Annotated in this window: 53 protein-coding genes and 5 pseudogenes (2 of these 58 cut by a window edge); 52 read left to right on the forward strand and 6 right to left on the reverse strand. The window is 38.1% G+C overall.

Features of this window, described 5'->3' with window-relative positions:
* Both ACJROX_RS14255 and ACJROX_RS14260 read left to right on the forward strand, forming a co-directional pair.
* On the forward strand, nucleotides 1-110 hold the end of the coding sequence (locus ACJROX_RS14255; protein ID WP_408011351.1) for a peroxidase. Its footprint begins 130 nt before the window's first position; the window shows 110 of its 240 coding nt (coding positions 131-240); its start codon lies beyond the left edge, outside the window; its stop codon occupies nucleotides 108-110.
* Nucleotides 111-398, forward strand: a complete 288-nt coding sequence (locus ACJROX_RS14260) for a carboxymuconolactone decarboxylase family protein (RefSeq protein ID WP_408011352.1) — start codon at nucleotides 111-113, stop codon at nucleotides 396-398.
* A gap of 28 nt (nucleotides 399-426) precedes the next feature.
* Here ACJROX_RS14260 and ACJROX_RS14265 read toward each other — a convergent pair whose 3' ends face one another.
* The gene (locus ACJROX_RS14265; protein WP_408011353.1) at nucleotides 427-1,017 is read right to left on the reverse strand and encodes a CDP-alcohol phosphatidyltransferase family protein; all 591 of its coding nucleotides are present in this window, start codon (nucleotides 1,015-1,017) and stop codon (nucleotides 427-429) included.
* 192 nt (nucleotides 1,018-1,209) lie between these two features.
* On the opposite strand from ACJROX_RS14265, the gene ACJROX_RS14270 reads away from it, so the two are divergent.
* Genes ACJROX_RS14270 through ACJROX_RS14295 form a run of 6 tightly spaced genes read left to right on the forward strand, consistent with a single transcriptional unit; the run spans nucleotide 1,210 to nucleotide 7,200 of the window.
* On the forward strand, nucleotides 1,210-2,439 hold the full coding sequence (locus tag ACJROX_RS14270; protein ID WP_408011354.1) for an ABC transporter substrate-binding protein: 1,230 nt from the start codon (nucleotides 1,210-1,212) through the stop codon (nucleotides 2,437-2,439).
* Complete coding sequence (locus ACJROX_RS14275) at nucleotides 2,420-3,286, forward strand: ABC transporter permease (protein ID WP_408011355.1); 867 nt, start codon at nucleotides 2,420-2,422, stop codon at nucleotides 3,284-3,286. Before ACJROX_RS14270 ends, ACJROX_RS14275 begins: the two co-directional genes overlap by 20 nt.
* Before the next feature lie 2 nt (nucleotides 3,287-3,288).
* On the forward strand, nucleotides 3,289-4,083 hold the full coding sequence (locus ACJROX_RS14280; protein ID WP_408011356.1) for an ABC transporter permease: 795 nt from the start codon (nucleotides 3,289-3,291) through the stop codon (nucleotides 4,081-4,083).
* 19 nt (nucleotides 4,084-4,102) lie between these two features.
* On the forward strand, nucleotides 4,103-5,116 hold the full coding sequence (locus ACJROX_RS14285; protein WP_408011357.1) for an ABC transporter ATP-binding protein: 1,014 nt from the start codon (nucleotides 4,103-4,105) through the stop codon (nucleotides 5,114-5,116).
* Complete coding sequence (locus ACJROX_RS14290) at nucleotides 5,100-5,783, forward strand: TVP38/TMEM64 family protein (RefSeq protein ID WP_408011358.1); 684 nt, start codon at nucleotides 5,100-5,102, stop codon at nucleotides 5,781-5,783. Before ACJROX_RS14285 ends, ACJROX_RS14290 begins: the two co-directional genes overlap by 17 nt.
* Nucleotides 5,770-7,200 carry a dihydrolipoyl dehydrogenase family protein gene (locus tag ACJROX_RS14295; protein WP_408011360.1) on the forward strand — a complete coding sequence of 477 codons (1,431 nt, stop codon included), beginning with the start codon at nucleotides 5,770-5,772 and terminating at the stop codon, nucleotides 7,198-7,200. Before ACJROX_RS14290 ends, ACJROX_RS14295 begins: the two co-directional genes overlap by 14 nt.
* 103 nt (nucleotides 7,201-7,303) lie before the next feature.
* On the opposite strand, the gene ACJROX_RS14300 is transcribed toward ACJROX_RS14295, so the two are convergent.
* A complete protein-coding gene (locus tag ACJROX_RS14300; protein ID WP_408011361.1) occupies nucleotides 7,304-7,489 on the reverse strand; it encodes a helix-turn-helix domain-containing protein in 186 nt (61 codons plus the stop codon).
* 65 nt (nucleotides 7,490-7,554) lie between these two features.
* Entirely contained in the window at nucleotides 7,555-7,992 is a 438-nt protein-coding gene (locus tag ACJROX_RS14305) for a Crp/Fnr family transcriptional regulator (protein ID WP_408011362.1), read from the reverse strand.
* Between the two features lie 115 nt (nucleotides 7,993-8,107).
* Between ACJROX_RS14305 and ACJROX_RS14310 the strand changes: the two genes are divergently transcribed.
* Nucleotides 8,108-8,344: a glutaredoxin family protein gene (locus ACJROX_RS14310; RefSeq protein WP_408011363.1), complete on the forward strand. Its 237-nt coding sequence runs from the start codon at nucleotides 8,108-8,110 to the stop codon at nucleotides 8,342-8,344.
* A 106-nt stretch (nucleotides 8,345-8,450) separates the two neighbouring features.
* Nucleotides 8,451-8,891: an OsmC family protein gene (locus ACJROX_RS14315; RefSeq protein ID WP_408011364.1), complete on the forward strand. Its 441-nt coding sequence runs from the start codon at nucleotides 8,451-8,453 to the stop codon at nucleotides 8,889-8,891.
* A gap of 22 nt (nucleotides 8,892-8,913) precedes the next feature.
* Here ACJROX_RS14315 and ACJROX_RS14320 read toward each other — a convergent pair whose 3' ends face one another.
* Nucleotides 8,914-9,588 carry a TVP38/TMEM64 family protein gene (locus tag ACJROX_RS14320; protein WP_408011365.1) on the reverse strand — a complete coding sequence of 225 codons (675 nt, stop codon included), beginning with the start codon at nucleotides 9,586-9,588 and terminating at the stop codon, nucleotides 8,914-8,916.
* A 136-nt stretch (nucleotides 9,589-9,724) separates the two neighbouring features.
* Between ACJROX_RS14320 and ACJROX_RS14325 the strand changes: the two genes are divergently transcribed.
* The 31 genes and pseudogenes from ACJROX_RS14325 to ACJROX_RS14475 all read left to right on the forward strand — a co-directional run bounded on the left by ACJROX_RS14325 (nucleotide 9,725) and on the right by ACJROX_RS14475 (nucleotide 43,721).
* Nucleotides 9,725-10,156: a hypothetical protein gene (locus tag ACJROX_RS14325; protein ID WP_408011366.1), complete on the forward strand. Its 432-nt coding sequence runs from the start codon at nucleotides 9,725-9,727 to the stop codon at nucleotides 10,154-10,156.
* 145 nt (nucleotides 10,157-10,301) lie between these two features.
* A pseudogene (locus tag ACJROX_RS14330) lies at nucleotides 10,302-10,508 on the forward strand (peroxiredoxin); the annotation flags it as partial.
* A 240-nt stretch (nucleotides 10,509-10,748) separates the two neighbouring features.
* Complete coding sequence (locus ACJROX_RS14335) at nucleotides 10,749-11,840, forward strand: FAD-dependent oxidoreductase (protein ID WP_408011367.1); 1,092 nt, start codon at nucleotides 10,749-10,751, stop codon at nucleotides 11,838-11,840.
* A gap of 938 nt (nucleotides 11,841-12,778) precedes the next feature.
* Nucleotides 12,779-13,214: pseudogene (locus tag ACJROX_RS14340) on the forward strand (JAB domain-containing protein).
* 438 nt (nucleotides 13,215-13,652) lie between these two features.
* Entirely contained in the window at nucleotides 13,653-14,819 is a 1,167-nt protein-coding gene (locus ACJROX_RS14345; RefSeq protein WP_408011368.1) for a GntR family transcriptional regulator, read from the forward strand.
* Nucleotides 14,820-15,081: 262 nt separating this feature from the next.
* A pseudogene (locus ACJROX_RS14350) lies at nucleotides 15,082-16,389 on the forward strand (transposase).
* A 455-nt stretch (nucleotides 16,390-16,844) separates the two neighbouring features.
* Entirely contained in the window at nucleotides 16,845-18,152 is a 1,308-nt protein-coding gene (locus tag ACJROX_RS14355; RefSeq protein WP_408011369.1) for an ABC transporter substrate-binding protein, read from the forward strand.
* Nucleotides 18,153-18,218: 66 nt separating this feature from the next.
* Entirely contained in the window at nucleotides 18,219-19,157 is a 939-nt protein-coding gene (locus tag ACJROX_RS14360) for a carbohydrate ABC transporter permease (RefSeq protein WP_408011370.1), read from the forward strand.
* A 17-nt stretch (nucleotides 19,158-19,174) separates the two neighbouring features.
* Nucleotides 19,175-20,008: a carbohydrate ABC transporter permease gene (locus ACJROX_RS14365; RefSeq protein ID WP_408011371.1), complete on the forward strand. Its 834-nt coding sequence runs from the start codon at nucleotides 19,175-19,177 to the stop codon at nucleotides 20,006-20,008.
* 57 nt (nucleotides 20,009-20,065) lie between these two features.
* Nucleotides 20,066-20,944, forward strand: coding sequence for a sugar phosphate isomerase/epimerase family protein (locus ACJROX_RS14370; RefSeq protein WP_408011372.1), 879 nt, complete (start codon nucleotides 20,066-20,068; stop codon nucleotides 20,942-20,944).
* A gap of 324 nt (nucleotides 20,945-21,268) precedes the next feature.
* Entirely contained in the window at nucleotides 21,269-22,234 is a 966-nt protein-coding gene (locus tag ACJROX_RS14375; protein WP_408011373.1) for a Gfo/Idh/MocA family protein, read from the forward strand.
* A gap of 194 nt (nucleotides 22,235-22,428) precedes the next feature.
* Nucleotides 22,429-23,511 (forward strand): Gfo/Idh/MocA family protein, encoded by a 1,083-nt coding sequence (locus tag ACJROX_RS14380; RefSeq protein WP_408011374.1) that lies wholly within the window; start codon nucleotides 22,429-22,431, stop codon nucleotides 23,509-23,511.
* Between the two features lie 609 nt (nucleotides 23,512-24,120).
* Complete coding sequence (locus ACJROX_RS14385) at nucleotides 24,121-25,104, forward strand: Gfo/Idh/MocA family protein (RefSeq protein WP_408011375.1); 984 nt, start codon at nucleotides 24,121-24,123, stop codon at nucleotides 25,102-25,104.
* Nucleotides 25,101-25,877, forward strand: coding sequence for a hydroxypyruvate isomerase family protein (locus tag ACJROX_RS14390; protein ID WP_408011376.1), 777 nt, complete (start codon nucleotides 25,101-25,103; stop codon nucleotides 25,875-25,877). Before ACJROX_RS14385 ends, ACJROX_RS14390 begins: the two co-directional genes overlap by 4 nt.
* A 579-nt stretch (nucleotides 25,878-26,456) precedes the next feature.
* Nucleotides 26,457-26,903, forward strand: coding sequence for a transposase (locus ACJROX_RS14395; RefSeq protein WP_408011377.1), 447 nt, complete (start codon nucleotides 26,457-26,459; stop codon nucleotides 26,901-26,903).
* Between the two features lie 620 nt (nucleotides 26,904-27,523).
* On the forward strand, nucleotides 27,524-29,467 hold the full coding sequence (locus ACJROX_RS14400) for a TRAP transporter permease (protein WP_408011378.1): 1,944 nt from the start codon (nucleotides 27,524-27,526) through the stop codon (nucleotides 29,465-29,467).
* Nucleotides 29,464-30,444, forward strand: coding sequence for a TAXI family TRAP transporter solute-binding subunit (locus tag ACJROX_RS14405; protein ID WP_408011379.1), 981 nt, complete (start codon nucleotides 29,464-29,466; stop codon nucleotides 30,442-30,444). Before ACJROX_RS14400 ends, ACJROX_RS14405 begins: the two co-directional genes overlap by 4 nt.
* A 656-nt stretch (nucleotides 30,445-31,100) precedes the next feature.
* On the forward strand, nucleotides 31,101-32,720 hold the full coding sequence (locus tag ACJROX_RS14410; protein WP_408011380.1) for a BCCT family transporter: 1,620 nt from the start codon (nucleotides 31,101-31,103) through the stop codon (nucleotides 32,718-32,720).
* A gap of 201 nt (nucleotides 32,721-32,921) precedes the next feature.
* A complete protein-coding gene (locus ACJROX_RS14415; protein WP_408011666.1) occupies nucleotides 32,922-33,578 on the forward strand; it encodes a GntR family transcriptional regulator in 657 nt (218 codons plus the stop codon).
* A 13-nt stretch (nucleotides 33,579-33,591) separates the two neighbouring features.
* Nucleotides 33,592-34,746 (forward strand): LLM class flavin-dependent oxidoreductase, encoded by a 1,155-nt coding sequence (locus ACJROX_RS14420; RefSeq protein ID WP_408011381.1) that lies wholly within the window; start codon nucleotides 33,592-33,594, stop codon nucleotides 34,744-34,746.
* A gap of 6 nt (nucleotides 34,747-34,752) precedes the next feature.
* Nucleotides 34,753-35,331 (forward strand): amino acid synthesis family protein, encoded by a 579-nt coding sequence (locus ACJROX_RS14425; RefSeq protein WP_408011382.1) that lies wholly within the window; start codon nucleotides 34,753-34,755, stop codon nucleotides 35,329-35,331.
* Nucleotide 35,332: 1 nt separating this feature from the next.
* The gene (locus ACJROX_RS14430; RefSeq protein WP_408011383.1) at nucleotides 35,333-36,139 is read left to right on the forward strand and encodes an alpha/beta fold hydrolase; all 807 of its coding nucleotides are present in this window, start codon (nucleotides 35,333-35,335) and stop codon (nucleotides 36,137-36,139) included.
* A 15-nt stretch (nucleotides 36,140-36,154) separates the two neighbouring features.
* On the forward strand, nucleotides 36,155-37,636 hold the full coding sequence (locus ACJROX_RS14435; RefSeq protein WP_408011384.1) for an aldehyde dehydrogenase: 1,482 nt from the start codon (nucleotides 36,155-36,157) through the stop codon (nucleotides 37,634-37,636).
* Nucleotides 37,637-37,674: 38 nt separating this feature from the next.
* Nucleotides 37,675-38,211 (forward strand): NADPH-dependent FMN reductase, encoded by a 537-nt coding sequence (locus ACJROX_RS14440; RefSeq protein WP_408011385.1) that lies wholly within the window; start codon nucleotides 37,675-37,677, stop codon nucleotides 38,209-38,211.
* A gap of 40 nt (nucleotides 38,212-38,251) precedes the next feature.
* Complete coding sequence (locus ACJROX_RS14445; RefSeq protein ID WP_408011386.1) at nucleotides 38,252-39,232, forward strand: 3,4-dihydroxy-2-butanone-4-phosphate synthase; 981 nt, start codon at nucleotides 38,252-38,254, stop codon at nucleotides 39,230-39,232.
* A gap of 24 nt (nucleotides 39,233-39,256) precedes the next feature.
* Complete coding sequence (locus tag ACJROX_RS14450; RefSeq protein ID WP_408011387.1) at nucleotides 39,257-39,550, forward strand: hypothetical protein; 294 nt, start codon at nucleotides 39,257-39,259, stop codon at nucleotides 39,548-39,550.
* 9 nt (nucleotides 39,551-39,559) lie between these two features.
* Entirely contained in the window at nucleotides 39,560-40,984 is a 1,425-nt protein-coding gene (locus ACJROX_RS14455) for an aldehyde dehydrogenase family protein (protein ID WP_408011667.1), read from the forward strand.
* Nucleotides 40,985-41,113: 129 nt separating this feature from the next.
* A complete protein-coding gene (locus ACJROX_RS14460; protein ID WP_408011388.1) occupies nucleotides 41,114-41,791 on the forward strand; it encodes a GntR family transcriptional regulator in 678 nt (225 codons plus the stop codon).
* A 61-nt stretch (nucleotides 41,792-41,852) separates the two neighbouring features.
* On the forward strand, nucleotides 41,853-42,833 hold the full coding sequence (locus ACJROX_RS14465; RefSeq protein ID WP_408011389.1) for a zinc-binding alcohol dehydrogenase family protein: 981 nt from the start codon (nucleotides 41,853-41,855) through the stop codon (nucleotides 42,831-42,833).
* Nucleotides 42,834-43,383: 550 nt separating this feature from the next.
* Nucleotides 43,384-43,584 carry a hypothetical protein gene (locus ACJROX_RS14470; protein WP_408011850.1) on the forward strand — a complete coding sequence of 67 codons (201 nt, stop codon included), beginning with the start codon at nucleotides 43,384-43,386 and terminating at the stop codon, nucleotides 43,582-43,584.
* A complete protein-coding gene (locus ACJROX_RS14475) occupies nucleotides 43,533-43,721 on the forward strand; it encodes a JAB domain-containing protein (protein ID WP_408011390.1) in 189 nt (62 codons plus the stop codon). Before ACJROX_RS14470 ends, ACJROX_RS14475 begins: the two co-directional genes overlap by 52 nt.
* A 63-nt stretch (nucleotides 43,722-43,784) precedes the next feature.
* Here ACJROX_RS14475 and ACJROX_RS14480 read toward each other — a convergent pair whose 3' ends face one another.
* Entirely contained in the window at nucleotides 43,785-43,874 is a 90-nt protein-coding gene (locus ACJROX_RS14480) for a hypothetical protein (protein WP_408011391.1), read from the reverse strand.
* Nucleotides 43,849-44,064 (reverse strand): DUF624 domain-containing protein, encoded by a 216-nt coding sequence (locus tag ACJROX_RS14485; protein WP_408011392.1) that lies wholly within the window; start codon nucleotides 44,062-44,064, stop codon nucleotides 43,849-43,851. Before ACJROX_RS14485 ends, ACJROX_RS14480 begins: the two co-directional genes overlap by 26 nt.
* A 266-nt stretch (nucleotides 44,065-44,330) precedes the next feature.
* Between ACJROX_RS14485 and ACJROX_RS14490 the strand changes: the two are divergent.
* From ACJROX_RS14490 to ACJROX_RS14540, 11 genes and pseudogenes are all read left to right on the forward strand, one after another.
* Nucleotides 44,331-45,098 (forward strand): annotated as a pseudogene (locus ACJROX_RS14490) (glycoside hydrolase family 27 protein); the annotation flags it as partial.
* A gap of 116 nt (nucleotides 45,099-45,214) precedes the next feature.
* Nucleotides 45,215-46,327, forward strand: coding sequence for a GntR family transcriptional regulator (locus ACJROX_RS14495; protein ID WP_408011668.1), 1,113 nt, complete (start codon nucleotides 45,215-45,217; stop codon nucleotides 46,325-46,327).
* Nucleotides 46,328-46,630: 303 nt separating this feature from the next.
* Nucleotides 46,631-48,142, forward strand: a complete 1,512-nt coding sequence (locus ACJROX_RS14500) for an alpha-N-arabinofuranosidase (protein WP_408011393.1) — start codon at nucleotides 46,631-46,633, stop codon at nucleotides 48,140-48,142.
* Nucleotides 48,143-48,173: 31 nt separating this feature from the next.
* Complete coding sequence (locus ACJROX_RS14505; RefSeq protein ID WP_408011394.1) at nucleotides 48,174-49,118, forward strand: carbohydrate ABC transporter permease; 945 nt, start codon at nucleotides 48,174-48,176, stop codon at nucleotides 49,116-49,118.
* Nucleotides 49,119-49,958 (forward strand): carbohydrate ABC transporter permease, encoded by an 840-nt coding sequence (locus ACJROX_RS14510; RefSeq protein WP_408011395.1) that lies wholly within the window; start codon nucleotides 49,119-49,121, stop codon nucleotides 49,956-49,958.
* Between the two features lie 38 nt (nucleotides 49,959-49,996).
* Nucleotides 49,997-50,617 (forward strand): YesL family protein, encoded by a 621-nt coding sequence (locus ACJROX_RS14515; RefSeq protein WP_408011396.1) that lies wholly within the window; start codon nucleotides 49,997-49,999, stop codon nucleotides 50,615-50,617.
* Between the two features lie 132 nt (nucleotides 50,618-50,749).
* Entirely contained in the window at nucleotides 50,750-52,084 is a 1,335-nt protein-coding gene (locus ACJROX_RS14520; protein WP_408011397.1) for an ABC transporter substrate-binding protein, read from the forward strand.
* A 107-nt stretch (nucleotides 52,085-52,191) separates the two neighbouring features.
* Nucleotides 52,192-54,597 carry a family 43 glycosylhydrolase gene (locus ACJROX_RS14525; protein ID WP_408011398.1) on the forward strand — a complete coding sequence of 802 codons (2,406 nt, stop codon included), beginning with the start codon at nucleotides 52,192-52,194 and terminating at the stop codon, nucleotides 54,595-54,597.
* Between the two features lie 87 nt (nucleotides 54,598-54,684).
* Complete coding sequence (locus ACJROX_RS14530; RefSeq protein WP_408011399.1) at nucleotides 54,685-56,178, forward strand: alpha-N-arabinofuranosidase; 1,494 nt, start codon at nucleotides 54,685-54,687, stop codon at nucleotides 56,176-56,178.
* Between the two features lie 38 nt (nucleotides 56,179-56,216).
* On the forward strand, nucleotides 56,217-57,476 hold the full coding sequence (locus tag ACJROX_RS14535; RefSeq protein WP_408011400.1) for a sn-glycerol-1-phosphate dehydrogenase: 1,260 nt from the start codon (nucleotides 56,217-56,219) through the stop codon (nucleotides 57,474-57,476).
* A 3-nt stretch (nucleotides 57,477-57,479) separates the two neighbouring features.
* Nucleotides 57,480-57,671, forward strand: a pseudogene (locus ACJROX_RS14540) (glycoside hydrolase family 127 protein); it runs 1,710 nt beyond the window's last position.

The following is a 57,671-nucleotide window of genomic DNA, read 5'->3' on the forward strand; positions in this document are numbered from 1 at the left end:
CTCATTTGGAATATTATAAAGTGATCATGTTTGGCAAATCCCCTTTACCACGAAGGCTCCGCGAAATGATTGCAACGGTCGTCTCGTCAACAAATGAATGCTTTTACTGAATGGAACATCATGGAGCGGCGCTCCATTTGTTGGTGAAAGATGAAAAGCTCGTAGAAGAAATCAAGCAAGACTATAGACGTAGCACTCTAACCGATAAAGAAAGGGCAATTCTGGGTTATGCTGTTAAATTGACGAAAAAGCCAAGTAGTGTCAATGATGAAGACGTAAAACTGTTAAGAGAAAAAGGTTGTAACGATCAGGAAATCCTGGATGTTTGCCAAATCACATCTTACTTTAATTTTGTCAATCGTATGGCTGAAGGCTTGGGTGTCCAGCTGGAACAATGAATATATGAAAAAGAACTGACGAGTTAAGTCAGTTCTTTTTGTCGAGTAGATGTTTTGCTTCCAATAGCCGTTGAAATGTAGTGAACAGTTCAACGATTAAAAATAATAATGTCAACAATGTCAGATAGGATGAAAATAGGATCATGACTGAAAACAGGATAAATCCTTCCGTACGTTCTGCAAGACCTGCTTGATAATAAAAGGATTTTACACCATTCTTTTCTGAAAGGGCACCAACCGTAAGAAAAACGGTCATTGCAAAGATGATGGAAACACTTAATAAAAGTAAAGCCCACATCGAATTCGGATAACGAAACGCGAGCCCTACAATCACACTTATTTCGACTAAACGATCAAATGTGATGTCCAGTAATGTCCCCCAGGGTGAAGTTTTCGTTTTTCGTGCCATCGTACCATCCACTGCATCCAGGAAGCCTGAAATCCACAGGGTGAGTACTGCTATGACAGGGTGACCAAAATAAGCAAAGACGCCGGTAAATATCCCCACAAAAAATCCGAGGTAGGTTACTTGATTTGCAGTGAGTCCTGTTTTCAAAAAGAAATCTGCAGTCTTTTCAATTATCGGTTGAACATATTTCCTAGCATGAGTATCAAGCATTTTTCGACCACCTCAAATAAAATACGGGTTATTGTACTAATTTTAACCATAGAAAGAAAAACATACAGTAACATAACTTACATTTTGAAGCCGTATGGATTGTAAGATTCCTTACATAAATCTTTTCAGACATCTACTATACTTTGATTAGATATAAAAATAAACAACTAAGAGAATGGAGGTTTAATAAAGATGATACATAAAGTGATGGCACTAATAACGGTTTTGACATTCTTTCTTACCGCATGTAATACAAGTGAAGAAGGGCATTCCTCGGATGCACTTGAAAAAGATTGGGATCAGGTTGTAAAAGATGCTGAGGGTTCAACTGTCAACCTATTCATGTGGGGTGGTGACAACGGGGTAAATCGTTATATTGATGAGTGGGTTGCCCCTAAGTTGAAGGAAAAACATCATATTACATTAAAAAGACACCCGATGGATACGAATGATTTTATCCATAAACTACAAACCGAGAAAAAAGCAGGCAAAGAAAAAGGGACGATTGATGTCATCTGGATCAATGGAGAGAACTTTAAAAATGCTAAAGAAAATAAATTACTCCTCGGATCATTTGTATCCAAACTTCCCAACTTCACTAAATATATCGACAGTGATAAGAACTTCACGAAATCTGATATGGGTACAGAGATCGAAGGGATGGAAGCCCCATGGGGAAAAGTTCAATTTGTCATATGGTATGACTCTGAAAAGGTACAAAGTCCACCTGAAAACCTGGATGAGTTGAGTACGTTTATCAAGAAAAATCCTGGTACCTTTACTTACCCAAATCCAAAGGATTTTTCTGGGAATGCTTTCTTGCGTCATGTGTTGTATGAAAAAACAGGTAAGAATCCAAAACTGAACGAAAATGCTGATCCCTCTTGGCTTGAAGGTGAAGATGAGGCGTTTTGGAGTTATTTGAAGGATATAACACCGCAATTATGGAGGAGTGGAAAAACTTACCCCGAATCTTTATCCCAATTAGATCAATTGTATAGTAAAGGTGAAGTATGGTTTACATTTGGTTTCAATGAGGCAAGGGGTGAGGGGTTGATCAAGGAAGGTGTTTTTCCACCGTTTACTAAATCGTATGTATTAGATATCGGCTCAATCGGTAATACGCATTATTTAAGTATCCCATTTAACAGTTCTAATCCTGAGGGTGCTATGTTAGCCATCAATTTTATGGAATCACCTGAAGCCCAGTTGGCAAAAATAGACCCTTCAATGTGGGGAGAAGGTATGGTACTTGAATCTAACCGATTACCAAAAGATATCCAATCAGAACTAAAATCTCTTGATCGGGGAGACGCTGTCCTGTCGACAAAAAAATTGGAGGAGGCTTATTTACCTGAACTTAACTCTTCCTATATTGATTGGATTAAGGAGCAATGGTTGCATGAAGTTGTTCAGAAATAAACAGGTACTTCCATACTTGCAGCTTGCCCCAGCATTTTTATTGATTGCTGGGCTGTTAGCTAACGGCATGATTAATGGGATAACGGAAAGCCTGCATATGGAGTTTTCATGGTCGACCGAAGCCTATCGAGCTCTTTTTACGGAAAGCTTGTTTTGGACTTCACTCTGGTACACCTTTTTGATCACTCTCATTTCAACCATACTCGGTTTATTGATCGGTCTTGGTATTACACACTTTCTTTTCTCGTATCTTATGAAAGACCGATGGAAAGCAGTCATATGGGTTCCTATGTTATTTCCACATTTCGCTGCAGGGTATCTGATTGTACTGTTATTTTCAGATAGCGGATGGATATCAGGATTTTCATATCATTTAGGCGTGATTTCACAACTTGGTGATTTCCCGAATCTAGTAAATGATAAGAAAGGAGTAGGAATCATATTGACGTATGTATGGAAGGAAATCCCGTTTGTAGTGTTGATGCTGTTGCCAATTTATGTGCAACTGGACAACCGCTTAAAAGATGTCGTACGGACGTTAGGCGGAAGCAAATCCAATGTATTTCTAACGGCGCAGTGGCCATTTCTGTGGCCGTCTATCATTGAAATCGCATTTATTTTATTCGCATTCATCTTTGCAGCCTTTGAAGTCCCTTATTTGCTTGGAGTCACGTTCCCGCAGATGACCCCAGTTCTCGCCTACGAATGGTTCTTTGATGGGACCTGGACCCAGAGGCCGCTCGCCTTTGCATCGATGACGGTTATGACAGTCACCATTGTCACATTGACTATAGCCGTCTATTCATCCAGTCAAAAATACCGGCACCGTTTAATGAAGGGGAGTTAATCATGTTTCAAAAATTAATGATTAGAACGTTGTTGGTATTTTCGGTCATTTTGACAATAGGGCCAGTATTACTTGTTATGTTACAAAGTATTTCCTTTCGATGGATGTGGCCCGATTTGATACCTCACCAATTTGGAATTCAAGCGTGGTATGTAGTATTCGACGATCCGAACCTTATTCAAGCATTGAGTAACTCGTTGATCATTACAGCTGCTGTCGTGATGTTAACCATGTGCATCAGTATGCCTGCTGCTAGAGCACTTGCATTTGCACTGTTCAAAGGGAAGACATTAATTGAAACGATTCTAATGCTGCCTTTATTGATTCCGTTGCTGTTTATTGTCATGGGCTTACACTTGACAATGATTCGATTCAATCTAGCTGACACACTTCCAGGTGTCGTGCTTGTTCATCTCCTGCCTACTGTCCCTTATGCAATCAGAATTCTAAGAACCGGGTATGAGCGAATCGGCACAATATGGTATGAACAAGCGACTGTCTTGGGTGCAAGTCGACTAAAACAATTTTGGACGATTACGGTACCCATGTTAATGCCAAGCATACGAAGTGTAATTGTGCTCACTGTCGTCATTACTCTCAGTCAATATGCATTGACAGCGATTATCGGAGGAGGGATCATCACCACATTACCGATGATCTATTACCCCTATTTCAACAGTGCAAACCAATCAATTATGGCTGCGTTCACCCTATTGTTTGCTATATTACCGATCATTTTTTGGTTCGGCATTGAATTGATTTGTAAAAGTGTGACAACGTTGATCAGACAACCTTGATGGAAAGGATATCGTAGGTATGGAGAAATTTATTGACCTAAAGAACATCTCAAAACAATTTAACAACCAAGTGACCATCCTTGACGATATCTCTCTTTCGATTAATAAAGGAGAAGTATTAAGTGTGGTTGGACCTTCAGGTTGCGGAAAAACAACTTTATTGAGATGTATTGCAGGCCTTGAAGAACATAAAGGAACGTTTAAAATGAACGGGCATATTCTCAAAACAAATGTATATGAAAAACGCGGGATTGTCTTGATGTTTCAGGATTCCCTTCTTTTTCCCCACATGAATGTTTTGCAGAATGTGACTTATGGGTTAAAGATGAAAAAGGTTGCAAAAAAAGAAAGAATCCAATCCGCCCAAGAAATGCTTGATAAAGTGGATATGTTTCATTATCAGAAGAAATTTCCATATGAACTCTCTGGGGGCCAGCAACAACGTGTGGCGTTAGCCCGTGCTCTTGTAACGAAGCCTGATTTGCTCCTCTTAGATGAGCCATTCAGTAATTTGGATCAGTCACTTCGTTATGATTTACGGCAATACGTTAGAAATGTATTGGTGGAAGAAGGGGTTACAGGCTTGTTCATCACCCATGATAAAGAAGAGGCATCATATATGGGAGATCGACTGGCTGTAATGGGAAAAGGCAAGATACAGCAGGTCGGAAAGCCTAAGTTCCTATCATTACAACCAGCAAATCCGTTTGTAGCTCAATTCTTTTCAGAAGGGTTGGTTTTTAAGGAGGGCTTCGTACCATCTAATAAATTGGCTGTAATACCTGCTGTCTCCAAAACTTCAAACAATCTAAATATTCTTGAAGGTAAAGTCATGAATGAGAGTCTGGAGTACGGGCAAACGATCTACCATATCTATATACCTGAAGCAGATCAGACGATTACTCTTCCTTACGAAAAACATCAATTCACAGATGGAGACCTCATTTTATTACAATATGATGGGGACAGCATTCATCACTTTGGAGAGAATATTAAGAAGAGTGGAGATAAAGACAATGAAAACCTTGCTTAAGAATAAATGGTTAAAGTGGAGTTCGATCGTTGCGATTGTCGCATTTGTAATCTGGTTCAGCACGACTCAATTGAACTTGGATGCTAATGAAATCCGAGATTGGATCATCGAATTTGGAATATTTGCTCCAATCATTTACATGCTTTTATATACGGTTCGATCTCTGATCTTCTTTCCGGCATCTGTTCTCTCCATTACAGGTGGGCTAGCTTTCGGACCATTGTTCGGTACGATTTTTACAGTGCTGGGAGCGACTGCAGGAGCATTATTATCCTTCATCGTAGCTAGAAAAATTGGAAAAAATATTGCAAAAAAAGAATGGAAAGGAAAAGGGAAAACCATTCAATTACAATTGGAGAAAAGCGGATTCTTCTATGTCCTTTTATTCCGATTCATACCTTTGTTTAACTTCGACCTTATCAGCTACACTGCTGGGGTTTCAAAAGTTCGTTTTCGAGATTTCTTTCTGGGAACTTTGATAGGCATCATTCCTGGGACTTTCGCTTACAACTTTCTAGGCAGCAGTTTGGTAAAAGGGGACCCGAAAATCATCCTTTTTGCAGTAATTGTCTTCACGGCATTAACAGTGGTTCCAATGTGGGTCCGTAATAAATGGATGAAGAGACAAGAAGGCGAGGAAGGGGTTCTTGATGATGAAACCATATGATTTGATTGTTATAGGTGGTGGCGCTGGTGGACTTACCGTAGCAGCAGGTGCCGCTAGCCTTGGTGCCCAGGTCGCTCTTATTGAAAAAAATGAGCTACTCGGTGGAGATTGTCTCCATTATGGATGTGTTCCATCAAAGGCGCTCATTAAAAGTGCGAAAGAAGTCTACGGCGCTCAAAAAGCTGCAGAAAGATTAGGGTTTTCGGTTTATGGTCAACCGGATATAGGGCTAGCAATGGAAAGAGTAAGAGCAGCAATTTCTGACCTTCAGCATCATGACAGCCATGAGCGCTTTGAATCACTAGGTGTCGATATCTTTTCAGAATGTACAGGGCGATTCATAGATGCACAACAATTCGAATTGGATAACGGAAAAATCCTGAATGGGAAACGATTCGTCATTGCTACCGGATCCAGACCGTTCATACCGCCGATTGAAGGCATTGAAGAAGTAGAATACCTCACAAACGAATCGATATTCAACTTAAAAGAATTACCGAAACGTTTGGTTGTTATAGGTGGAGGTGCTATTGGACTAGAAATGGCACAATCGATGGCACGTTTTGGTTCAGAAGTCACCGTTGTGGAAACATCAAACACGATATTTGGTTGTGAAGATGAAGAACTGATTCCGGTCATAAAGAAAGAACTTGAAAAAGAGTTCAAGTTCTTATTCAAATCTCTGGCGAAAAGCGTTCGTATGGAGAATGGCACGAAAGTTCTGACCGTTGAACAAGACGGGGAGTCAGTCGAAATTGAAACAGACGCTATTCTGATTACAACGGGTCGAAAACCAAATAACGATAACCTTGGACTAGAGGAAATTGGAGTTCAGCTTGAGAAGGGGAACGTCGTTGTGAACGAACACCTTCAAACGACTGTCTCGAATATTTTTGCTGTAGGAGATACGAATGGGAAATATCTATTTACTCATGCTGCAGGAATGGAAGGGAAAATTGTCGTACGTAATGCTTTGATCGGCATCAAAGGAAAAATCAACTATGACAATCTCCCATGGGTGACATATACGGATCCGGAAGTGTACCACCTTGGTTTGACAGAGAAAGAAGCTAGAGACACACATGGAGAATCCATCAAGGTATTCAAAGTTCGTATGAAAGATGTTGATCGTTTTGCAACTGACCGGGACGAGGTCGGTATTGTGAAAGTCATCACTTCGCAAAAAGGTGAAATCCTTGGAGCACATGCGGTTGGCAGAAATGCAGGAGATTGGATGCAAGAAATTGTATTTGCGAAGACGGAAGGACATAAAATCGGTAACCTTTCAAATGTCATCCATCCTTACCCGACACACGGTGCTATCCTGGAGAATGCAGCAAATCAGTTTTGGAGGGAAAAGCTGTTTAAAGGTGTCTTTCCTAAACTTACTGAAAAATATATTCGCTTTTTTAGATGAAAAAAGGGGATAGGACTACAGGAATCCTATCTCATAATGAAATGAAATATCTTATGAATAAATGGCGGCATTTAAAGGTTGTTGCAAGAGAGATAATTAAACCTCAATTGTTCTTATCCAGCTCTTTTAAAGCTAGTTCAGCATTGATCTTAAGTGTACTCAAAGTCTTCTTTAGAATCCCTTCCTTTTTTAATTGACTTATGATAGAGCTGACTGTTTCCCTGCTTGAACCGATCATTGTCGCAATATCATGATGCGTAATTTTTACATCAATCGTCTGCCATTCCATATTTCGTTTTCCAAATTTCTCACTTAATTTCAGTAGTAACGATAATACCCGATAACGTACATCCCTCAGAGCAATTTGTCGCTGACCTCATAAATGTCTCGTAATCTTGCTGATAAAATTTCAATCAGTTTAATCGCTAATTTAGGATTCTGCTCAATCAAATTCTCGAATTCAGACTTGCCGATAATACATAAATAAACATCAGACATCGCTTCTGCATAATCCTGATCCTCAGTCAAAGAAAACGTAGAAGTTTCTCCAAAAATATTGCCATCTCCCAGGATATCAACTGTGAATTGTTTTCCATTTTCACTCATCCGGTACAAACGGACTTGCCCTTTTTTCAATAAGTATAAAGCCTGGATCGACGTATCAGGGGTAAATATGGTCGTGCCTTTTTTCAGAGGCTTCATATTACTTATTCGATCTATTTCTTTGAGTTCGTCCATCTGCATTTCCTCAAGTAGATTTATCTGAGAAAGAAATTTCAATTTATTTTCCAAGCAAATCCCTCCTGCCACTATTATATTCTGTATGGAGATTATTTAAAGTAATTTATATTACATACGTAAGATGAACCTTGATGTATTGTATAAACTAAGAGGAGGGGTTGAAAGAATGATGACAGCTATTTTATATACAATCAATGGTTGTTCTAAATGTCAAAACATTAAAAATTTCTTGCAGGAATTTGATTTAAAATTTAACGAAATTAATATATGTGAACAACCTGAATTTAGTAAAGAAGTTCAAAAACATGTAGGTGAATTCTACGTCCCGATATTTATATATAGGAATACTATTATTAAAGGTGATAGAATTAGTGAAATCAAAGAATTGGTTGGAGTAAAATAGGGGGTTTTTAAGGACTGGCTCAATGTAAGCCATCTTACAGAAAAAAATTAACCTTCGATGCTAGTATGATTAATGTAAGTTAATAATAACAAAGGAGGTCAAATTTATGGCAGATAAATCAGTCATTCGTATAAAAGGTAATACCGATGGGATGCAATCGGTTTTGGATGCGGGAAAACATCAAATCACAATTGATGAACCACCAGCAATGGGGGGAAAGGATACTGGAGCAGATCCTCTTTCAGCGCTGTTAGCATCTCTTGCAGGTTGTGAAAATGTCATTGCCAATTTGGTAGCAAAAGAAATGGATTTTGACCTAAAAGGAATTGAATTTGACATTAGTGGCATTCTCGATACAAGAGGCCTGATGGGAGACCCTAATGTGAAGCCTTATTTCGAAAAAATAAGAGTCAATGCAAAAGTATCTACAGACGAATCAGATGAACGTATTCAAGAATTAAAAGAAAAAACAGATGCACGTTGTCCGATATTCACAACATTTGTTGCTGCTGGTATTGAAACAGAGGCCAATTGGACAAGAGCATAAGCGAGTTGTTACAAAGGACTGGTTATAAATCATCCTTTGTTTTCTTTTGTTTCAAAAGCCCGCATCTAATTGCCCACCCAACAAGAAATAAGACAATGAGAAATCCTAGGCTATACAACATCACATTTTGGTATTTATCAATATCCACAAGCCCGTGACCCAATAAAGTGTACGCAATGGTTCCAGGTATCATCCCTATACCGGTTGCAAGGAGGAAACGCTTGATTTGCATTCCTGCCAACCCAGCAGCGAAGCTGATCAAATCAAAAGAGACGACTGGTAAAAGTCTCATAATAAGAACGAACCAAAATCCATAGGAACCTTCCATTTTTTTAAAAGTATATAACCAGTTATCATCCAGTTTTTTCTTAATTTGTTCATATCCAAATACTCTGGATAAGTAAAACGCTGTTATTGCACCAAACATCGCCCCGATCCAGGATATAGCAAACCCTAAATAAATTCCAAATATCGAACCATTAGCGCCAGTGATTAAAAAAGAAGGAATTGGCGCTACAATAGCTTGAAGGATCATCAGTATTATACTGATAAGTGGAGCAAATAGACCCCAAGAACGAACATAACTTACGACTCGATTGATGGAATCCCCGGTCAATAAATCAATCAAGTTACTTCCCTTAAAATAAAATATGACCACAATTAACAAAATGAGCCCTAACCCCAGCTTTTTCAACATCACAATAGCCTCCAAGTAATTAAATGCTTTCTATCATTATCTAGTAATTAGATTGAATATTATGTAATTTATCTTACAGTAATGGCTCCTATTCTTTTATACACTTAATGTATCCCGAGAGAGGAGTGTGTTACAAATGGCAGAAGTTAAAAGTGTTCAAGAACCGAAGACTGGAAAAATTGGTTTCTCCATCAAGGCATCAGTTCTTGGTAGTATTGTCGCTGGTATTATATTTGGCATTGCGATGCAGATGATGGGGAAATTAGGCATGGTGGCAATGTTGGTTGGCTCTGAAAGTATTGCGGTAGGATGGATCATTCATCTAGTAATCAGTCTTATATTTGGTTTAGGATTCGGTATCATTGAATCAGGAAGAAAAAACATATATGGACTGGCCCTTATTTATGGAATTATTTTGTGGGTGATAGGTCCTCTCTTGATCATGCCGACAATGTTAGGCATGGGGGTTATGATTGGCGCCGCATTTACAGGGGCACAACTGATGAACCTGATGACACACATTGGTTTCGCCTTGATTCTGGCCTTCGTTTACAAAAAAACGAAATAGAAATTGAAGGCTGCCCTTACCCGGCAGCCTTCATCACTAACCATTATCATTCTGCTTTCTATCTCGATTTTGTAAACGGTCTTGTGCTAATAAAAAAGAAGAGAATACATTCACTTATATTTTTAATAGACTTTGTTAAATTGGATTAGAGGTATTGCAGGATTACGATGTTTATTATCATGGTGATGATGATCCAAATGAAGACCATGGTCTTCACGGAGAATCCGCCTATTTCCTTATTGATCAAAATGGACAACTTCTATATCAAAAAAGGCAGACAAGTCCATTTGGTAGACCCGGCATAACAGAGATGCGAAAAATAATAAAATATATATCGAAAAATTTAAAGTAATCGCTTAATTTAAAATTGTTTTCCGGTCGATAATTAGAGATAGGTCGATATTGTAATACTGATTTTATCAAGCACCTCATGAAAAGGTAATCCTATTACCATTAATTGAGGTGCTATTTTAATATGGAATATCCTGAAGCACATGGAATTATCATTTTTAGTTAGAGAGTTCCCAAAGTAAATCTGATTTATAATAGAAGTAAATTAGACAGATTATATTCTATTGAAAGGAATTGAACTGTGAAAAAATTATTGCTGGTGGGTGGAGGACACGCACATCTATATGTCATTAAACAACTCCAACGGTATACAATTCCAAATGTAGAAGTCACTTTAATATCACCAGATTGTTATCAATATTACTCAGGAATGATGTCTGGATTCATAGAAGGACTTTATGAACTATATGAGATAAGAATAAATTTGAAAGATTTGGCTCAACGATCCCAAATAAATTGGGTTAAAGACAAGGTAATGGCTATTCATCCCAATGAAAGAAAAATAGTGACCGGAAAAGGTGACTTATACGATTATGATGTCATTTCATTTGATATTGGCTCATTAACGAGAGGTTTAGAATTACCTAGAGTGTCCGAATTTGCTACTCTAATAAAACCCAATTATCATTTCCCCGACGCTATAACGAATACAGAAGTTGCTGAAAAAATTGTTATTGTAGGTGGTGGAGCAGCTGGAATTGAAATAAGTTTGGCTCTTAAAGCAAGACGACAAAAACAGGGAATCAGAACTGAGATTACACTTATTAGTTCAGGTGAATTATTGGCTAGTGAAAACAAAAGGATATCCAGAAAAATAGAAAAAATCATTTTAGGAAAAGGAATTAAACTTGTAAAAGGTGAAACCGTCCAAGAAGTACAAAGCCGTGCTCTATTTACATCAAGTAATACACGGGTGGTATATGACAAGTTAATATGGTTGACTGGTCCGAAAGCACCAGGCTTATTCAAGGAGTCCCAATTGCCAACCGATGAACAGGGATATCTGCTTGTAAAGGATACCTTGCAGGTTGAAAAGTACCCTTCTATTTTCGGGACTGGGGATTGTATAACGCTGGATAATCATCGAGATCTTGCTAAGACTGGAGTATATGCAGTAAGACAAGGACCCGTACTATTCAACAATATCTTGGAATTTGTAAATAACTCGGATAAAAGGGAATACTTCCGGCCTCAACGTCACTTTATCGCAATTCTGTCGACAGGTAATAGGCAAGGATTTCTCATTTATAGAGGAAGAGGGTATTCAGGAAGGTGGGCATGGCATTTAAAAAAGTGGATAGATAGACGTTTTATAAACAAATATCAGAACTAAAACAAATTGAAAAACTCCTGTATGTCACACTCCTAGCCGAACATTTATTTGAACGTACCTATTCATTAAATGCGAATTCAATTTTTCAAAAATCAATAGATACATTCGTGCCAAATTTGTGCCAAGTGAGATTGAAAAATGATAAAACATTTTAAAAAGGAAATCAGAAAAATCCTGATATAACAACGTTTTTATAAGTATTAAAAAAGGTTTGATAGTGTTTTTTAATTAAGTTCGAAATGGAAGGTTCAACTGTGTAACTTTAGGGAGGTTCAATAAGGATTCTGATCTTCAAGATTACAATAATCGTTATTAATATTTAAAGCAGCCTATAGCTTTTGCTTTCTTAACCATTAAGAAAAGTAGAATCCTTGACCAAAATTTGACCAAAATAATTTCAAAAAATATGATTTCCTTTAATATATAAAAAACATAAATGCTGATATTACAGCACTTTTAGATATGCTTTGAGGAGATCTGAAAGGGTGAGATATGTTCCGTACACAAGTTCATCCTTGGGAACAAAACTAAATTAATTCCTTCAACGCTCTTGCTATTTGTAGTTGAGGGTTTTTCTTTTGGGGTTAATAAAATTTTGTTAATTGGCTTTTCCTCAGCATTTGGGGCTAGATCCGGTTAAAGATATATTCAACCTTCCTACACTATCTCTTCATTTTACCTTCCTTTGTTCTCCTCATTATAATTATTTGCTCATCACTCGGTAAAGGATCTGCGTGTTCGAACGGCCACAACCAAAACCAAGTCGGCTAAGCCAGCGTAAACTTGGTGAAAAAAGAACAGAAAACGCTGGCTAAGTCATTGGGTTTTGAGTATGGCCGTAATATCTCACTTGATGCTTACACATACTTACGTATCCTTCTACACTCGTTTTCGCAAAAATTCCTTTCTTTTCAAACAAAGAAAGGAGCTGTTTCATGATGGAAACAATTTATGAGGTTCAACGGATTAGACAGGTGATTTCAGAGGTGGAAGGAAGGCAAACACACATTATACGTTCTCCAGAAGATGGTGCTAGAGTGGCTGCTGGGTTTATCGGTGAGGATGATCGTGAAGTGTTCTTTGTCATGTGTCTCAATACGAAATTGCCGTGCATCGGTGCCATGTTGGCTCTATCAATGCAAGTATTGTGCATCCGAGAGAAGTATTCAAAAGTGTAATCTTGAATAACAGCGCAGCCATCATACTATGTCACCAGCATCCTTCCCAAGACACAACCCCGTCCAGAGAAGATATTGAAGTAACAAAAAGACTTCTAGAAGCTGGACAGATGATGGGGATTGAGGTATTGAATCATCTGATTATTAATACAGAAGCGGGGTTACCAGTTTGAAAGAAAAAGGATATGTAAAATAATTTGGAAGGTGGAAGGAGCATAGCTCCTTCCCTTCTTACTTAAAAATTCTTATCATTCGTTGGTTGTGTCTTCAGCTAATATCTCAACTGTAATCCTTATTTATGGACATTACACGAGGATGGAGTTGATCTCCTTCCTTTTTTTGTACTTCAGTTCGTTCAATGGGGCATCGAACCCCATTGCACAAAAAAGATTTGAGAATTGAATATGTTCCGATCAATGGAAGAAGTTTAAGAACCAGATAATTAATGAAGGATTAATACGGTTACGATTCAACAGTCTTTATGCTTAAAAGGATGTTGGTATGTTAACGGAATCGTAAGTAAGTTTCTTTTATTAATTCACTTAAAAAAATATATTTTAAGATACAATAGTTGTCAAAGTATATTTTAATTGTTATATTTAATATATCAATTAAAACATTGCAAGGAGTTACAATGAGCAAATTATATAAGAAAATTTACTTTGATATTTTAGAAGAAATAAAAAATGGAACACTGAAAACTGGGGATAGAATCCCCTCTGAAAATGAGCTTGCTGAAAAATTCAATGTAAGTCGTATTACAACAAAAAGAGCTTTAGATATGTTAGCTCAAAGAAATATAATAGAACGATATCGAGGAAAAGGATCCTATGTTTCCGATATTAACACCGCTACAAGTAATTTAACGATAGAGAAAGAGAATAACCTCTTTCTATCGAATTCCAAACAAGAATTAGTTGGATTTATCTTTCCAGGGTTTGGGAGTGATTACGGCAGTAAACTTCTCGATTCAGTTGAGAAAAGATGTTCTAAACATAACCTAGCTATGGTCATGAAACAAACATTAGGTAATCCTCAATTAGAAGAAAAAGCAATAAATTCTTTAGTAGATCTTGGTGTTAGGGGATTAATCTTATGGCCGTCTCCAGGAAAGCATTATAATAATGCATTACTAAGGTTAGTTATAGAAAATTACCCACTTGTTTTAGTAGATAGATACTTAACAGGAATACCTTCAAGTGCTGTTTGCATTAATAATAAAATGGCAGCAATTGAGTTAACAAACTATATGTTAGAAATTGGACATAAACATATCGCTTATCTTACACCTCCAACAGGGGGAACTTCTTCTCTCGAAGATAGACTAATGGGATTTCATGTCGCAATGGCGGACAAAGGTGTAAGAATTAAACCTGATACGATTTTACAGAATATAAGGAGTACACTACAAGGAAATTCAGATATTAATAATAGAAAGTTAAGAATTGATGAAAACGATAGAAATGAAATAAAAAAATTAATTCAGAATAACCCAGAAATCACTGCTTTCATAACAAGCGAGTATTTGGTTGCTGTTTTATTATATGAAGTATTAGTCTCATTAGATAAAAAGGTACCAGAAGATTATTCTATTGCATGCTTTGATACGCCAACAGGTATAATAGACAAACCACTCTTCACTCATATATTACAAGACGAAGAAAAAATCGGTGTTAATGCTGTTGATTTATTAATTAAACATGTACAAGAAAGTGATACGCCTCCAATTCACTCTGAGGTTGGATTTAAGGTCATTAAAGGAAGATCTACACAATCGAGATCAATAAAAGCAATTCAATAATAGAAGCTATGTTCATTTGAATGTAGCTTCTATTATTTTTTGTTCTTAAGAATGGAGACTCACAAAACCAAAAAACAGGTGTGAGATAAGTTTTTGTAATCATGAATCAGTTTCATAAATCCCTACCTTACGGTCCCAAGGGTTTTGAAACAACAAAAAAGGAATACCTCCCCAATTATCGATAAAGAGTAAGTAACCACACAAACTTTCGAAACAAAAGGAGGTCTCCTATGCCTATTAACGACAAGAAAGTCTGTTTGACATGATGGAATTATATGATTTGGAACCTACCCAACGATATGATGAGATTTTTTCTGCGGTTTGTATTGATCTAATCGTCAGTGTGGTGGCGAAATAATCCAATCGTGGAAGACCTGTTGAATTGAATTATCCAGCGATGATTCAATCACTTATCGTTCGAGTGGTGGAACGTATTCCAGAAATTCAACTCTTGGTTAACCGTCTTAACTACGATCTTCAATTCAAGTTGGATTGTGGCTTCCTTGTGTCGGACTCGGTCCCATCCGAAGCCTCTTACTCAAGGATGATTTCAAAGATTGAAGAAACGAATGTTCTTAAAGAGACTGATCATCAGGTCCTTCAGGATGCCCTAAAAGAGGGATTCATCGAAGATGACCCTAATGTAGCGATCGATGCCGGTCATTTCACATCCAGAGATAAAGCCTTCATCGCAAAAGAGAAAAAACCAAAACCCAAATTAAAGAAACGCGGAAGAAAAACGAACAAAGAACGTGAACAATGGCGGAAAGAAAAAGAGGCTTACGAAGCCTCCTTAGACCAACTTGATGTACCCTACCAAGTTCTTCGAGATGAGATACCGATAGATCCCAATTGGGGCTATAAGAAAAATAGCGAAGGAAGAAACGGATATTGGTATGGCTATAAAGGTCACTTTACGGTCGATACGAAAAACCAATTTATCCTACATTCCATGATGTCCACAGCCAAATTAAATGATGGAAAGGCAGCGATCCCTTTACTCAAAGGAATCCAAGAAGTACTTCCCACTTTGAAAATTAATCATGCGATATTAGATAAAGGGTATGATTTCAAAGCCATTTACCAACAGATCTATTCAATGAAAAGCTATTCAATCATCGCCCACAGGACGAAAAAAGAAGCTGAGTTCGATGGATTTGATGAAAACTTCGCTCCCACTTGTGTACGAGAGCATTCCTATCGTTATGATAGTTTTGACAAGAAGTATCAAACCCTTAAATATACGCGTCCCAAAGAATGTGCCAGTTGTCCCTTAGCCAATGATTCTCTGAGTCAAAAGGTTTATAAAGTGAAGATCGAGACTGATCTACGACGTTACAGTGCACCAGCCCGAGGCTCAAAGGCATGGGATGACCTATATAAAGAAAGGACCGCAGTGGAACGAGTAATCGCTTATTTAAATGAATTTTTTCAGTTAGGCAATGTACGATACCGATCCGGAAAACGATTAAAAGTCCATTTTGATTGGGTCACACTCGTTTACAATATGATGAAATTAGCTAACGCACGGATTAAAGAACAATCAATCACATTTAACAAAGCTGCTTAAAAAACGATATTTTTATATACTGGATTTTTATCCATTTTAAAAAAGATGAATTATGAAACTGATTCATCATTGTTATAATTACAAATTCTCTTATATTAATTCACCCTCAGCTTCGAGCTTTTTGTAAAATCAAACTTAAATTTTCAGAATCTTGCAAAAAAAGTGTTGACATGTTTAATTTTAAGTTGATATAATAACATCGTAATTAAACGGAATTGATATACCTATTAATAAAAATAGTAATTTGATATATCTTCCGTGTATACATATATAATTAATTTTGATGTCCAAGCATGAGGGTCGGGCAATAGGTTTTAGAATACATCATTTTCAACTAAATGTAAGCGCATTCATTTTGTTGAAAGAGATCACTTCTTTTATTGTGTAAAGTCATCCTAGATTTTATATATAAGGGGATTACAGAGGATTACAATTTTAAGAGGAGGTAAGTACTTGTGAAAAATCGAGGTAAAAAAGTTGGTGTTTTCTACCTGACGCTTTTTCTTAGTTTCAGTTTACTTTTAACTGCATGTTTGCCAGAAGGATCAAGTAGTGGTGGTAATGCAGAAGGAAAGACAGAAATAACTTTCTGGCATGATGCAACTGATATCGGTTTGCAGGCATTAAAAAAAATGGTAGCAGCATTCGAAGAAAAAAATCCTGATATTAAAGTGAAAATGGTATATACCGAAGCAAGTGAAGGAGCAGACCAAAAACTTTTAACTGCTGTAGCTGGAGGTAATCCACCCGACGTTGCGCTTTTTGACCGATTTAAGATTGGTTCATGGGCAGCTCAAGATGCACTTACAAATTTAACAGATATGGCTGCTTCTGACGGTATAACTGAGGAGATATATTACCCATATGCTTGGGAGGAAGCGAACTACAAAGGGAAATTGTATGGTCTTCCTTATACAACAGATTCACGTATGCTTTATTATAATAAAGACCACTTTAAGGCAGCTGGGTTAGATCCGGAAAATCCACCTAAAACAACTCAAGAATTAGAAGCAGCTGCAGAAAAGTTAACGAAAAAAGAGGGAAATCGTTTTAAACAAATTGGTTTTATCCCATGGTACGGACAAGGTTGGATTTACGGTTGGGGATGGAGCTTTGGTGGAGAATTCTACAATAAAGAAACTGGTAGAGTAACAGCAAATGATCCTGAAATTGTTGAAGCACTTACATGGATGGCGGATGTCGCTCAAAAATTCGATGTAGAGGATATTGCTGGATTTGAAAGTTCTGCAGGCTCTGGGGCTATGGACCCGTTCATTTCAGGACAAATCAGTATGAAAGTAGATGGGAACTGGACAATCAGTGCTATAGAGAAATACAAGCCAGACTTGAATTATGGTGTAACACCTATACCTACTCCAACTGGTACTGATTTCACTACTTGGTCTGGTGGTCACGCTGTAATCATACCAAAAGGTGCAAAAAATGTAGAAGCAGCTTGGGAATTCGTAAAGTTTTTCGGTACTGAAGAAGGACAAGAAGTATACTTCGCAGAGCTTCCTGGTGATCTTTCAGTAATACCTACTGTTAACGAGAAGTTAGGTCGTGGTGATAATCTAATGCTAAAGAAATTTATCGATATCCTACCAAATTCTCATAGTAGACCAGTTATACCTGAAGGGCAATTAATGTGGAATGAAATAGTAGATGCAAGAGAAAACACCGTTAGAGGTAAAGGTACTGCGCAAGAAAACTTAGATAAAGCGACAGAAGCAGTAAACAAGGCACTCGAAAAGTATAAGTAACCCTTAGGGCAGGGGGATCTACTTCTCCTTGCCTTCACTTTTTAAAAATTGAAAGGGGGAATCTATATGGCGGAAGTTACTAAAGGTACTCGAGTTCAACAATCAGTAGTTGTGAAGCAAAAGAAGTTATCTACAAAATCAAATCTTCATGGATGGCTTTTTGCTTCACCTTGGATTATAGGATTGTTAGTGTTTTTTGCTTTTCCGCTTATAGCATCGATTTATTTTAGTTTCACATCATACAGTATTTTACAACCAGGGGAATTCGTTGGTTTTCAAAATTACCACGAACTTTTTAAAGATGATTTATTCTGGAAATCTATTTACAATACAATTTATTTTACAATCTTTTTTGTCCCCTTAGGTATTATATTTGGGGTTGCTCTAGCAATGATGTTGAATATAAAGATTAAAGGAATGGGAATTTATCGTACAATTTTCTTTTTACCAACGCTTGTACCCCATGTTGCTTTAGCAGTTCTATGGATGTGGCTACTAAATCCTGGTTTTGGTCTCGTGAATGGGCTACTTGATATGGTTGGATTACATGGACCAAACTGGCTCGGAAGTGAAACGTGGTCTAAACCGTCACTTATTTTGATGTCTCTTTGGGGAATTGGTCAATCAGTAATCATATATCTTGCTGGACTTAATGATATTCCAGAGGAATTCTATGAGGCAGCTGAAGTCGATGGTGCCAATTGGTGGCAAAAAACCCGATATGTCACATTGCCGTTACTTACTCCGGTTATTTTCTTTAACCTGGTAATGGGAGCTATTGGGGCATTTCAACAGTTTACATTACCATACACAATGACCCAAGGTCAGGGGACTCCAGCAAACTCCTTAACGTTTTATGTAATGCATTTATACGATAATGCGTTTAAGTTTTTTAAAATGGGTTATGCTTCAGCAATGGCATGGATTCTCTTTATTATTATTATGTCCCTAACTGCCCTAATCTTTATGACTTCAAATCGTTGGGTTCACTACCAAGGGAAATAGAAAGGAGTGATATTTTAATGGATCCGAAAGCAAAAATCAAATTACAGAAAGGCTTTTCACACGTAGGTTTAATTATCGCATCCGTCTTCTTCATTGTTCCATTTATATGGATGGTATCAACATCGTTAAAACCTTTAACACAAGTGCTTTCCTATCCGCCAGAATGGATTCCTAAACCATTTCAGTGGTCAAATTACCTAAATGCAATGGATTATATACCGTTCTTTACCTATCTAGATAATACGGTTGTTATTACTCTTTTAAGTACATTTGGTGTTGTCCTTTCTTGTCCTCTTGTAGCATACAGTTTTGCGAAATTGGAATGGAAAGGTCGTAACGTTTTATTTTTCATCACCATTGCGGTCATGATGATTCCAGGTCAGGTAACGATGATTCCATTATTTTTAATATTTAACAAGTTTGGATGGGTTGGAACAAATTTACCTTTAATTGTACCTTCGTTCTTTGGTGTACCATTTTACATATTTTTATTACGTCAGTTTTTCTTGGGATTACCAGATACGTTAAGGGATGCCGCCAAAATAGATGGGGCAAGCGAGTTTCGGATTTATTGGCAAATTATGCTTCCGTTAGCGAAACCGGCAGTTCTTGCAGTTGGATTATTCCAGTTCATGGCTAGCTGGACAGATTTTATTGGCCCATTACTCTATTTAACAGACGAAACTCAATATACATTATCATTAGGACTCCAGCAATTCCAAACTCAAATGGGTACTGAGTGGGGCTTAATGATGGCGGTATCAACGATGATGACAGTGCCAATCATCATTTTGTTCTTCTTTTTACAAAAAACGTTTATTAAAGGTATTAAATTTAGTGGAATTAAATAATCGCGTAAATAGGTAGAGAGGTAACATAAAATATCATCTATTAGGAGGTCTTCATTAATGAACCCCAAAATAGGAATGAGAATACCACCAAAAATTGGTTCTAAGGGAATTAGAGGTGTTGCAGAATTCGCAAAAAGTGTTGGATTAGAGGTGGTTGATATTCCAGAGTACACCTCAGAAATCAAACAAATTTTTGAAGAAACCGGTATTGAGGTTGGCTCAATCGATGGTGTTGGTGCAGTTGGCCAAACAAAACTGCTAAATAAAGATGACAACATAAGATCAGAAGCAGCAGAGAAGTTAATACAACAAATTACGGATGTGGCACGTTTAGGAGGAAAGGTTCTCTTTGTTTGTCTAGCTCCAGAAGACATTAATCAATCGAGAGCAGATAGTTTTGCAATTTGGAAAGAAACATTCCCGGAAATTATCAAGCAAGCTGAAAAAGAAGATGTCTACTTTGCGATTGAAGGATGGCCAGGACCTGCACCACAATATCCAACCATCGGCTGTACACCAGAAATGTGGCGGGCAATGTTTAACGCAATTCCTTCAAAACATCTTGGATTAAACTTTGATCCATCACATATGGTTCGACTTGGCATTGACTACTTACGTGTTTTAAATGAATTTGGAGAAAGAATTACTTATTGTCATGGTAAGGATACGGAAATCCTTCTTGATGAGCAATATGATTTTGGGATTCTTCCTGCAACATTTGATGTGAAATATAGCTTCTCTGAAGGTCCTTGGCGATATACAATTCCTGGGTATGGGCAAGTAGATTGGGGTAAAGTGGCTACACGTCTCGAACAGCTTAATTATAACGGACCAGTAAGTATTGAATTAGAAGACCATCGTTTCTGGGGATCTGTTGATGCGGAATCGAAAGGAATCATTAAAGCAAAAGAACACTTAGAAAAATTTTTTGAATAAGTTGACTCTTGTAAAAACATTGTAACTGCTCCCATCTTTTTAGTTAGGGATACTCGTTGATCATTTCGCCCTTAACTTCGTGATGCAAATTGTCAAGCCGATGATCTGACCTTTAAAAGTAAAGACGATCGTGCCGTAACACTGATTCAATCGTATCAACTGTTAGATAGGATTCTTCGCAGCTTAAACTTAGTCCCTTAAAAATATTTTGAGATGAATCTACCTATATCTCTTTCTTACGTAATGTTGTCTAATTTAGCAAGAGTCAAGTTAAATCATCTTTTTTTGAGGTTGAAACATAAGGTTCCTTTAGGGGTGAAGAAAATGGAACAAGTAAAAATCGGCATTATTGGGACAGGTGGTATATCCTATGTTCATGGCAAGCAACTACAAGAACTTGCACACGTGAAAATTGGAGCAGTCGCTGATCCAAGCGAAAAGAAAAGAGGGGAATTCATTACAAAACTCAACTTAGAAAATGCAGAGCAATTCTCTGACTACAGTGCGATGATAGAACAGGTGAATCTTGATGCAGTTGTCATCTGTTCTCCGCACACTTTACATTTTAAACAAGCGACGGAATGCTTAGAAGCTGGCTTGCATGTATTAGTGGAGAAACCAATGACATGTTCTTCATCGGAGGCAACTAGATTAATAGAGACAGCAAACAAAGAGGGGAAGATTTTACAAGTTTCCTACCAGCGTCATTTTCAACCGGAATTTCTTTTTATTAAAGAATTCATAAAGCAAGGTAAGATTGGAAAGCTAACATCTGTGAATGCTTCATTATATCAAGACTGGAAGCCATTGACGGAAAATACCTGGCGACAAAATCCAGCTTTATCTGGTGGCGGTATGTTAATGGATTCTGGTAGTCATATTATTGATATTTTACTCTGGACAACGGGGTTGCAGCCACAGGAAGCTCGCACAAATATTGAGATGAGAGATTGTGATGTGGAAATCAATTCGTTTACAACACTGCGATTTCCAGATGGTTTAATCGGTTCATTAAATATAGTTGGAGATGCTCCTTGCTGGCATGAAACATATGTATTTGTCGGCGAGTTTGGAGCGATCTTTTATGACAATGGAAGGTTAACCATCCGTTATTTAAATGAAGAGCCGGTTTCCCCTGAACTTTCAGAGCAAACAACAAATCAGGATAAAAATTTTATCGATGCATTACTAGGACTTGGAACTGATTATGTAAAAGGAGAATTTGCTCTAAGGGTTGTTCAATTAACAGAAAAGATTTATAAGGAAGCGAATTATCAACCTATTATATAGGATGAATTGTAACGGGGAGGGGATGTTGAAAGGATCCATTGGTGCAAGAGAGACTATAGGTTGAAAGTATACCAAATGAAACAGAACCAGGGTAAATCCTTAACACGCAACGTAAATTTTAGATGCAATTTATGAATCTACGATAAAATTAAGCAATTTACTTCCGCTAAATACTAACTTAAAGGGAGATTATTATGTCACATAAAATTAAGATTGGAATTATTGGTAGTGGTGGAATAGCAGGTTCCCATGCAAGAGCATACCTGAAAATGGATGATGTTGAGATAGTCGCTGTATCCGACATCATACCGGGTAAGGCAAAGGAATTTATTGAAAAGTCAGGTATAGAAAGTGCAAAACCATTTGATAGTCACAAAGAGCTTTTAAAATTAGATTTGGATGGTGTAAGTATTTGTACCCCGAATTTTTCCCATCATGAAATAAGTGTTGATTCACTAAATGACGGAAAACATGTACTAGTTGAAAAACCGATGTCAGTAACACTGGATCAATCTATTGAAATGGTGCAAGCGTCGAAAAAAAATGACCGACTTCTTTCTGTTGGCTTTCAGCCTAGATATGATCCAAATATGAAAGTAGTTAAAGATCTTGTTCAATCTGGTACCCTTGGAGATGTATATTACGTGCAAACTGGTGGTGGACGTCGTAGAGGAATCCCAGGTGGAACATTTATAAATAAGAAACTTGCAGGTGCTGGTTCCATGGCGGATATTGGATGTTACTCCTTGGATCTTGCGTTAAATACACTAGGGTATCCCAAGCCGTTAACGGTTTCTGCCTATACTTCCAACCTATTTGGAACAAATCCAAAGTATTTTGGTCAAGCAGATAAGTTTGAAGTAGAAGACTTTGGTGTCGCACTAGTCAGATTAGAAGGTGGCAAGGTCCTCAACTTCAAGATCTCTTGGGCAATGCACATGGACTCCTTAGGACCAACTATTTTCCTAGGAACGGATGCTGGATTAAAACTTACACCGGCAGGTAGTGGACCATGGAGCGGTGTATGGGATGGAGGTATTGGTTCGATCAGCTTGTTCCATGATGTGAATGAACAGCATGCGGAAACGAATATACCTGTAAAATCTCATAATATAGACATTTTTTATGAAAAAGTCCATGATTTTGTCGTGGCAATCAAAGAAGATAAACCAGCTCCAATTCCTGGCGAACAGATTCTCTATAATCAAGCCATTGTCGATGGTGTTTTGAGATCAGCAGCGCAAGGAAGAGAAGTTGAAATCAAATTACCAGAATAAACATCAATTAAACGAATGAACAATTATACTAATACCAATTGAGTGGAGAGCGTGTGGAGTAACAATGTTAAATTTGAAAACTGAACATTAAATGTAAAAAGATAGAATTCTGATTTTCAGCTGTATCAAGGTAAATCCTTCCTTTGATCTCCTCATTGTAATTATTTGCTCATGACTCGGTTAAGGGCCTTCGAAATAAGAGATCCTCTGGCCGTTTAGATGGGTGTAATCATTCTATACTTTTATTGGAACATAGGCTTATCGATTATAAAACCTGCACTTGTTTTCTTGGGAAAATTCTCTTTTATAAGCGTATGGAATGATTATTTTTGACCGTTAGTTGTATTAACTGATTCAGCTAAATATATATACACAGCAAGTTATAAATCAACTAAATAGAATTTGCAAAACAGACTACGGATTAGTAATCGGGAGTTCGTTATTAGCTACTCTTCCATTAATTATTTTATTTATGTTTGTCAGTCATCGGTTTATTTTAGGTACGAAAAAATTTTGGGTACCTTTTTTGTACCGTTAGGAATTGCGAGAAGGCACAGAATCCGAAGAATAAGCTTTATGGATTTTATCATAAATTGGGAGGAGATACTTTTGACTGTAAAAGTCGGTTTTATCGGGACTGGTGGCATAGCAAAGGAACATTTAAATAATTTAGCTAAAATTCAGGATACAGAAGTAATAGCATTTTATGACATTAATTTGGAAAGAGCACAGAAAGAAGCTCTAGCATGGACAAATGCAAAAGCGTACACCGATGTGAATGAATTGTTAGATGATCGAAGGCTTGATGCAGTATACATATGTGTCCCACCAATGGCACATGGAGAAGCAGAGAATGCAGTCATTGAAAGAGGGATTCCTTTTCTTGTTGAAAAGCCACTTGGAATCGACAATCGCCCTACGGAAATTCTTAACAAGATCGAAAAACAAAAGATTATTACCTCTGTAGGTTATCATTGGCGATATCAGGAAGCATCAAGAAGGGCGCTTGAATTACTAAATGAAAGAAAACTAGGTATGTCGTTAGGATATTGGATGGGTGGTATGCCAATGGTACCTTGGTGGAGAGTTCAAACTGGATCAGGTGGTCAATTTGTTGAACAAACAACTCATATTGTTGATTTATTGCGATATCTTAGTGGTGAGGTCTTTGAAGTTTTTGCTGCATACAGTCAGCGAGTTATGCATGAAAAGGTTGAAGGTACAACAGTTGCCGATGTTGGGACTGTAACAATGAAATTAGAAAATGGCAGTATTGCCACGATTTCTAATACGTGTTTATCTCCGGTGGGCCATAAAGTTGGTCTAGATATATATACAGATCAGGGAATACTCGAAATTAGTAATGCAGGTCTGAAAGATATCAAAGCTGAATCTGTAACAGAGTACAAAGAATTGGTTAACCCTTATTTTGTTGAAGATGAAATCTTCATTAACGCAGTTCTTACAGGAGATTCTTCAATGATTTTATCTGACTATCGAGATGCACTGATTACTCATAATGTAACGTTAGCAGCAAATAAGTCTGCGGAAGTTGGAAAGCCAATCAATTTGAAGGAGTTGTCACATACATGAAATACTCCCTTTGCATTGGGGCTTACAAAGGAAAAGATGTCATTTATCATCTTGAGAAAATAAAAGAACATGGATTTAACGGTCTAGAGTATTATGGTTGGTGGGATTTAAATATTAAAGAGGTGGCTAAGGAACAAGAACGAATTGGGGTAGGAATTATTGCTACTTGCACGAAATTCTTTAACTTAGTAGATGAAAAAAGACGCTCAGAATATATTAATGGCCTAAAGCAAACAATCGAGGCTTGTAATATCCTAGGAACAAAGTCGGTTATTACTCAAACAGGAAATATAATCGAAGGTGTTCCTCGTGAAAAACAACAACAAGCGATGGTTGAAACCTTAAAGAAATGTGCACCACTTTGTGAGAAATCTGGAATTATATTGGAAGTTGAACCGTTAAATGGTTTAGTTGATCATAAAGGACACTTTCTTCAATATTCGGATGAGGCAGTTTCCGTCATTGATCAAGTAAATAGTCCAAATGTAAAGCTGGTATTTGACGTTTATCATCAACAGATCACAGAAGGAAATGTCATTCGAAATGCAAAAAACTATATTGATAGAATTAGTCACTATCATATAGCTGATAATCCTGGTAGAAATCAGCCAGGTACTGGTGAATTGAACTATATCAATATCTTAAATGCCATCAAAGAAACAGGTTTTGATGAATATGTTGGTCTAGAATGTGGGTATACAATTGATACTGATGAAGCATTAGAGGAGTTTAAACAAACTATTTTAAAAAATGTGGAGACATTGACAGCATAGATATTTTTCCTTTCAAGCGAAAAAGATCGGGTTGATAAATTGAAATCGGATCCGAAAGGATTAATTAATGAGGGAATTGGTTCTAACTACGATACATTTGCAGGTATGTATCGTACAATTCCATTAGCTGGCGGCCCTTTCGGAGACACTAGCCAACTCAAAAATAATTAAAAAAGTGAAAGCAACTAAAAGGATCTTCCGATTGACGATCTTTTTTCAATGTCGATTACATCTGATTATTGTAAAATAGGCTGGGAAAAAACTTTTTTATTCTTAATCCGTATTATCCCGTAATCGGGTACAATTCTAGACTCGAGAATCATGCCTTTTAAATATGTGATTACCCTCATTTATTTGAGAATTTTCTAAGTATAAATTTTTTCTTTCCACTTGAAGATACTCAAATTATTTTGACTTAATAAAAGTCCAATAATCACCAAAAAAGCTCCAAATAAAATGATAAATGGTTATGGACTAGATGGTTTATTAAAGTATGTGTAAGGTCTTTGACAAACAAAAAAGGACAAAGTACTCTCTGAGTTATCACCACAATAACCAAACGAGAGGGGCACTTTGTCCATGTCTCATTCTAACACAGAGAACCTAGATACTGCCAATATCCTTAAAATCGCGATGCAGGAAGTACTCAAAGAAAAAACGGAATTGATCCTTCGAGAAGAAATCCAAAATGCGCTGAAAAATGAACCGTTTGGAGAAAATAATGCCCGGAATGGTTACTACTCCCGAACACTCGCCACGGTATATGGGAAAGTGGAAAACCTTAAAGTACCCCGCGATCGCAATGGTGACTTCCAAACAGCCATGTTTCAGCCCTATAACCGTCGTATGGTAGCTGTTGATGAATTGATTATCCAGCTCTATCAACACGGTGTAGGCGTACGCCAAGTAGGAAAGATCATGAAAAACCTTTTGAGTGATCAATATTCCCAAGGGACGGTTTCTAATGTAACATCGGCAGTCATGGATGACGTCAAAACCTGGCAGAAGCGCCCTTTCGTATTATAAGGTCAACCAGAAATATTTTCTTATCTGGTTAACCTTATAATACGAAGGGCGCTTTTCTGAAGTACCTACTGTAATAAACTCTATTTCTTTTTTGTAACAAAGAAAAACAAAACCGCTATTACAAACAAGCCAATAATAAAAAATAAAGGTTCAACAAAAGAAAAAAGATCCTAATAAATCATTTCTAAAGGTTCATAATCTAGAACCTTAGCAGCTACATATAAAGGGATCTTAACAGATGAACGAAAGTACAGTTGAGTTTGATCTTTAACAATATTTATTAACGATCTTCCACGAACGGGCGCGATTCTGAAACAAGAGTTGTGCTCTTTCTTTATGAAAAGGGCCATTTTCTGGAGTAAATAAGCTGATGAGTTTGCATTTATAACCTATCAACTTCCATTTTAAAATCTATCTTATTTTTGATAACACTTTATCGAACGTATCACATAACGTTCATAGGTTTTATATTCAGAATAGAAAAAGTTTTCAGAAAGTATTGACGATTAATAACCTCCATGTTAATTTATATTTAACTACCATACAACATGTTACATGGTAAAACCAGAGTTTTGTAACCGTTATCAACAGCAAATCTATAAAAAATGGGGTGAGAGTTTTTGGAAGAAAAAAATGTTAGTCAAGATAATTTCACAAAGACATGGCAATCGAAGTTTTTAAAGTATATTGGTGTTATTTCAGCCCTGACATTATCGGTGTTTCATTTGTATACTGCCTATTCCGGGATATTTATAACTTCAATTGTTCATTACGCAATACACTTTTTGTTAGTCACTGTAATCTTCCTAACGATTACCAAGCCTTTAAGTAAAGTTAATAAACATTTGATATGGCTAGATCTTTTATTTTTAATCTTAACTATCTACTCAATTGGTTACGTCATTTTAAATTATTATGATGTCTTATCTATTATGGGACCCACCACAATGAGTTTGGAACAGAAATTTTCAGCAACAATATTATTAATCCTCGTCTTATATGCAGCATTTAGAATTAATAAGGCCTTTTTTATACTTAGTATATTAATGCTACTATATGGGCTTTTTGGAAACTTTTTAGGAGGGCCTTTCCAGCACGCTGGAATGAGTATGGACCGACTTGTATACCTGATTTCTTACACTACAGATGGAATCTTCGGTGTAGCCCTGGGTATATCAGCCACGTACTTATTTATTTTTATCTTTTTTGGCGTCGTTTTGGAAAAAACCGGAACTGGGAATTTTATCCTTAAGTCATCTCAAGCTTTGGTTGGAAAATATGTAGGAGGGTCGGCAAAAACATCAGTCATTGCCAGTGCAGGAATGGGGTCTGTAGTTGGTAGTTCAGTAGGAAATGTAGTGTCAACAGGAACATTAACTATACCCGTTATGAAAAAGTCAGGATTTAGACCTCATATTGCAGGTGCAGTTGAGTCGGTAGCGTCTGAAGGTGGACAAATCTTACCACCAATTTTGGGTGCTGGAGCTTTTATAATGGCGACAATGACTGGGATACCTTATGTGGATATTGCAGTAGCTGCGATAATACCTGCTATTTTATATTTTGTTTCTATTTTGGCTGTCGTTGACTTCGAAGCACGAAAGTTTAATATAAAAGGTTTAACCAAGGATAAATTGCCTGACTTTAAAAAAGTGTTTAAAGAGCAAGGTCATTTATTAATTTCAATTTTAATTTTAGTCTACCTCTTATTATTTGACGGAATGGGAGTTATGAAAGCCGGTTTCTTTGCGATTATTTCATTATTCTTGTTAGCGATGCTTCGTAAGAATACTCGTTTGAAGTTTAATGATTTAATTAGAATATTAATTGATGGTGCAATTGGAGCAATTGAAATAGCTGTTATTTGTGCAACTATGGGCATTATTACAGGTGTTGTTGTTTTTAGCGGGATAGGTGCAAGACTTAGTGAAATCATTATAGGGCTTAGTGGTGGAGACATTTTCCTAACTTTAATAGCTGCTATGATTGTCTCTATTATATTAGGAATGGGTTTACCTACTCCAGTAGCATATTTAATGTCCGCGCTTTTTGTTGCACCTGCATTAGTGGAAATTGGAGTTCCGTTACTAGCTGCACATCTATTTTTATTCTACTTTGCAGTTAAATCGGGAACAACTCCACCAATTGCAATAGTTGCAGTAGTTGCCTCGAGTATTGCAAAAGCAAATTGGTTTAAAACAGCAATAGCTGCGAGTTTATTTTCATTACCGAGTTTTGTTATCGCTTATGCATTTGTTTTTCAGCCAGAATTACTGTTGGAAGGAACTTGGGGTAATATCTTGTTAACGTTTGTAACCGCATTGATCTCAGTCATGGGCTTTACAGGAGGTATTCAAGGATGGTGGTTAAGAAAATCCAATTGGATGGAAAGAGGGGGGCTTATTATTTTCTCACTATTTGCAGTCTATCCAAATACTATCTTAACCATCCTAGGCATTTTAGGAATAATTGCAATAACCTTATATCAATACATGGGGTTAAAAAATACTGCGTTTAAAGGGTATGAGAATACAAATAAAAAAGTAAGGAGTGAATTAAATTGAAAAAGTACTTAATGTTGGTGGTTGGTTTACTGTTATTGCTAGTTGGCTGTAGTTCAGAAAGCGGTGGAAATGATGAAGAGGGGGAAGACGTTACTCAATGGGCAATGGGAACATCTTCTTCTGGATCAAGTCCATATGTTCTTGGATCTGCAATAAGTAATGTTATAAATGAAAATAGTGATACACTAAATTTATCCGCACAGGTTACAGGTGGGTATGAAGAAAATTTTTCGTTAATAGAAAGTGGAAATGTAGAAGTGGCCCAGCAAAATTTATATCAATATAATTTGGCGTACTCTGGGAAAGAAGTGTATGAAGGTGAAGCAAAAGAAAATATAAGATCCTTGTTCAATGCATCCCTAATGCCAGTACAAATTGCAGTTTTAGACGAATCCAATATAAAAAGCTTTGAACATTTAAAGGAAAAGCGTTTTAATATGGGAGCACCAAGACAGGCCACACATAATATTGCTTCTATTTATTTAGATACAATTGGTTTTTCCAAGGAAGAGGATATAGTAGCTGGCGTGCAATCAACTGGTGATGCGGCTGCAGCTCTTCGTGATGATCAACAGGATGCTGTATTTCTACTTTCTAACGTACCTCATTCGGGTCTAATTGAAACGGCTTCCACAAAGCCAATCGACTTAGTTCCTATTGAAGGAGAAATAGCTGATAAGTTTATAGCGAATCTAAATAACTCGGTCGTTAAGACAACCATTCCTGCCGACACTTATGAAGGACAGACAGAAGATATTGAAACTGTAGCTTTCCCTATCGTACTATACGTGGATGAAAGTGCGTCTGAAGAAGAAGTTTATGAATTCACAAAAACATTTTGGGAGAATCTTGAACAATTACATGAAACCTTACCAGCAACTAAAAGTCTAACTCAAGAATTAGCAACTGAAGGTGTTCAAGTTCCATTTCATCCAGGGGCTGAACGATATTTCAAAGAAATTGGGGTGATGGAATAATTTAAAGATAAGTCTTAAAAAAATAATGCATCTCTTTCTAATGAAAAGAGGGGGCTGCCTACCTTAATTAACAGTAAATCTCTTACTTAACGATAGCTTTAAAAAATAATACTAAATAGAATCCCTTTATTTTGTTTCGATTTTAAACCATACATACAACGCTATTGGGTCTGATCCCGTGTATGGGCATATTACTATTCTTGTGTACATGAAAAGGACAAATAAACGTTAAGATCAGCGTTTCTTCACTAGATCACTATTCTCCCTTCTCTTTCTTAATAGACGTTTCCACGTACGGTAGTTATTACAATAGTACAATATAACTTTTTATAAATTTCGAATTCACAAAATTGATTGACACTTCAAAGAAAATGTTTTATCTTATAATTATCTTGTATGGTACATACAAGATAATGTGTTTTTGATTCCCACGGACCTATAAAATTAGTAATGATGAAGGAGAAATGCTGCTAGTTTTTATAGGAATGAAACGGTTAAGGAGGTAAGTGAAGCATTTAGCAGAGATTCGTTTCCTAATGTATATTATTGAAAGCGCTTCCTGGTTGGTTATTGAGGTAAATTTTAAAAGAGAGAGTAAGACGGTGAATAGTAAAGCTGGTGTAAAAATAAAACACAATTTGTAAGGGGGCGAAAGGATGAACAATTCTTCTTGGAATGAACTAAAACGTAAGGTGGATTGGCCGGTTTTTAGTATAAGCGGTGGTCTTCTTGTTATTTTTGTTCTTTTTTCATTCATTAATGTAGAAGCGGTTACAAAATTTGTAGGTACCGGTTTTGAGCTATCGATTCGCTTTTTTGGTGCGTATTGGCAGCTTCTGTTGTTGGCTACGTTTATTGTTGGGGCGGTGTTATCTTTTTCAAGGTATGGAAGAGTACGGCTTGGACAGCTTAATAAACCACAGATGAGTTTCTTTAAGTGGGCCGCGATTATTGTAACGTCAGGATTAGGAGCAGGTGGCGTGTTCTGGGCTGCAGCAGAGCCGATGTATTACTTTATGGAAGTGCCGCCGATGCATAAAGGAATTAGCCCTGGCACTGAAGAAGCGATCGGTCCGGCATTAGCACAAAGCTATATGTCATGGGGCTTTACAGCATGGGCTGTTTATGGGGCGATCAGTACGATCATCATTATGTATGCTCATCATAATAAAGGAATGCCACTGAAACCGAGAACGCTTTTATACCCAATTTTCGGTGAGAAGATTAAACATAGTGTATGGGGAACGTTCGCCGATGTGTTTTGTATTATCGGAGCTGCGGCTGGAACGATTGGGCCGATTGGCTTTCTTGGCCTTCAGGTGAGTTATGGCGTAAACACGCTGTTTGGCTGGCCTGATACATTTAGTACACAAGCGATTATTATTGTAGGTCTTACGGCGATCGTGTTATTTTCAACACTAACAGGGATTGATAAAGGGATTCAGTGGCTGAGTAAATTAAATGTGAATATGGCTGTTGCGATTGCTGTTTTCTTACTGCTTTTTGGTCCTGGAGAATTTATTATTAATTCGTTCGTGTCGTCGTTTGGAACGTATATAAGTGAATTCGTTCATATTAGTACGTACCGTGGTGACCAAGAATGGCTTGGTTATTGGATGTTATTCTTCTTCGGTTGGTTTATCGGCTTTGGTCCGTTAGTTGCATTACTTGTTGCAAGAATTTCACGCGGACGCACGATTCGAGAAGTATTTCTTGTCGTTTCTGTCATTGCGGCGTTAACGACAAACTTTTGGTTCACAGTGTTAGGCGGAACAGGAATTTTTTACGAATTAAGCAGTGCAGGTTCTATTAGTGGTCCATTATTTGAAAATGGTTTGCCGGCAGCGATCATTACGATTGCGGATAAAATGCCGCTTGGGGCGATTATGCCGTTTATTTTCCTAGTATTAACGATTCTCTTTGTTGTTACGACAGTTGATACGATGTCTTATTCAATTGCAATCAGTGTAACGGGTGAAGGAGATCCGCCGAAAGTGATTCGTGTGTTCTGGGCTGTCGTGATGGCAGCGATCGCGATTATACTCATAAAAGTGGGTGGCGGTGGAGTGAGCGCATTACAATCCTTCGTTGTAGTAGCCGCTGTTCCAGTGTCGATTATTATGCTTCCATTGCTGTGGCATGCACCAAGAATTGCGAAAGTACTTGCAAGAGATCAAGGAATTGTTGAAAACAAACGTTATCGTGAAGACGTAGAGAAATCAAATCATACGGACAGCTTAAACACATCCAACAGTGAAGTACAAAATAATATTTGAAATTTTCTAATAATAGGTTGACGTTCTTCTTTTCATCTTCTACAATGAGTTTTAGAGCTTGCATGGTACATGGTACAACAAAAACACAACGGAGAAGAAATCATTTAACATTTGCCTATTGTAAATTTTTATCAATACCTACCATGGTACATGGCAACTTGAGAGGGGGAGGTTGTAATCACATCCATTTTAACGACGAGTATCACGTCCCAAGTCACGAACGCGATTCGTGAATCGATCGTAACTGGAAAATATGAACCAAGAAAAAAGTTATCAGAAGCGGCGCTGTCAGAGTATTACAAAGTGAGCCGTACACCGATTCGAGAAGCATTAAAGCAGCTTGAAAGAGAAGGATTAGTCGAAATTATTCCGAGAGTCGGAACGTGTGTAACAAAACCGACTGAAAAAGAATTAACTGAGCTTTTTACCGTAAAAGAAATAATGGAAGGGCTTGCAGCAGGGTTGCTTGCCGAAAATAAAAACGAAAAGGCGATTTATGAAGTTCAACAAGCTGTGGCCGAGATGGAAAAAGCGGTACAAACAGGAGATCACAATCTCTATGTTGAAGCAAACAATGTGTTTCATACATCGATTCATAACGGCGCTGATAATTCAAAATTAAGTTATATGCTGAATTTACTGCTAAATCAAATTCCCTACAGCCGTTATGTGTATATCAGTATTGATGTCCCGAATCGTCTTGAAAATTCACTAAAAGAACACCAGACGATTCTTGCCTACATTTTAAAAGGAGATCGAGATGGAGCAGAAAAAGCGATGCGTATGCATGTAAGGTCAAGTGGCTCCCAGCTTAGAGCAGGCATCGCTAAAAAGCTTTACGTAAAAAAAGAACATTAAGGAGGAGTACATCATGAAATTTGGAATTTTTGCAAACCTTGCAGGACAAGGAAGACACGAAGAATATGATAAGGTGCTCGATGAAGCGCGCGAGCAAGCCGTTTATTGTGATGAAACAGGATATGATTCAATTTGGTACACAGAGCATCATTTTGGACATGAAGGAAACGAATTAATTTCAAACCCGATTTTAATGGGCGTTGATATAGCAGCACGCACAAAGAACATTCGCATCGGGCAGGCAGCAAACGTCATTACATTTTGGCATCCGCTTCGTTTAGCAGAAGATATCGCGATGCTTGATCAGCTTAGTAAAGGCCGGGTAGAAGTAGGCTTAGCGCGCGGCTTATACGGTCGAGAAGCAGCGAACTTAAATACACTTGCAGATCCGAAAAATCAAGAACAAAACCGTGCCCTATTTGAAGAAACATTAGATATTTTAAAGAAATCGCTTTCAAATCGATTCTTTTCTCATGAAGGCGACATTTATCAGTTTCCCCCAAAAGGATTAAAGTGGAGTCATCCGATGAGTCCGCAAAGTCCAGAGTTTATGGATATGGAAAAAGGTGAAATTAATAAAATTTCTCTTATGCCTGGGCCATACCAAAGACCACATCCACCGCTATGGCAGGTCATTGATTCACCTCGATCGATCGAGTGGGCTGCAGAAAACGATATTAAAGGAATCTTCTGGATGCCAACGGTGAAAGAATTAAAAGGACGTTTTGAACTGTATCGTGAAAAAGCTTCAAAAGCGCGCGGCTATGACGTTCCACTTGGGGAAGGGATTGCATTAGTACGCGATGTGTATGTAGCGGAAACAATGGAACAGGCTCGTCAAGATGCGGCAGAAGCTGTATTAAATAACTATCGCTGGATTTGTCACTGGCGCGGACTTGGCAACTTAATGGATCCAGGTGAAGAAGTGAAACCAGGTCAAGAGCTTGATTACGACTTTTTACATCCGCGCAACTTATTGTTTGGAACACCTGATTATGTTGCAGAGAAAATTCAAGAATTAAAAGATGAATTAAATCTAGAGTATTTAATGTTGTGGGTGAATCATAACGGCTTATCGCATGACAAAATGATGAAAAGCTTAAAGCTGTTTACAGAAAAAGTGATGCCAAGATTTCAAGAAAAAAGTGTTCAATTAAACTGGGGGTAAAAAAACATGTTGGAAATTAGAAAAGTATTTACGGTATCAGAAGAAACGCGGATTGAAGGCGGAAAAAACGTTGAAAAACCAATCAAAATGGTAGCGGCAATGGCTGTTATTAAAAATCCGTGGGCTGGACGTGGATTTGTCGAAGATTTAAAACCAGAAATTGATACGTATGCGCCAGGTCTTGGTGAACTGCTTGTAGCTGAGTTATTAAAAGCAATTGGTTCTCCTGATAATGTTGAAGCATTTGGAAAAGCTGCGGTTGTCGGGGTAGATGGTGAAATTGAGCATGCATCTGCTTATATTCATACATTAAAATTTGGGAATAAGTTCCGTAATGCCGTAAAAGGAACAAGTATCCTAAGCTTTACAAATAAACGCGGCGGTCCTGGGACAATGGTAACAATTCCGATGGTTCATAAAACAGATGAATCACAGCGCTCTCATTTTATTACGTTTGAATCAAACATTACAGATGCGCCGCGTGCAGATGAAATTGTTGTTGCAATTGGTGCATCAACAGGTGGACGTCCTCATCCGCGTACAGGAAATCGTCATTTAGATATGCAGGAAATGGGGCTTTCTTAACATGGAAACAGTATCCTTTTTTCAAAAACGTATTCGATATGAGGAAAGAGGAACTGGCGAACCGCTTATTTTGATTCATGGTGTTGGATTGGATTATACCATGTGGCAGATGCAAATGGAGAAATTATCTGACCAGTTTCGTGTGATCGCATATGACATGATCGGGCATGGAGGATCTGAGCATCCTCCTGCTCCTTATTCTCTTTCTCAGTTTGTTGAACAGTTGGCAATGTTATTGGACTATTTACAAATTGAAAAAGCGCATCTTGTTGGGTTTTCAATGGGTGGAATGGTCGCACAAGCTTTTACGCTTGAATATGCTCATAAAGTGAAAACACTTACGATTATGAGCGCCGTAGCAAATCGAACAGCATCCCAGCGTGAAGCTGTGTTAGAAAGAGTAAAAGAAGTAAAGAAAAATGGTCCATCTGCAACAATTGAGCCAGCCATTCAGCGTTGGTTTAGTGAAGACTTCATGATGAAACACAAAGAAATAGTAGAAAACGTTCGGAACCGTTTAAAGCAAAACAATCCAGCTTCTTATTTAGCATCTTACACGCTCTTTGCAACTGCGGATCAACTGTTGTTTCCTAAGCTTCATACAATTGAGGTTCCAACATTGATTGTAACAGGAGAAGAAGATATCGGATCAAATCCAAAAATGGCAAAACAGATGGGAACAGAAATTGCTTCCTCACAAGTCGTGATTGTACCAGGGATGAAACATATGCTTCCGATTGAAGGTGCGGAAATTGTGAATGAAACTATCCATTCATTTATCGAAAAACAAAGCAATGTGGTGAGATAAAGGGGGTATTTCAACATGAAACTAAAAAACTATCAAATGTACATTAATGGAGAATGGATCGACTCGGTAAGCGGTAAATATTTTCCAAGCTATAATCCCGCAACAGGTGAAGCGTGGTGTTATGTAGCAAAAGGAACAGCTGAAGATGTCGACCGGGCTGTAAAAGCAGCACATGACGCCTTTTTAAGTCCTGAATGGTCGAACATGACGTATACAGAAAGAGGCAAGCTTGTTCGAAAGCTTGGTGAATTAATTTCAGATCGAGTCGATGAACTTGCGAAATTTGAAACGATGGATAACGGAAAATTGATTCGTGAAATGCGCGGCCAATTAACTTATTTACCAGAGTTTTTCTATTATTACGCTGGACTTGCCGATAAAATTCATGGCGAAACATTACCGATTGATAAAAAAGATATGTTCGTGTTTTCTTCACGAGAGCCACTCGGTGTTGTTGCAGCGATTACACCCTGGAATTCGCCGCTTTATTTAACAACATTAAAACTTGCGCCATCACTTGTTGCTGGAAATACGATCGTGATCAAGCCTTCTGAATACACATCAGCATCACTTCTAGAACTTGTCAAGCTTGTTGAAGAAGCTGGTTTTCCACCGGGTGTCGTCAATGTTGTGACGGGATTTGGTTTACCTGTTGGCGATACGTTAACGTCTCATCCGCTTGTAAGCCGGATTGCATTTACAGGTGGTACAGAATCAGCGCGTCATGTAGTGCGTAATTCTGCTGAAAACTTTGCGAAAGTGTCGCTTGAGCTTGGCGGAAAATCACCCAATATTGTGTTTGAAGATGCTGATCCGGATAACGCTGCAATGGGGATTATTGCAGGGATTTTTGGTGCTTCAGGTCAAAGCTGTGTCGCAGGATCGCGTGCCTTCTTACATGTTGATATTTATGATCAAGTGATGGATCGCCTTGTAGACCGGGTGTCAAAAATTAAAATCGGTGATCCGCTTTTAGATGAAACGGAAATGGGACCTGTTGCGACAAAAGCACAGTTAGAGCGGGTCGAACAATATGTTACGCTTGGTCATGAAGAAGGCGGTAAATTAATTTACGGTGGCAAGAAACCAGAGCAGATCGGAAATGGCTGGTACTACGAGCCGACGATTTTTGAACATACCGATAACAAAGCGCGTATAACACAAGAAGAAATTTTCGGACCTGTTTTAAGCGTGATTCCGTTTAAAGACGAACAAGAAGTAATAGAACTTGCAAATAGCACGAATTATGGCTTAGCAGCAGGTATTTGGGTAAAAGATGTTGCAAGAGCACACCGTGTTGCAAAAGCGATTCGCGCCGGTATTGTTTGGGTGAATACGTACCGAAGCGTCTCACCAGTTGCCCCAATCGGTGGTTCGAAGCTAAGTGGATATGGCAGAGAAAGCGGTTATGAAGCGATCTATGAATATACACAAACGAAAACGGTTTGGATTAACACGTCATCTGAACCAATCCCTGATCCGTTCATCATGAGATAACGAACAGAAAAACGTAAAGAACTGGAAGGAGTATCGCTATGAAACTATTAGGAATTTCAGGAACGATTACAGGCTCAAAGCCTGGGATCATTGTTAGTAATGTATTAGAAGAAGTGAATAAGCATCATCCAGAAATAGAAGTAGAGCTGTTAGATTTAAAAGACTATGATGTACAGTTTTGTGATGGACGTGATCCTTCTACTTATACGGGAGATACGAAAAAAGTGATTGATAAGATCGCTTCAGCTGATTTTTATTTGATCGGAACACCGATTTTTAACGGCTCGTTTACAGGTTCATTAAAAAATATTTTTGATTTAGTTCCCGTTTCCGTCTTTCGAAATAAAGTAATGGGATTTATCGCAACTGGCGGCACGTATCAGCATTATCTAGTGATTGAAAATCAATTAAAGCCAATTGCCGGCTATTTACGAGCTTATGTGACACCGAGTTATGTGTATGCCAATGATAGTCACTTTAATGAAAAGAAAGAAATTGTCGATCAAGACGTTTTAGATCGAATGACAAATCTTGCAAAAGAACTCGTATTTATGCAGCAGGCATTAAAAGGGTAAGAAGGATAGTAGTTTCAATCATGAGAAGGAGGCGGAGCATATGAAACAAAGTGCTTCTGCGTTAGGAAATGGTGAACTTATTATTTTATTTGACGACCTTGAAACAAACAGTGGTGCTCTTGTAGGACTAGCTGAAAAAGTAAGTGCTGTAGACGTTAATCTTATGACGAAAATTGGTCAAGGATTAATTTATGTTTGTATTGATGAGAAGACAGCACATCGCCTGCAGCTACCGTTAATGGTAGAAAACAATACGAATAGCCGAAAGAAAAACTTTACGGCTTCCGTTGATTATAAAACAACAACAACTGGCATTTCAGCATTTGAAAGAGCTGATACGATTAAAGCCATTACAAATCGTCACACAGTGCCAAGCGATTTTAAAAGACCGGGTCATATTTTTCCGATAATTAGTAAGAAAAATGGTCTATTAGATCGCATCGATGTTGTAGAAGCGTCAATCGATTTAGCGAAGAAAACAGCGCACAATCCGACTACTTTTCTTTGTGAAATTTTAAATGACAGAGGCAGCATGTCAACACGTCAAGAAGTAGAAGAGCTTGCCCGTGCATATCATATTCCATTTATACCGATTAGTACGCTTCTTGAGGAACAGCAAAAAAATCGAATTTGTACATTATCAGGATCTGTAATTAAAGGAAGACAGTTAGGTAGAACGATAGGTTTTCCAACTGCTAATCTAGCAATTGAACAAAAAGATGTTTCACTTCATAGAGGCGTATACGGTGTAAAAGTAAAATATAAAGACAAAGAGTATGAGGGAATTATGAATGTTGGTGTTCGACCTTCTTTTGATGACAGTGGTGTTGACGTCCATCATGAGGTTCACATTCTGAACTTTGATCAATTTATTTACGGTGAAACACTGACGGTTGAGGTATGCTTTTTTATAAGAGAAGAGAAAGCGTTTCCGTATTTAGAGAAATTAATTACGCAAATTCGTAGTGATGCTGCGTATGTTGAAACGCGTTTTGGTCTTATTCATAAAGTATCTGTGTAGTAATGGTAAGCGTAGGGGGAAGTAATGCATCTTGTAGCGGAAGCAGAGATTCATTTACCTGATTTAGCTTTTGTAAAATTATGTGAAGAAAAATACGGGATCAATCGAGGTATATACAATACGATTGATGCTTGGTTTTATGAAAAAGGTGTCACTCATATTGTTCACAGGAGGTCAATCATGATGACGTTTTTTAGATCGTTACCCATAGAGTTTTATGAAAGAAATCGATCAGGAAAAGTCCTATTTGGGCACGGTGGACTTACAAATCAATTAGAAGAATTTTGGCAGTACCACACAAACGATAATAGAAGATAGAAGGTGACGATCTTGAAAAAGAAGTTTTTCATTAACGGAGAATGGATCGAAGGAAATCATTATCAATCATTAACATCACCATATTCAGAAGAAGTGATTGCAGAAATTCCACAAGCTTCTGAAAAAGAAGTGGATCAAGCGATTGAAGCCGCTGATAAAGCGCGGGAAGTGATGGCAAAAATGTCAGCGCATGAGCGTGCAGCCATTTTAGAAAATCTCGTCCGTTTAATCGAAGAGAGAGCGGCTGAAGCGGCTGAAATCATTGCAAAAGAAGCGGCAAAACCAATCACAACAGCAAAAGCAGAAGTAGCACGAACAATTGCAACGTATAAATTTGCTGCAGAAGAAGCAAAACGAATCTACGGTGAAACCCTTCCGTTAGATGCGGCACAAGGCGGGGAAGGAAGAGTGGCTTATACAGTTCGTGAGCCGCTTGGCATCGTCACAGCGATAACGCCGTTTAACTTTCCAATGAATCTTGTTGCTCATAAAGTAGGACCAGCTCTTGCAGCGGGAAATACAATCGTTCTAAAACCAGCGTCACAAACACCGCTTTCTTCTTTATTTTTAGGAGAACTGCTCGAGGAAGCCGGCTTACCAAAAGGAGCAATCAATATTGTGACAGGAAGCGGCCGCGTTGTGGGGGAGAAAATCACGACAGATGATCGCGTTAGTGTTGTAACGTTTACGGGAAGTCCAGCTGTTGGAATAGGTATTCGCAATAAAGCCGGCTTAAAGCGAGTGATTTTAGAGCTTGGTTCAAACTCAGCTGTTATCGTCGACAAAAATGTTGAGATTGATAAAATCATTTCACGCTGTGTGACAGGGGCGTTTTCTTTTCAAGGACAAGTTTGTATTTCACTGCAGCGAATTTATGTGCATGAAGAAGTGTATGAATCGTTTGTGGAGCGCTTTGTTGAACAGACCAGTCAGTTGAAAATCGGTGATCCACTACATCCAACAACAGATGTATCAGCTTTAATTACCCGAAATGATGTCGAGCGTTCCCTAGCTTGGATTGAAGAAGCGAAAGAAGGCGGCGCAAAGGTTGCTCTTGGAGGTAAAGCAGAAGGCAATGTCCTTTATCCAACAGTGATTTTAGAAGCCGATTCTTCCTTAAAAGTATCGTGTCAAGAAGTGTTTGCACCGATTGTGTTAATTAATAAAATACAGTCAATGGAAGAAGCTTATCAATTTGTGAATGATTCACGTTACGGTCTGCAGGCGGGGATTTATACGAATGATGTTTTCACCGCGCTTGAAGCTTCAGAGAAACTTCACGTTGGCGGGGTCATGATTAATGATATTCCAACATTCCGAGTTGATCATATGCCATATGGCGGCGTAAAAGAAAGCGGATTAGGACGAGAAGGCATTAAATATACGATTGAAGAAATGACAGAATTAAAATTAATCGTTTGGAATAAAAACTAAGGACCTTAACCCATCTATCACCTCTTCTTGACGATAAACACTTCTTATTAATGTGTCTATACAAATAAAAATGAAATAATTGAACCTTGTATGGTACATTATAGATAAGAGAAAAATGGGGTGAAATAGATGGATGACAATTATTCAATTGAAAAGGAAAGCATTTCTTTACAAGTGACGAATGCACTGCGTGAGGCAATTGTTGCAGGCCGTTATCGACCTGGGGAGAAATTATCAGAAGCTCTTCTTTCTGAGAAATTTGGCATTAGCAGAACGCCTGTGCGTGAAGCATTAAAACAGCTCCAGCGTGAAGGGCTCGTTGAAATTATTTCTCGCGTTGGTACGTGTGTATCAAAGCCTACCCAAAAGGAATTGTTTGAATTGTTTACAGTGAAAGAATCGCTTGAAGGTCTTGCGGCGGCATTATTAGCTGAACACGGTGATGTTCCCGCGCTTTCTGAGCTTGAAGAAGCGTTTTCGACTATGGAACAATGCGTTGAAAAAGAGGATATAGATGGCTATATAAAAGCGAATTCAAAATTTCATGATGCAATTATGAGAGGCTCTGATAATTCAAAACTGCAGTTTCATTTTAATTTGCTAATTAATCAAATTCCATACACGCGTTATGTATATTTAAGTCTTGAACAGCCACATCGTGTGTTTGATTCACTTGAAGAACATAGACTCGTTGTAGAAGCGATAAAAAGCGGTGATATGGAGAAAGCGGAACGTGCGATGCGTGCTCATGTAAAGTCAAGCGGTCAGCAGTTAAGACAAGGAATTGCCGATAAGCTGTTAAAATAATCGTAAGCATTTGTTAGAGAAACCTTCCCTTTTCATCACATGAGAAAGGGCGAATATCTGTATGAAAGGAATATATATTACAAAATTTGGCGGACCAGATGTGCTGGAAACAAAAGAAGTTCCGATGCCCACGATTAATGAAAATCAAGTTCTAATTCGGACTGATGCAGCAAGCGTTAACTTTGCAGATATTAAAATTCGTAAAGGGATTTATCCAGGTGTTCCTGAGCTGCCCATTCTTCCAGGATTAGATGGTACCGGAACACTTGTAGAAGTTGGTTCTAATGTTACAAATGTAAAAGTAGGTCAGCGAGTGATTGCGTTTCCAGGAAGTGGCTCTTATGCTGATTATTTTGTGTCAGAAGGAAACTTAACCTTTCGAATTCCAGATACAATTGACGTTGAAACAGCGGCAGCTTTTCCGATTGTGTCGTTTACAGCTTATAACTTACTACAGCAGGCAGCTTCGATTGCAAAAGGCGAAACAGTTCTGATTCATGCAGCAGCTGGCGGCGTTGGTACTGTTGCGATTCAAATGGCAAAATTATTTGGAGCAGGTCGTGTTATTGGCACAGTTGGCAGTGATCAAAAGCGTGACATTGCAAGAGCAGCTGGAGCAGATGATGTCATTAACTACGAAGAAGAAGATTTCGTTGAAAAGGTGCGAGCTTCTACAGATGGAAAAGGCGTTGATATTGTTCTTGATTCAATCGGTGGAGGCGTTTTTGACAAAAGCTTCTCCATTCTTCGGATGTTTGGTTGCATCGTCAATTATGGTGCTGCAAGCGGCCAAACAAACCGTATTGAAACAAATAATCTGTTTGCCAGCTGTCGTTCTGTTGTTGGCTACAGTTTAGGAAGCTATCGAAAATATCGACCTGAAGCCTTACAGAAAACAGCGGAAAAAGTGATTCCATTACTAGCGAATGGGGACATTCAAATGGTGATTGGCGAACGCTTTTCACTAAGCGAGGCGTCTAAAGCACACGAATGGATTGAGCAGCGTAAAAGTGTAGGAAAAGTGCTGTTGTTTCCAAAATGAGATTATGAAAAACCCCTGTTTCTATCATTGATCAATGTAGAAACGGGGATTTTTTTATATTTAAAATTCCTTTTTAAATCAATTAGTGGAGTACAGATGGGATGTAAATTAGTCTGAAGTAATTGATAAAAAATCTAATATATGCCTTGAAGTGTATGAGTCTTAAGAAAAAAACGTGCCGATTTGTGCCGATTGAGATTGAAAATAAATAAATTGTATTGAAAGCAGGATCCGATAAAGCCTTGATATATTAACATTTTTATAAGTCTTGAAAAGGGTTTGAAAGTACAAATTAATCAAGTTCGAAATGGAAGGTTCATTTATTTAGTCATCACTCAGTAAAGGACTACATGGTTAAAGGATCACTTCCAAAACCAAGTCGGCTAATCCAGCGTACCTAAGGTGAAAAATGACCTGAATACGCTGGCTAAGTCATTGGGTTTTGTACTATCCGTGACTTCCCACTTGATGCTTACGCATATTTTCGTATTCCTTTTCACTCGTTTTCGCAAAAATTCCTTTCTTTTCAAACCAAGAAAGCAGCTGTTTCATGATGGAAACAATTTATGAAATTCAACGGATTAGACAGGTGATTTCAGAGCTGGAAGGAGGGCAAACACACATTATACGTTCTCCAGAAGATGATGCAAGAGTGGCTGCTGGATTTATCGGGGAAGATGATCGTAAGCATTTTTTGTCATGTGCCTCAATACGAAAAACAGAGTTGTTGCTGTTCATCGTTGCCACGTAGGATCAATCAATGCAAGTATCGTTCATCCCAGGGAAGTATTCAACAAAAGTGCAATCCTAAATAACAGTGCAGCCAGCCATCATCCTTTGTCACCAGTATCCTTCTTAAGACACAAACCCTTCCAGGGAAGATATTGAAGTAACAAAAAGACTTGTAGAAGCTTGACGGATGATGGGAATTGTTGCTGGATCATCTTAATGCTAACGCTGGATATACCAGCCTGCTGCTAAAAATATATACCCGAGTAGATTGGATTTGAAGAACTCAGCTTTGAATGTCTTCCAATACAATATAAAAGATAGATATTTTCTCTTCTGACATGATTAATTTTCTCGTTACTGCAAACATGGCTACAGTAGCTAGAAATACACCGAGTACAATAAGCCCTGATAAAGAACATAAAAACCATAACATATTTAATAGAAATAAAATAAAAGCCCACTCGCCATTCCGAATATACCAACTTGTTACTACCTTCATATCTACTAGTCCTCCAATCATATTGTTAACACCATTACAATTGTGATTGAATAATGAAAGAATACACAACCTTCATATATTAAAAAGAAGATTTGCTTTATAAATTAGTTAAGCGCGAATTCAGTGAGATCATTCAGAAAACCGTTTTATTGACAAATTAATAGATTTTATCTAATCTAGACGTACGTATAAGTAAAATAATAACACGAAAAAACATATCCGTTCAACTGATCATTTTAACTTACCGAATGAAGGGTAGATATAATTTGAAACATCATCAATATGCATTAACACCTCCAATGGGGTGGAATAGCTGGGACTGTTATGGTGCAACAGTTAAAGAAGATGAAGTCAAGGGAAACGCGGAGTATATGGCGACACATCTGAAAAGATATGGATGGGAATATATTGTTTTTGATATTCAATGGTCAGAACCTAGCGCTGTTTCTTCAGTGTATCGTCCATTCGTTCCATTAGAAACGGATGAATACTCTAGATTGATTCTAGCAGTGAATCGTTTTCCTTCAGTCCATGGTGGAAAAGGTTTTAAGCCACTAGCTGAATACATACATAGTCTTGGCCTAAAATTCGGACTCCATATTATGAGAGGGATTCCTCGTCAAGCTGTACACCAAAATACAAAGATACTAGGAACAGATATAACGGCAAGGGAAATCGCTAAGCCAAATTCCATTTGCCCATGGAATACAGATATGTACGGAGTAGATGGTTCAAGGGAAGGTGCTCAAGAATACTATGACTCATTGTTTAGGCATTATGCTGAGTGGGAAGTGGATTTTGTCAAAGTGGATGATATTGCAGATTCGAAGCTTTACGGTAAACACATCGATGAAATCATAATGATCAGAAAGGCTATTGATCGTTGTGGTCGTCCGATGGTATTAAGCTTGTCTCCAGGTCCTGCACCACTTGAACATTCGAACCTGTTTGAAGAAAACGCAAATATGTGGCGGATGACAGATGACTTTTGGGATCTTTGGGAATTGCTGTATGATATGTTTGATCGTTGTGAAGTTGTATAAGTTGTGAATATTTGCAATTTATGCCATTATCAATTCATGAAAACTTAATACTATTTAAGAAAAATGATATTTGTACGAATAACTTACAGTTTTTTTGGGGTGTATGCATGGAAACCAAATACAATATTGTCAAGAAAGCGATTATGTCTAAAATTCTAGACGGTACATTTCAGCCTAATCAAAAGATCAGCTCAGAGAGCGAAATGATGAAAACGTTTAATGTAAGCAGGCATACCATCAGGTTAGCGATAGGAGAATTAGTTAACCAGGGGTGGCTTTATCGGGAACAAGGAGCAGGTACCTTTTGTGCGGATAGATCAGCAAAAGAAGGAAGCAACAATGGTGGCAGTTCAAGGAATATAGCGATCATTACAACATATATATCAGACTATATTTTTCCTTCAATAATAAGGGGTGCTGAATCTTACTTAAGTGATAATGACTATCATGTCACTTTATTTAGTACGAATAATGATCATGATAGTGAAAGGCGGTCTTTAGAAAGAATCATTGCCCAACAGTATGATGGGGTCATTGTAGAACCAACAAAAAGTGCTTTTGCTAATCCTAATATTAATTATTATTTGAATTTAGAGCGATTGAATATCCCATATATCATGATCAATGCTTACTATGACGAGCTTGAACCGATTAACGTAGTTATGGATGATGAAAGAGGGGGATACATCCAAACGGAACATCTCATTAAACAGGGCCATAGCAACATCGTAGGTTTTTTTAAAACGGATGATATCCAAGGGTCTAAAAGGATGAAAGGTTATATTAAAGCTCACCGGAAACATCATCTATCCATCAACCCAAAAAATATCATCTCTTATAACACCATTGAAAAGAAACAAAAACCAGTAGAAGAACTAGATAAACTTTTAAAACAAACCAATGGCGACAGACCCACTGGAATCGTTTGTTATAATGATGAGCTTGCAATCAATTTATTGGATGTTCTTCGGGAGAAAAATTTACAAGTACCAGAGGATATTTCGATCGTTGGCTATGATGATTCATTTTTAGCTAAAGTCTCTGAGGTGAAATTAACCACCATTGAACACCCTCAAAGCAAGATAGGGGAAACGGCTGCAAGAGTAATGTTAGATATGATTAAAGAAACAAGTGGTAATCAAAAGAAACAGAATGAGGTAGAATCTGTTATATTTGAACCTAAACTGATCATTCGAAATTCCACAAGTGAAATTAATTAAAAAAGGCACCATTTTAAAAGGGTTGACTCTATTCATTTGAGTCAATCCTTTTAACTTTGACATTAAAGAACATTATTTTATTTAATATTCAAAAACATTGAAATTTTCCGAACAATTGTATATAATCTAACATATCATAACTTATACGTACATATTTGATATTTAATTACCATTTTTAGATATATGTTCGTACATCAAAGTACCCTGGTTTTGGATCAACAATGGATAGACCTGTATAAGTTTTGAAAGCGGATACAATTAAATTCAAGAAAAATTACCTTTTATTCATAAGGAGTGATTGGAATGACTGATCAATTAAAGGCAAAAATGACATTAGACAAAAATTATGAGATCGCTAAGGTGGATGAACGGATTTATGGATCCTTTATTGAACACCTTGGTCGAGCTGTTTATGGAGGGATTTATGAGCCAGAGCATCCAGAATCAGATGAACAAGGATTTCGTAAGGATGTAATTGATTTAGTTAAAGAACTAAACGTTCCAATAGTCAGGTATCCTGGTGGAAATTTCGTGTCAGGTTATAACTGGGAGGATGGTGTTGGGCCTATAGAAGATCGACCACGTCGTTTAGAATTAGCTTGGCGCACTACTGAAACGAATGAACTAGGGACGAATGAGTTTGCGGATTGGGCAAAGAAAGTTAATTCTGAAGTAATGATGGCTGTTAATTTAGGAACTAGAGGTATCGATGCAGCTAGAAACCTATTGGAGTATACGAATCACCCTGGTGGTACATATTGGAGCGATTTAAGAAAATCCCATGGTTATGAAGCTCCTCATAGCATTAAGACTTGGTGTCTTGGAAATGAGATGGATGGACCCTGGCAAATCGGTCATAAGACAGCTCACGAATATGGAAGAATAGCGAAAGAAACGGCGAAAGCTATGAAATTAGTAGACCCGACGATTGAATTAGTAGCATGCGGCAGTTCGAACACAGGAATGCCAACCTTCCCGGAATACGAAGCAACTACTCTTGACCACGCATATGAGGAAGTAGATTATATCTCGCTTCATCAATATTACGGTAATCATGCAAATGATCCTGCAAACTATTTAGCTAAAAATATGGATATGGACCACTTTATCAAGACTGTCATATCTACCTGTGATTATATCAAAGCGAAACACCGCAGTAAAAAGACGATCAACTTAAGTTTTGATGAGTGGAATGTTTGGTATCACTCTAGGGAAGCAGACAAGAAAATTGAACCATGGACGATTGCACCACCACAATTGGAAGATCATTATAACTTCGAAGACGCTCTATTAGTTGGAAGTATGCTAATCACATTCTTACAGCATGCAGATCGAGTGAAAATGGCATGTTTGGCGCAATTAGTCAATGTAATTGCACCTATCATGACCGAAAATAATGGGCGTTCGTGGAAACAAACGATCTTTTATCCTTATATGCATGCATCTGTTTATGGTCGAGGGGTATCGATAAAACCAATTCTTTCGTCTCCAAAGTATGACAGCAAAGATTTTACGGACGTTCCTTTTATAGATAGTGCCGCTGTTTACAATGAGGAAAAAGATGAAGTGACGATCTTTATGGTAAACAAAAACCTGGAAGAGTCTATCACAGTATCTAGTGATGTGAGAAGTTTTGAAGGATATAGCTTAGTAGAGCATATCGTTCTTGAAAATGATGATTTGAAAGCGGTAAATACAGCGTCTAATCAGGTAGTAACTCCACATGGAAATGGCCAATCCACATTGGAAGAAGGCATGTTGGAGGCTAGATTACCAAAAACATCTTGGAACGTCATTCGCTTAAAAAAATCATGATTGTGAAGTGACCAATAAGGAGGTGGTTTTGATGTTACCTACAACCAAGAGCACAAAACAGGATGTAATAGCGATTAAAGGACCTAATCGTTTAGTTAAGTTTTTGAATTCTAAAAAGGTAGTACCCTATATTCTTGTAGCCCCGTTTATTATTTCATTCTTAATTTTATCGTTATATCCATCTATTCAAGCGATCATCATGAGCTTTCAGAGTGTCTTGCCTGGCCAAATCACATTTATTGGAATAGAGAACTATTCTAGAATCTTCAATCCTACTTTTTATAAAGCGCTATCGAATACAACTATTTATGTCATTTTAACAGTGTTAATTTTGGTAACGCTTCCAATTATCATAGCTGTTTTACTAGATTCCAAGTTTGTAAGATTTAAAACGTTGTTCAGGTCTTCGTTATTCGTCCCTGCATTAACTTCTACCATTGTGGCTGGTATGGTGTTCCGGCTTTTGTTTGGAGAATCTGATTCTGCAGCAGCAAACCAATTCCTTAATTGGATTGGGTTGGAGTCTGTCGATTGGAGATATAACGCTTGGTCGGGCATGTTCTTGATGGTGCTGTTATGCTCATGGCGATGGATGGGGGTAAACATTCTATATTTCCTTGCTGCCTTACAAAATATCCCTAAGGAAATGTATGAGGCAGCGGAGATTGATGGAGCGAATGCATTTCAGAGGTTCATATATGTCACCCTCCCATTTTTAAAGCCAGTCACGATCTTTGTCACAACGATATCGATCATTGCAGGATTTAGAATGTTTGAAGAAAGCTTCGTTTTCTGGCCAGCAGGTTCACCTGGGAATATAGGTTTGACAGTGGTCGGTTATCTTTATCAACAAGGTATTCAACAAAATGATATGGGATTTGGAGCAGCTATCGGTGTTGTATTGATGTTGATCATTTTCGTTATCAGCTTCGTTCAACTGATTCTGACAGGTGCTTTCAAAAGGGGGGATGAATAAATGGAACACAAGGATAGCCAATCATTAAAATGGGTAGCGAATATTGGCTTTTGCATCATCGCTTTTATTGCGTTATTTCCAATCCTCAGTTTATTGCTTTCTTCATTTAGACCTTCTACTGAATTGATGCGTAATGGGATTAGTTTGACCTTTGATCCGAGTACATTGAACTTGGATAACTATACTTATATATTCACGCAAGCAGCTGATTATTGGGCATGGTACGGAAATAGTTTGGCTATTTCAGCAATAACGATTATTCTCTCCTTATTTTTCTCGTCTATGGTTGGATATGCTTTGGCTCTATACGACTTTAAAGGGAAAAACCTTTTCTTTACCCTCGTTTTATTCATATTGATGGTACCCTTTGAAATTTTGATGTTACCGCTTTTCCAGTTGATGATCAGTATGCAGTTGATCAATACGTATGCAGCCGTTGTACTTCCGGCCATTGTCGCACCTATAGCAGTCTTCTTCTTTAGACAATATTGTTTAGGTCTACCTAAAGAGTTGATGGATGCAGCAAGAATTGATGGCTCTACTGAATACGGCATTTTCTTTAAAATCATGTTCCCGCTTATGACCCCTTCTTTAGCGGCAATGGCAATTTTACAAGGGTTACATAGCTGGAATAACTTTCTCTGGCCACTCATTGTATTACGATCGAATGATATGTTCACCTTACCGATCGGATTGGCTACTTTATTAACACCATATGGTAACAATTATGATGTATTGATCGCAGGGTCTGTGATGACCATTGTTCCTATTATCATCCTTTTCATTTTCTTCCAACGCTACTTTGTCGCGGGACTTACAGTTGGAGGGGTTAAAGGATAGATGGAACTTGAAAGAAAGAATAAAGAGGTGGCAGCACAATGAATGGTAAACAAATCGTAACCACACTTGATCTTATTCTCCGATGGATTATGCGCCTTGCCGCGATCAATGTATTGTGGTTCTTCTATTCACTTCTAGGATTCTTCGTTGGCGGTGTTTTCCCAGCGACAGTGGCAGCGTTAGGGGTATCGAGAAAATTGCTCAACGGAGAACAGGATATTAAGATATGGCGTACTTTTAAGCAGATATACCGCCAAGAGTTCGCTAGTGCTAATATCTTAGGGTGGTTATTGTCCGTTGTGGGTGCATTGCTTTATCTTAATTATCAGGTCATTGTCAATTCAGCGGGTGAAATCATATTTGTGATTCCATTTATTTTCTATCTTGTTCTATTTTTCTACATCATTATTGTTTTATGGTCTTTTCCATTATTAGCACACTATCATGCAACTTGGTTTCAACAAATAAAAAACGCATTGATTATCGGTTTGACTAAGATTCATTATACGTTTGCGAGTGGATTGGTAGTTTTTGCAGTCATGTATTTCTCTCTGGTTTATCCCGGAGTGATCCCGTTTTTCTCAATTAGTGTTGCTGCATTGGGATGTATGTGGTTCTCTATGAGGATTTTTTGGAAATTGGATCAAACTCCATCCTGATTATTCCATTAAAAGGAATAGTTATTGTTTGTTGTAATCATTTTCATCAATTTAGGGGGTGGTAATAGTTTTAACGGTTTTGTTAGAATATCATCTTTTTAAATTTGAAAATTATGGTAAAGGGGGAGGATTATGAGGAAAGCAAGTACTTTAGTTTCGCTTTTAGGATTAATGGCATTGGTATTAGTGGCTTGTAGTGGTGATAAGCAAAGCACCGGAGAAGCACAAGAATTAGAAGTGATTGGTGGCGATGTAGAAAATGCTACTGAACTTAAATATTGGACATTTGTAGAATTACACATGGACTTCTTTAAGGACGCTGTACCTCGTTGGAATAAAGCACACCCGGACAAGCCGATCAAATTGGTTGCTGAGACGTACCCATACGATCAAATGCATAACAATCTGCTGTTAGCATTACAATCTGGTACAGGTGCGCCCGATATAGCAGATATTGAGATCAGCCGTTTTCCAAATTATCTGCAAGGTGAGCCGCAGATGTTGCCAATGAATGAATATGTTGATCCGGTTAAAGACAAGTTCGTTACCTCACGTTTCGACATCTATGCTAAGGATGGCAAATATTACGGTTTGCCAACTCATGTCGGGGCTTCTGTCATGTATTACAATAAAGATATTATGGACAAAGCCGGAGTGGATATCAATTCCATTAAAACTTGGGATGACTTCAATGAAGCTGGTAAGAAGGTGGTTGAAAATACAGACGCGGTTATGACAACGATTGATACAGATGATTACCTTAATTTATGGTCTATGATTTCCCAGCAAGGTTCAGATTTTTTTAACGAAAATGGAGAACTTACAGTAAATAATGAAACGAATGTAAAGACACTTAAGTTTCTGAATGACCAGGTTAATAAGCATAAAATTGCAAAGTTGACGCCTGGTGGTGAGAAACATGCGGAAGAATTTTACGCATTTATGAATGAAGGTGGAGCTGCAGCGATCAATATGCCAATGTGGTATATGGGAAGATTCCTAGATTACATGCCAGACCTTAAAGGTAAAATGGTCATCCGTCCAATGCCTGCATGGGAAGAAGGCGGCTACCGTTCTGCTGGAATGGGTGGGACAGGTACTGTTATCACAAACCAAACGGAACATGCTGAACTTGCAAAAGAGTTCTTAGCATTTGCAAAGCTTACAAAAGAAGCCAATATACAACTGTGGAAGGTCTTAGGGTTTGATCCTCCACGCTGGGATGTTTGGGGAAGTGAAGCGATTCGAGAAAATAACAAGTATTATCAATATTTCGGTAAAGATATATTTGATACCCTTGTTGAAATTAAAGATGAAATCAATGCTGTCAATATTACACCAAACACCCCGGATGTTGCGACTGAGTTTAATACAAACGTGTTTAACAGTGTAATCAGACAACAATCGCAAACACCAGAGGAAGCGCTTAAGCAAGCAGAAGAAACACTGAAAGCCAATAAGGAATGATTAGATTACAAGGCACATCATTTTATGTGCCTTGTAACTTTATCACCTAACAACAATGGAGGCTCGATTCTTTATCTAGGTATAACTGAGAGGAGAATAGTACGAGTATGAAAAATTTTTTTTGCGGGAAATTCTTTCTGGCTTTTTTAATGGTTACTTTGCCGGGCTCAGCGGTTGCAAATAGTGACAGTCATCAACATGATGATGGACTACAAGAGGAGGCGCCTGTGTTTATAGATGCATCTGGACATGATCCTTCAGTAATCAAGGTAGATGACACCTTTTATGTATTCGGTTCACACTTGGCTGCAGCAAAAACGAAGGACTTCCAACAGTGGGAACTTGTTGCATCAGGGGTTAATCCCGATAATCCATTATTTGATGATGTAACGCAGGAATTAGAAGAAACGCTATCATGGGCGGAATCGGACACGCTATGGGCAGCGGATGTTGTTCAGCTGGAAGACGGCAAGTTTTATATGTATTACAACACATGTAGAGGAGATTCCCCAAGATCAGCAATGGGAGTTGCGGTAGCTGACAATGTAGAAGGTCCATATGAAGACTTGGGGATTATTTTGAAGTCTGGGATGACTGATGAAGAATCTGATGTGGATGGAACACCTTATGATGAGGGCCTATATCCCGAAAATTATGATGCTACAAAGCATCCGAATGTAGTAGATCCTCATACCTTTTTTGATAAGAATGGGAAGCTTTGGATGATGTATGGTTCTTATTCTGGGGGCATTTTCATACTGGAAATGGATTCTGAAACGGGAAAACCTCTTCCGGGTCAAGGGTATGGTAAAAAGCTGATGGGTGGAAACCACAGCAGAATCGAAGGTCCATATATTCAATATCATCCTGAAACCGACTATTATTACATGTATTTCTCATTCGGCGGACTTACTTCAGATGGTGGTTACAATATGCGGGTGGCTCGATCCAAAAACCCTGATGGACCGTATTACGATGCAGAAGGCAACAACATGATTGATGTTCATGGCAAACCCGGTACTATTTTTGATGACCGTTCCATCGAACCATATGGCGTAAAATTAATGGGCAATCACTTGTTTGAAAGAAAGATCGGTGACCCTGGAACCGGTATCGGTACCGGTTATGTTTCACCAGGTCATAACTCTGTATATTATGATGCTCAAACAGGTCAACAATTTTTAATATTCCATTCACGCTTTCCGGAGAGAGGCGAGACTCATGAAATTCGGGTTCACCAGATGTTTATGAACAAGGATGGCTGGCCGGTCGTTGCGCCATATAGATACGGAGGCGAAACACTTGAAAAGGTTTACCGAAAAGATATCGTAGGCGATTACAAATTTATTGATCATGGGAAAGATATTTCTGCAGATATTAAAGAATCTGTAACGATTAGTCTGGACAAAAACAATAAGGTTTCAGGGGAAGTTAGTGGGAAATGGAAAAGAACAGGCTATAACAGTGCAGCGCTCACTGTGGATGGCGTCACTTATCACGGGGTGTTTCTACGCCAATGGGACCCAACATCGGAAAGCTATAAAATGACATTCTGTGCTTTGTCGAAAGAGGGTGTCGCTATCTGGGGCAGTAAGATGATTTCGAACAGATCAGATGAACAAATCGTCGAGGATGTCCAGGAGGATTTGAACCTCGGAGATACAAGTAACGTTGTTGATGACTTGACACTTCCTACAGAGGGTACACGAGAGACAGAAATCTCCTGGAGTTCCTCTAATCCTGAAGTTGTAACGGACGAGGGCATCGTTCATCGGCCGGAAGCAAGCTCTGAAAATGCGACGGCTATAATAACAGCAACCATTACTAAAGGTGATATTACAGCCTCCAAAAATTTTACAATAACTGTTCTGCCAGAAAAAGAAGAAGGGTTAATTGCTCATTACGCTTTTGAAGATAACCTTATCGACAGTACCGGTAACTTTGATGCAGGTACAATCACTGGCGATCGAATCAATAATACAGGTGGAACTATTACCTACACTAGCGGTGTAGTCGGAGATGCAGCGTTGTTTAATGGTTCAACAGGTGTTCGGCTGCCGAATGGCCTTATTTTAGGTGATGAGTATTCCGTTTCGATTTGGTTGAATCCAGAACAATTAACCACCTATACAACCACCTTCTTTGGTGCCAGGGATTCTAGTAATTGGGTAAGCTTAGTCCCGAAAGGTCACGGTGATGTCAACAATAACACGATGGTCTGGTCAGCAGGATCTACATGGTATGATGCTGCGACCGGATTGCAAATTGGCACTAATGACTGGACACATCTCGCTTTCACTGTTGGTAACGGTACGATAACGGTCTATGTTGATGGTGAGCAAAAGTTTATAGGTACAGGATTCCCGAATACGTTCACGACTACTGACAGCCTCTTTAGCCTGGGAGTAAATTGGTGGGATACCCCATACAAAGGCTTAATGGATGAGTTGCGGATTTATCAGGGAGCATTCTCAGAACAAGAAATTGCAGACCTTGCGGAAGGGTCTCACTAAATTTTATTTAGAACACATCTTAAGGTGATTTTTTCCACAGTTCATTATTCGATTTTGATTTATTCTATTTTGAGGAGCATTCACGTTATGGAAAATAAGATAGTTTTGAATACCGATATCGTTCAAGGAACGATTAACAGAAACATTTACGGTCATTTTGCAGAACATCTTGGCAGATGTGTATATGAAGGTATTTGGGTTGGTGAGGATTCTTCTATTCCAAATACAATGGGCATTCGAAATGATGTATTGAACGCACTCAAAAAACTCGATATTCCTGTACTTCGCTGGCCTGGAGGATGCTTTGCCGATGAATACCACTGGAAAGACGGTGTAGGTCCTCGAGAGTATCGCAAGCATATGGTCAATAAACATTGGGGCGGCGTAATAGAGAATAACCATTTTGGTACCCATGAGTTCATGTTGCTTTGTGAGTTGTTAGGGTCAGAGCCATACATATGTGGAAATGTCGGCAGCGGAACCGTTCAAGAAATGTCTGAATGGGTAGAGTATATAACATTTGATGGCGAATCCCCTATGGCTGACTGGAGAAAAGAAAACGGAAGAGAAGAGCCTTGGAAATTAAAATACTTCGGTGTCGGGAATGAGAGTTGGGGATGCGGCGGTAACATGCGACCCGAGTATTATGCTGATCTATACCGGCGTTATCAGACCTATGTACGTAATTATGGCGATAATAAGATTTATAAAATCGCCGGTGGTGCGAATGTAGATGATTTTAATTGGACAGACATGTTAATGCGAGAAGCTGCACAACGTATGGATGGTCTAAGTCTGCACTATTACACGATTCCAGGAGACTTCTGGAAAGGAAAAGGATCTGCTACCGATTTCACAGAGGATGAATGGACCATCACCATGCAAAAAGCTTTGCATATGGATGAATTGGTTACGCAACACGGAACCATTATGGATCGGTATGATGCAAATAAACGTGTGGGCTTGATTGTTGATGAATGGGGAACTTGGTTTGATATAGAACCAGACACAAACCCGGGATTTCTTTATCAACAAAATACAATCAGAGATGCCTTGGTTGCAGGTGTTACCTTAAATATATTCAATGATCATTGTGATCGGGTTCAAATGGCCAACATTGCTCAGACGGTTAATGTTTTACAAGCAATGGTACTGACAGAGCAGGACAAGATGATTGTAACACCGACCTATCATGTGTTTGAAATGTACAAAGTGCATCAGGGTGCGGAAAAGTTATCATTAAATTTCAATGTTGATTCGATTAAACTTGGTGATCAAGAAATACCGCAGGTCACTGCATCTGCTTCTAAAGATAAAAATGGAAAAGTAAATATCAGTCTTTGTAACTTAGACAATAAAAAGGCTTCAACGATTCAACTTGATATCCGTGGTGACATCAAATTAGCAAATGTATCTGGCCGTATCCTTACATCTTCATCTATGAATGCTCGAAATACATTCGAACAACCAGAGAAAGTGAAACCAGTTCCATTTGAAAATTACAGAGTTGCAGAAAGAACATTAGAAGTCCAACTCCCAGCAATGTCAGTGGCCGTCCTATCAATTGATAAAAGATTATAAAAAGGAGTGTACACTTGTACCTTTTTTAAAATCAAAAATTGGGTGGTGAAATTGTGCAGGCTATAAAGGATATAAGGAATCTAGCAAAAGACGTTCAACACACAAGGACTAGTCTTCCTGAAGTTACGATTGAAAAAGGAGCCATGCAACTGATTCCTTCTTATATTGAGTCGGAAAATTTCAGGAAAGTTATTTTAGTAGCAGATAAAACTACAAATGAAGTCGCTGGAAATCAACTTTCAAAAGTATTACCTGGCCATATTGATCATAACCTGATCACTTTACAGCCTAATAAATACGGTCAGGTAGTTGCAGACGAACAGACACTCATTCAATTATTTGCACAGACCCCGCAATCTACTGATGTTTTGATAGCAGTGGGGGCAGGAACCATCCACGATATCGTTCGTTTTGTAGGGTATAAGATGGACATTCCTTTTATATCTGTGCCGACAGCCGCTTCAGTCGATGGATTTACTTCAAAAGGTGCTCCGTTAATTTTCCATGGTATAAAGCAAACCGTTCAAACGTCTTCTCCCCTGGCTGTTTTTGCGGATATTGAAATTTTAGCTGCAGCTCCAAGGGAACTGACTGCTGCTGGCTTCGGTGATATTTTAGGGAAGTTTACGTCATTACTAGATTGGAAGATATCTGAGTTAATCGGAAACGAACCCTTTAATCAATTGGCTGCTGATATTACAAGACGTTCACTCGAAAATTGTGTCGAAAATGTAGAAAAGATTGCACAAGGTGATGCTGAAGGGATTGAAATTTTGATGCATTCATTAGTGGAATCCGGATTAGTCATGCTTCTTCTTGATTTTTCAAGGTCTGCTTCTGGCGGCGAGCACCACTTATCTCATTATTGGGAAATGGATCTCTTGAAAAAAGATGAAGTACAGCTACTACACGGTTCAAAGGTGGGTGTAGCGACCGCTATTATTACTGAATTATACAAACAATTAGGAGAACAATTAGATGTGGAGAACCTGCCAAAAGACACTACCTATAATGTACGTTTAAGAAAACATTGGGTTGACATTAAAAGCTTAATTGACAAACTACCAGATCCGAGCAAACTTAGAAAACTATTAAAAACAGCAGGGAACCCGACAACTGCTGCTGATTTGGGCATCTCTAATGAGCTAGTTCAAGAGAGTTTAAATGAAGCTTACCAATTAAGAGACAGATGTACAGGTTTGTTTTTAATCAATCAATTCAAGCAATCCAGCATTTCATATCCAATCCATCCGTTACCCATACAGCCTTTTGACAAATGTGCAAAAAGGAGTTGTTAAATAGTGAAAGAAATACTGGGAAAACTAACTGGCGTAAAGATAACCGATAACTTTTGGCGTCAATACATGGATGTTGTACGTGATGAAGTGATCCCATACCAATGGGCTGCTTTAAATGATCGAATCCCCGATGCAACCCCAAGTCATGCGATTGAAAACTTTCGAATTGCAGCAAAAGAAGCTGAAGGTAAGTTT

It is taken from the genome of Pseudalkalibacillus sp. A8, from assembly GCF_045920555.1.
GTDB lineage: Bacteria > Bacillota > Bacilli > Bacillales > Fictibacillaceae > Pseudalkalibacillus.

Coding starts and splice junctions, on each gene's coding strand:
- ACJROX_RS14410 (WP_408011380.1), top strand. CDS start 31,101: ATGAACAATTCTTCTTGGAATGAACTAAAACGTAAGGTGGATTGGCCG.
- ACJROX_RS14265 (WP_408011353.1), bottom strand. CDS start 1,017: ATGCTTGATACTCATGCTAGGAAATATGTTCAACCGATAATTGAAAAG.
- ACJROX_RS14460 (WP_408011388.1), top strand. CDS start 41,114: ATGGATGACAATTATTCAATTGAAAAGGAAAGCATTTCTTTACAAGTG.
- ACJROX_RS14525 (WP_408011398.1), top strand. CDS start 52,192: ATGAAAAATTTTTTTTGCGGGAAATTCTTTCTGGCTTTTTTAATGGTT.
- ACJROX_RS14435 (WP_408011384.1), top strand. CDS start 36,155: ATGAAACTAAAAAACTATCAAATGTACATTAATGGAGAATGGATCGAC.
- ACJROX_RS14260 (WP_408011352.1), top strand. CDS start 111: ATGGAACATCATGGAGCGGCGCTCCATTTGTTGGTGAAAGATGAAAAG.
- ACJROX_RS14440 (WP_408011385.1), top strand. CDS start 37,675: ATGAAACTATTAGGAATTTCAGGAACGATTACAGGCTCAAAGCCTGGG.
- ACJROX_RS14285 (WP_408011357.1), top strand. CDS start 4,103: ATGGAGAAATTTATTGACCTAAAGAACATCTCAAAACAATTTAACAAC.
- ACJROX_RS14275 (WP_408011355.1), top strand. CDS start 2,420: ATGAAGTTGTTCAGAAATAAACAGGTACTTCCATACTTGCAGCTTGCC.
- ACJROX_RS14420 (WP_408011381.1), top strand. CDS start 33,592: ATGAAATTTGGAATTTTTGCAAACCTTGCAGGACAAGGAAGACACGAA.
- ACJROX_RS14450 (WP_408011387.1), top strand. CDS start 39,257: ATGCATCTTGTAGCGGAAGCAGAGATTCATTTACCTGATTTAGCTTTT.
- ACJROX_RS14320 (WP_408011365.1), bottom strand. CDS start 9,588: ATGTTGAAAAAGCTGGGGTTAGGGCTCATTTTGTTAATTGTGGTCATA.
- ACJROX_RS14425 (WP_408011382.1), top strand. CDS start 34,753: ATGTTGGAAATTAGAAAAGTATTTACGGTATCAGAAGAAACGCGGATT.
- ACJROX_RS14430 (WP_408011383.1), top strand. CDS start 35,333: ATGGAAACAGTATCCTTTTTTCAAAAACGTATTCGATATGAGGAAAGA.
- ACJROX_RS14505 (WP_408011394.1), top strand. CDS start 48,174: ATGTTACCTACAACCAAGAGCACAAAACAGGATGTAATAGCGATTAAA.
- ACJROX_RS14380 (WP_408011374.1), top strand. CDS start 22,429: ATGTCACATAAAATTAAGATTGGAATTATTGGTAGTGGTGGAATAGCA.
- ACJROX_RS14530 (WP_408011399.1), top strand. CDS start 54,685: ATGGAAAATAAGATAGTTTTGAATACCGATATCGTTCAAGGAACGATT.
- ACJROX_RS14395 (WP_408011377.1), top strand. CDS start 26,457: ATGTCTCATTCTAACACAGAGAACCTAGATACTGCCAATATCCTTAAA.
- ACJROX_RS14360 (WP_408011370.1), top strand. CDS start 18,219: ATGGCGGAAGTTACTAAAGGTACTCGAGTTCAACAATCAGTAGTTGTG.
- ACJROX_RS14390 (WP_408011376.1), top strand. CDS start 25,101: ATGAAATACTCCCTTTGCATTGGGGCTTACAAAGGAAAAGATGTCATT.
- ACJROX_RS14465 (WP_408011389.1), top strand. CDS start 41,853: ATGAAAGGAATATATATTACAAAATTTGGCGGACCAGATGTGCTGGAA.
- ACJROX_RS14315 (WP_408011364.1), top strand. CDS start 8,451: ATGGCAGATAAATCAGTCATTCGTATAAAAGGTAATACCGATGGGATG.
- ACJROX_RS14345 (WP_408011368.1), top strand. CDS start 13,653: ATGAGCAAATTATATAAGAAAATTTACTTTGATATTTTAGAAGAAATA.
- ACJROX_RS14375 (WP_408011373.1), top strand. CDS start 21,269: ATGGAACAAGTAAAAATCGGCATTATTGGGACAGGTGGTATATCCTAT.
- ACJROX_RS14520 (WP_408011397.1), top strand. CDS start 50,750: ATGAGGAAAGCAAGTACTTTAGTTTCGCTTTTAGGATTAATGGCATTG.
- ACJROX_RS14295 (WP_408011360.1), top strand. CDS start 5,770: ATGAAACCATATGATTTGATTGTTATAGGTGGTGGCGCTGGTGGACTT.
- ACJROX_RS14325 (WP_408011366.1), top strand. CDS start 9,725: ATGGCAGAAGTTAAAAGTGTTCAAGAACCGAAGACTGGAAAAATTGGT.
- ACJROX_RS14470 (WP_408011850.1), top strand. CDS start 43,384: ATGATGGAAACAATTTATGAAATTCAACGGATTAGACAGGTGATTTCA.
- ACJROX_RS14475 (WP_408011390.1), top strand. CDS start 43,533: ATGTGCCTCAATACGAAAAACAGAGTTGTTGCTGTTCATCGTTGCCAC.
- ACJROX_RS14445 (WP_408011386.1), top strand. CDS start 38,252: ATGAAACAAAGTGCTTCTGCGTTAGGAAATGGTGAACTTATTATTTTA.
- ACJROX_RS14515 (WP_408011396.1), top strand. CDS start 49,997: ATGAATGGTAAACAAATCGTAACCACACTTGATCTTATTCTCCGATGG.
- ACJROX_RS14300 (WP_408011361.1), bottom strand. CDS start 7,489: ATGGAATGGCAGACGATTGATGTAAAAATTACGCATCATGATATTGCG.
- ACJROX_RS14365 (WP_408011371.1), top strand. CDS start 19,175: ATGGATCCGAAAGCAAAAATCAAATTACAGAAAGGCTTTTCACACGTA.
- ACJROX_RS14310 (WP_408011363.1), top strand. CDS start 8,108: ATGATGACAGCTATTTTATATACAATCAATGGTTGTTCTAAATGTCAA.
- ACJROX_RS14280 (WP_408011356.1), top strand. CDS start 3,289: ATGTTTCAAAAATTAATGATTAGAACGTTGTTGGTATTTTCGGTCATT.
- ACJROX_RS14485 (WP_408011392.1), bottom strand. CDS start 44,064: ATGAAGGTAGTAACAAGTTGGTATATTCGGAATGGCGAGTGGGCTTTT.
- ACJROX_RS14290 (WP_408011358.1), top strand. CDS start 5,100: ATGAAAACCTTGCTTAAGAATAAATGGTTAAAGTGGAGTTCGATCGTT.
- ACJROX_RS14500 (WP_408011393.1), top strand. CDS start 46,631: ATGACTGATCAATTAAAGGCAAAAATGACATTAGACAAAAATTATGAG.
- ACJROX_RS14510 (WP_408011395.1), top strand. CDS start 49,119: ATGGAACACAAGGATAGCCAATCATTAAAATGGGTAGCGAATATTGGC.
- ACJROX_RS14495 (WP_408011668.1), top strand. CDS start 45,215: ATGGAAACCAAATACAATATTGTCAAGAAAGCGATTATGTCTAAAATT.
- ACJROX_RS14370 (WP_408011372.1), top strand. CDS start 20,066: ATGAACCCCAAAATAGGAATGAGAATACCACCAAAAATTGGTTCTAAG.
- ACJROX_RS14270 (WP_408011354.1), top strand. CDS start 1,210: ATGATACATAAAGTGATGGCACTAATAACGGTTTTGACATTCTTTCTT.